This is a genomic window from Bacillus sp. AFS037270, from assembly GCF_002585305.1.
The window spans coordinates 1-57,671 of sequence record NZ_NUNF01000047.1 but is presented as its reverse complement, the minus strand read 5'-3'; the positions used below and the strand labels follow the sequence as shown (position 1 = coordinate 57,671).

Below are 57,671 nucleotides of genomic sequence, written 5' to 3'. Positions count from 1 at the left end.
TTTCGCTTCATGGATGGCTAACGGGGCAGGTTAGTGGAAGAAAAATGATAAAATATGTATATAAAATTGCAATTTTGGACGTGATTACAATGGATAAGAGGCTATTAGAAATATATGTGGAATGGGAAGATAAATTAGATAAAGATGAGTGGTATTTTAGTAATTCATTCGAATCAATTACTAAGGTAATGTCTCCCGAAGAAGCATTTAACTATATTCCAAATGTCATTGAGGTTTTATTAAGTTTAGACGATGACTTTTTAGTATGGGAAACCCTTTACTTCTTAATTGAACTTTATAGTCTTGCTGATACCACCCAGATACATCCACTCCTCGAAAGTAATTGGTCTAAGTTAACACAACATATTAAGAAATATGAGGATTCTTATGCTACTCCATTTAAAGAACTTATAAGACAACTTAGAATAAAAGAATGAGGCAAGTACCATATTCAAGTAAAGGGTGCGACTGTTCAATTAGAGCAGTCTCTTTTCTTGTTCCGAAAACGTGGCAGGTTACTTGAAGAAAATGTGGTATTTTATAAATAACTGAAGAAAGGAGACTTGATATGGAGGATAAAGAGAAAATCTACTACGAACGAGGTACGGATGAACTAAGGTTGAAAAATATTATTGCCCATAAACTTGTTCAAGAGTTTAACAATTGTCCAATCGAAGATTCAGAAAGAAAAGATGAAATTATAAGGGAATTATTCGGAAGTGTCGGAGTAAATCCGAGTATTGAGCATAATTTCCACTGTGACTTAGGATACAACATCCAAATTGGAGACAACTTCTATGCTGGATATAACTGTACTATATTAGATATGGCAGAAGTAAGGATTGGTGACAACTGTATGATTGGTCCTAATGTTGGACTGTACACGGCGGGTCATTCAATTGAACCAAAAGATAGAAACAAGAGTGGTTATGCGATTCCAATAACAATAGGAAATGATGTGTGGATTGGTGGCAGTTGTGTTATCTTACCTGGAATCACTATTGGTAATAATTCAATTATTGCTGCTGGTTCTGTTGTTACGAAAGATGTACCTACTAATTCAATAGTGGCGGGAAATCCAGCGAAGATACTGAAAAGTATATAAAGTTCTAATGTTCCAAGAAAGATTGTGAAATATTGTACTTAAAGTAACGGGTGCGATTCTTCAATAACGAAGGACCGCTTTTCTTATTCAAGTAACGGGGGGTTATTTGAACAATCGTCATTAGCTTTTTTTCAACAATCGGGACAGATTATGGAGGATCTTTTCTAAAGATAACTGGAGATTTATGTTAAAATAGTTGGAGATTGTGAAGGAAAGTACTTAAACTATAGATGTAACCTTTTACTATGAAGGAGGGACAAAAACGGGTCAAACAGTTTTATTGATCTCAAATTAACGAGGTTCCATGCCCCAGAAAATTTCTTCGCTCTTTGTAAAAGATTGAAGATATTCTCTATCTACAAGTTGTGAACGGTAAGCACGAATAGCCTTCAGCTTTTGAAGTGCAACAGCTTCATTCAGAGGCACTCTTTCTGGCGGAGGCCATGGAACAAAGCGAGGAATAGGAACTCCTTTAAAATCAAGTGCTTCATGAAAAGCAAAAGGATCTCGTGGAGTAATCCCTTGGGGCCATGGCCATTCGGAATCAGGTCCACTGTGAATTAAATAGGTATGAACACGACCTTGATACCCTAACACTTTAATTGCGTCTCGAACAAACCAGTTGACTGCCATGTGGTCAAGGTGCTGATCGGCTGCTTCAGGGACATAGATGTCTTTCGGCTGAAAGATCTGAATGAGATCCATCGTATCAGAGAGTGCGAATTTCTTTAGATAGGGTGCAGGTTTGCCATATGCGAGCTTGTGATAGTCAATTTGTACAAGTCCATAGGTTTCTTTTTTTAGTGTAGTTGGCGACTGGAAATAATTAGAGTCTTTACTCTGGTACACCTTGTTTACTGCACCATCAGGGTACCCTAGAAAAGTGATATTTGAAGGGTTTAGTCCCAGCATCTTAGTAGCAGCAAACACTTCTAACTGGCGTACCCGTGACAATTCAAGGTAATCCCAAGAACTGAGATTATCAATGTTTTTGTTCACAAGCATTGAAGCAGCTTTTGTGTATCCATCCCCATTCGTAAAGAAGACTACATGAACTCGCTTTCCTGCCGCCAATGCATGCATTATTACACCCCCACAGCCAAGAGTCTCATCATCGGGATGTGGAGCGAAAACCAGGATGTCAACCGAATTAGCGCTAACACCCATATTACCTGTTAGATTACCAGAAACAGTTCGTGTTGAGTAAAATGGTGCTAAGGGTATTCCTGGTGTTAAAAATGCTGGTTCTGATTCGTGTAGGGGCGGTTGGTGATACGGATTATAGTGCATCCCATAAAATGGATGAGATTGTATTGAGTTGGGCAAATAAAAAGTAAAAGGCAGCAGTAATTCTGATTCATTCACCTTAATTCCTCCTCGTATCTTAGTAGTAAGAGCTCTTTCTAGAAGAATTTCCAGTTGATGTTGATCCGGATCCTCTAAAATTCACTCTAGATTTCTATAGGTTTCAAGGCCAGTCTTTCGGCTTGCCTATCTATAAATATTTTTTTTACCCTTGTTTCACTCACTTGATGGGAAAGCCGAGGTAAAGATCTATATTTATGATTAATAGATTTATGTGTATTACTATACCTTTGGAGGTGAAAGGTATGTTACAAATGCTTGTGGTGTAGATGTAAGTTTTCGTTTTCATCATGTCTATTTTATGAAGAGGACGGTGATTCAATTACTGATTTTTCTGTTTCTAATGATCAACACAGAGCTGAAACCCTAATCAAACGAATGCTGGAGACAACCGGATAAAAGTCAGATTGCACACTTAAAAATTGTTATGGAGCCACCAATAATTACTGATGGTATCTTGCCCACGACCTTTAAGATCAGCTTAAAGGCTAACGAAAAAGCTCCTGTTCGCTTTACGTAGGTGACACTTGTGATAATGGTAATGCACCACCAAAACCATTAACCAAGTATAGAGCTACATACGAAAGTAGCTATTATTATGAAAACCAAGTGGAAATAAAAGAGATTCTTGTTTTCTAAATAGAAGCTAAATTTAATTGATATTCAGCAATCGGGCGCTTTTCTTTAGTAAGTATGCATCTTTTTGATATGCTTCTACACATTAAGGGATTAGATTTTGTAAAGGTAAAAAAAGATTGTGAGTATTTTCACTTAAAATAACGGGTGCATTACTTTAACAATGAGGTAATGCATTTTTCTTATTCAAGTAACGGATCAGTTTAATAACATAAGTAAATTTATTCAGACATAAATGCTATCAATAATGAAAATATAAATAACGTTGGCGGTAGAAACAATATCTAAATGATTAAAGGGAGGAAGAATTATGTCCAATAACGTAAGATCAAGAAAAATAATTTTAGATTTAGCAGTTACTTTAGATGGTTTTATTGAAGGGACAAATGGGGAAGTTGATTGGTGCATTATAGACTCTGAGATGGGGTTTATTAATTTCTTAAATCAAATTGATACAATTTTATATGGAAGAAAAAGTTACGATTTATGGGGACAATTTACTCCTGAAAATGAAGATATTGATATTGAAAAAGAAATTTGGGAATTAGTTCATAGTAAAGAAAAATATGTGTTTTCCAGAACGCAAAAAGGGACTGAAAATAAAGCAATATTTATAAATGATAATATTCTTGAAGAAGTAAATAACTTAAAGAAAAAGCCTGGTAAAGACATCTGGCTATATGGCGGGGCAAGTCTTATTACATCTTTTATCAATTTAGGGCTTGTTGATGAATTTAGATTATCTGTTCACCCTGTTATTCTTGGAGAAGGAAAACCGTTGTTTATTGATATAAAACAAAGGTTGAATTTAAAAATGGTTAATACAATAACGTTCTCCTCTGGCGTTGTGCAACTAATCTATCATTTGAATGGGAATTAATAATATTTCATATTCCAAAGATAAAATGCAATAAATTTCATTAGGAAATACTCGATAGTAATTGTCGCTTCTTCACTAAACCAGCTAATAGTTTGTCAACATTTTTCAATAAAAAGTTTAATAACATCATGATATACTAAAAATGTTCATGCCAAATAACCTTCCGTTGTACACTTATTGGAAGGTTTTGTTGTATTTAGTTAAATATAGTTTCTATGCTATATCTTGGAAAGCTGTTCTGCTTTTTAGTAAGGCATAAATCCAATGTAAGAGTTTGTTTACACATGCAATAATCGCTACTCTAAAGGGTTTTCCTTCTTCGCGTTTCTTATCGTAAAACTCACGTAGTCTTCTATTGCGTGGAATAATCTCATCAGTCGTTTTCTTTTTACGGGAATCCCGAATACCACTTTGAACAGCCATATACAAGGCATGGCGAAGTCTACACGAGCCACGTTTGGTTATTCGGTTTACCGATGCAGTAAACTTTCCAGAAGAGTACACACTAGGATCTATTCCAGCGAATGCAACTAACTTCTTGGCATCATTAAACCGATCTATCTCACCGATTTCAGAAATAATCGTTGCAGCGATTTTTTCTCCGACTCCAGGGATAGATTGAAGGATTTCATATTCTTCAATTTCACTAGCGAGGGCATCTATTTCATCCGCAATATTGGATAGATGCTCTTGGTATTGAAGAACAATCTTAACCAAGATTTCTAGATTAAAAATATGACTATCGTAGAGATTGTCCTGAAAAGGATTACGAAGGGCAGCTTCTCTTAACTTGTTTGCCTTTTCCTTTGCCCAAGACTCTGAACGACTTGTACATAATGAAGCTATTGTATCCGTTAACTCTTTTTCACTCACTCTTAATACAGCCTTAGAAGTAGGGAATTCTATTAAAGTAAGCAAAGATACTTTCGAATAGAGGCTCCCAAATACACCTCGATACTCAGGAAAAACCTGATCAATTAGAGAATGTAGCTGTAACTTTGTTTTCGCTGATATTTCCGCAATACTTTCTTGTTGTCTTGTAAGATTACGAAGGTTTAAAAGTTGAACACCACGTTTCTTATAAGGCTCCAGCTCCTCTTTATAAAATAATTCACAAAGGTGATAAGCATCGATTGCATCTGTTTTTACCTTTCGAAGGCTAGAGCTTTTAGCTCTATGTGAGATAAGCGGATTGACGATAATATAAACATATTTTTGTTCTTCAAGAAACTGAATAACGGGAGTATGATAGTGTCCTGTTGATTCTAAAACAACCGAAGGTTGATGCCCACCAGCTGCTTTTTCTACATCTTGAAGAAACTCTAATAAACTACCTAAACCTCTAAGATCGTGTTTAATACTAAAACTCTTACGATATGGTTTACCCTTATCTAAAAATGCCTGTACCTGACTTTCTCCTTTTGATACATCCAGACCGATGACTGGATTCATACTTTATCTCCTCCTAAAAATACAAATTAGTCGGTATCCCCTTAGGCTTCTTGTAATGTCATAGGTTCGCTTGTTAAACGGGATCTTTGTCCCAACCAGCCTGAAACATGTTTATACAAGTAGGGGGTGAACAGTTTAGCTAACGGAATCTAGTCCCACGGGTGCGACGTTCTACCCCGACTACCGTAATAATAAGACCATAAACAAAAAGGTCAACCAGAAAAATCTGGCTAACCTTATATTACGAACGGGTGCTATAGTTGAAGAAAGCCATTAATTGGACCTAAACGTGTCCTTTTTATTAACGGAACGTTAGTTCGTATATAATGAAAATCGAAGAGGTGAATGAAATGTCCATACGGGACCTCAGTAAAATTAATTGGCAACCTGCGTCTTTTTTACCTTAGCATTCGATATGCAACGTTTGATGTTTAAGGATCAAGAACGCCAGCTTAAGCCATTGATAGTCGAACATGAAATGGAGGAGTTCGACCAGAAGATGACTACGCAAAGGCGGAAAACTTATCGATAAAGCTGACAATATGGGATGACGGATTTACCAAGGAAGTAACTTGTCTAATACATTACGTTGATTCAATTACTCATCAACTTCGTAAAGCAGTAAAGCCTTGCGAGTTTAAGCGGGTGTCATTCGAGGTTGTGGTTGGAGTAGGTGGACCTAAGAGAATAAGATGAATAGTTTTATCCTCTTTTCTTAAAAAGCTTTGTAAAAAGGTCACGAAAAAAGTTCTTTTTAGGTGTTTCGACCAGATTTTCAACAGTGTGCTGATGTTGTTTGGTGAAAAAATTCCAAATGATTTCTGTTGCATTTGGTCCTAATGGGTCGGTATATGAACCATTTGAGCTCCCGCCAGACCATGCGTGCCCCATTTGATCAATCATCCATAGTTCCATTAAAAGTTCACCGCCCCCATCACCGTATACATGTTTAGTACAACTTTTTCCATTGATAAGGTCTGATTTGACATGGTGAGGTGTTATATCAGCTCTTCCTGTACCACCTTCTACAAGAAAATTAGTTTGTGCCCACTGTATGATAACCTGCTGTCCATTAATGGGATGTACAACCGTATCGCAGATGCCATGGAAAACAATGACAGGCATTTTCTTCTTGAACTTTCCCATTTCCTGAAAAGCGCCGTTTCCGCATGCATAGGGGTCCGAAGCGCCTTTTTGCATGCTTTCTGTAGCTGCCTTAGCCATTGGATCGGTTAGAAAAAATACATTCGCAGCATCATAGGGAAGTCCCGAACAGACTCCGATACCGCTAAATACATCTGGATAGGTAACTCCAAGAATGCAAGCGAGTGCCGCACCTGCAGATAATCCCGCTGCGTACACCTTACCTGAATCGATGCGGTATCTACTTTTAACCTGATTAATGATTGCATTAATTAACCTGGGATGTCCCTCTCCACGGTGCTGATTTTTATCTAAAAACCAGTTCCAGCATCCAAATGGGTTATAACCAGCCGGATCCATAGGATTAAACAGGTGATTCATGTCAGGATAGAGTACGAGAAAGTTTTCTTTTTCAGCAAGCTCATTCATATTTGTTCCAGCAGCAAAATCATCCGGATCTTGTTCACATCCATGAAGCATTACCAACAACGGAGTATCTTTTTCTTCTTGATATTCGCTCGGAACATAAAGTTTGTACCTAAAATTCTCATATGAAAAATCTAGAAATTCCCCCAACTCTATCAACCTTCCTAATTTAAACTACATGTTTCCATTATACTTCTACATTTTCCTTTTTTCGAAAGATAGCATTTTTTGAATTCTACTATACGTCAAACGCATTCAATATTGAAAAAAAACAGCTACTCTACCTCCTACTATGTATTTTAAGAGACAAAATAGGAAAGTAAATCCTTCTATTTACCTTTAGCTTTTATATCTAAAGTAGTAATATTGGATTATTGTATAAATATTTAGAAGAAGATTGGCATGAAATTCCTTTAAAAATAATGACTAACTTCTTTCAAAAAAATACGTTTTTAATTGAAAAACCTTCCTTTTCCATTCTTCGAGAACCGAAGGAAAGAATTTGTGAACTTTGTCGAGTGAAATGAAAATGAGTTATTGGACAAAACGAACATAATCCCACTAGAAGATAAGGTGCTTGTTGAACTAACGGAGGCATTAGTTAAAGAAGGAACTTGTGCATACTTTTACCCAAATGTCATGCGGAGGCCTATGGATGAATCATTTTGGTATAATATTGGGTAGATTGTAGGATTATTTTGAAGTTTGGCTATTTGCGTGGTTCTACATTTGACCAAAATTAAATAAAGGTGGAAGTGTTACGAAATTAAAAACCGATATTCTTCTTTAGGTTAAAGGAGAAATCGGTTTTTTTTGCTTAATATTTGCAATTCTATATTAAAAATATGGTGAGCCATCATTCACTTTTCTAGATGAAATTTCCGTATGGAAAATTTTACATAATATTGAAATTCCCTGTTGTAAATGTTCCTCATTCATATAAGAGTAACATAATCGTAAATGTTGATTTCCTTGCTCAACAGGGTAACAAGCTGAACCTGGTAAGAAAGTAAGTCCATGTTTTTTCGCTTCTACTAATAGGTGATTGGTATTGAACCAAGAAGGAAGAGTTAACCACAAGTTCAATCCTCCTTTTGGAATTACCCATGACACCTCGTCTAAGGCGTGTTGTGAAAGTAACTCAACAACCAAATTTCGTCTTATTTTCAAAGCAGTTCTTAACTTTTTGATATGATCAATCATTCTTTGTGAATTGATAAAAGGTAATATTGCTTTTTGTGTGAGTAAAGGACTTCCTAAGTCAGTATTTGCCTTGGCTGCTAATAAACGATTAAATATAGAGCCGGATGCAGTTAATATTCCAATTCTACAGCTTGGTGCTAATGTCTTGCTTAAACCTTTTAGGTAAATAACGTGTCCGCACAGATCCATACTTTTAATCGAAACTGGTGGCTTTTGATCAAAGTAGATTTCACTACAAGGATCGTCCTCAACAACTATAATTTGGCTACTTTGAGCTATTTCAAGAATTTGTCTACGGCGTTTTAAAGACATAACGGTTCCTGTTGGATTATGAAAAGTAGGTATCGTATATATAATTTTTGGTTTATATTTGTCACATAAATTTTGGAGTAGATCTACTCGCATTCCATCCCTATCAACAGGAACGGTGAGTATGGTAGCTCCTCTTCCACGAAAAACATCAATCGCTCCTGGGTAGGTAGGGGCTTCCATCACAACCACATCACCTTGTCCAACAAAAGTACGTGCAACAAGATCCATTCCTTGTTGTGAACCACTCGTGATTAAAATGTTCTCAGGTGGAGAAGTCATTTCATGTCTCTTCAAATACTCATGAATTTCTTTTCTAAGTTGCGCATCACCTTGAATTTCTCCATATTGAGATAAAATTCTTGGGTTTTCAGAAAGCATTTGACGAATTTCTCGCTCTAAATATCGATTAGGCAGGAGTGCTGGATCAATCATAGACGATGAAAGGTGAATTTTCTCTGGGACATGATGATACTGGCCAAACTGAGATCTGGGTAAATAATCTTGAACAGATAACTGCCAATCATATGAACAAGTATCTACTGTATCATCTACTTTCTCTTTCCCCTTCTCTTTTACAAACGTACCTTTCCCTTGGACAGAGGTAATGAAGCCTTCTTGATCCAATTGTCGGTACGCCTTCACTACTGTAACCAAACTTACCCCAAGTTCATTCGATAGTTCTCTTACAGAAGGTAACTGAAATCCTTCTACCAACAGTCCTGACCGAATCCGATCCACAATTGATTGATATATTTGCTTGGAAAGTGAAATTCCAGCATTTCGTTGAATTTCGAATTGCATAATTAGTATCCCCTTAGTGTTATATATCGGTGTTGAGTGTTATATATAATTTAATATAGAATACCCATAAATAAGTAGATTATATTATAACACTTTCAAATTGATGAAATTAAAGCATTAATGAATTAAACTATTAAAATTGTAAAAAAATGAGGAGGTCACCATAATGAGATATTATGTTGTAGATGCATTTGCTGACAAGGTGTTTGAGGGAAATCCTGCTGGAGTTTGTATCATGGAGGAATGGCTTCCAGAAGACACTATGCAAAAAATAGCAATTGAAAATAACCTTTCCGAAACAGCATTTGCTGTAAAAGAAGAAGACGGCTATCGGTTGAGATGGTTTACACCAGGAGGAGAGATCAATCTTTGTGGTCATGCAACCTTAGCTACTGCTTATGTCATTATGAATTATGTTGAAACTCAATTGGATACCGTCCAATTCCATACTATGAGTGGAATGCTTACCGTAAACAAAATAAATGAACTGTATGAAATGGATTTCCCTGTAGTTGTTTCAGAAGAATTGCCTGTTACTAAAGAGATGGTGGATGCTCTAGGAACCACACCGATAGAAGTTTATTTGAATAGAGATTTGTTAGTAGTATTAGAGTCAGAAGAAACAGTCAACAATCTAAGTCCTGACTTTTCAAAACTTGAACAGTTACCAGAGGGTCTTGGTGTTATTGTGACTGCCAAAGGAAATAAATATGATTTTGTTTCAAGAGCGTTTTTTCCAAAGTTAAAAGTTAATGAGGACCCTGTATGTGGATCTGCACACTGTGGCTTAGTCCCATTTTGGTCGGAGAGACTACAGAAAAGTGAAATGGTGGCAAGACAGTTATCTAGTAGAGGTGGTACGCTTTATTGTATGCATGAAGACACACGAGTCAAGATGGCTGGAAAAGCAGCGCTCTATTCAATAGCCGACATAAATATTGGATAATAGCTGTTGAAGAATGGGGATTGCTATGGTCTATTGACAAATACCTTAACATTGCTATTTTGCACAACATATTGAATACTAAAAGCCGAAAAACAACTACTTAAATTAGTGTTTTATCGGCTTTATTAAAAACTTAGTTTGTCAACAGCCTGAAACAAGGGTAAGGGGGATTCAAATGGAAAAACAGCGTAACATTATTTTATACATTGGTACTTCAATTGATGGCTCTATTGCAAATGATGATGGTACATTAGAATGGTTAGAATCAACAGAAGTAGAAGGAGATTCTGGCTATCATTCACTCCTTGAAAGAATTGACACTGTTGTTATGGGAAAAGGAACTTATGATGTCATTCGTGGATTTGATATGGACTATCCTTATATTGCTTATAAAAATTATGTATTTTCTAAATCTGTTAGTGGATCAGACGAATACGCTACATTTATTGATGAGGACGTCAAAACTTTCATTAAAAATATAAAACAAAAGCCTGGTAAAGATATATGGTTAATTGGTGGAGGAAATTTAGCTCGTGAATTTTTTAAAGAAAATTTAATTGATGAATTCCAACTAGCCATTGCACCGATTATTCTAGGGAAAGGGATCTCCCTTTATACCGGAGATGATATTACTCTGGAATACACATTAACGAAAGTAGAAAAATTAGGTCAACTTGCTATGCTTCATTATATAAAAAAATAATTATCATCATCTTTCCCTTTTTTAGTAGAGGTAACTTTAAAGAGTAATTCCGCAATAATATACTATATGCTATTAAATTTTAAGATGTATAATTCCATGAGAATACCTTGAAAGGAGTTTTCTCATGAATTTTACATCTTTTTTAATTTACTGTTTTGTTGTTACTTTTACGCCAGGACCCACTAATATCGTCATACTATCCACAGTCCATAATATGGGGGCAAAAAAGGCAATGGAATATACGTATGGAGCAACGATTGCTTTTGGTATATTACTTGTTATTTCTGCTATGTTGAATACTGTCCTTATAGAGATAATACCAAAAATAATAATTGTTATGCAGATCATCGGAAGCTTATATATGTTCTATCTCGCTTATCAAATTTGCAAAAGGAATTCGTCAAAACCAGCTGTAAACGAAGCTGGTACCTTTAGGTCAGGATTCCTTATGCAGTTTTTAAATCCAAAAGTGGTATTATTTACTATGACTGTAATTCCTAGTTTTATTATGCCGCACTATACCGCAATGCCTGCGGTGACTATAAGTATTTTCGCAATAACTCTTATTGGATTTTTGGCATTTATTACATGGGTTCTTTTCGGTACAATCTTCAAGCAGTTTTTACATAATCATAGTAAGATTGTTAATGTAATGATGGCATTACTTTTAGCCTATTCTGCAGTGATGATATGGATATAGATAAAGGGGTGAATGAGATGGACAAATTTATCTATAAAAAATCAGCAGGTATTACTGCATTATCAGCAAGTATTACTGATTTTACGTATAAGAAGCATTCTCACCAGGAGTATGCAATTGGGGTAACATTGCGTGGTATTCAACAATATAACCTGGATGGCAGTTCACAATTATCCTATCAAAATGGTGTTATGCTGTTTAATCCAGAGCAGGCACATGACGGAATGGCACATGATCATAAGGCAGGACTTGATTATATTATGTTATATATTGAGCCGCAATTGCTTTTAGAGGTTATGGGGAAAAAGGATATAGTGCGTTTTTCGACCCCTATTGTGTATGATTACAGACTTCAACAAAGAATATTAAGTCTTTCTAATGCCATATTAAGCGAAAAAGATGAGGCTTTGTGCAGTGAATTACTCTTATCCCTCACAGATAGCCTCATTCATACGGATCTTTCTACAGACAATAAGAAAGATAACGCACTCATTAGAAAAGCAAAGGATATGCTTCATACCAACTTAGAAAATGTACTTAAACTTGACGAGATATGTAAAGAGATTGATTTATCGAAATTTAAGTTTATCAGATTATTCAAGGCTCATACTGGAATTTCACCATACCAATACTTTCTTAACTGCAAGATAGAACGTGCAAAGCAGTTAATAGAAAAAAATGGAGACATTTATTCAGTAGTAGCTGAATGTGGTTTTGTTGATCTATCTCATTTAAATAAACACTTTAAAAGCGTATATGGAACAACTGCATTTGAATATATGTCACATTTAAATTGAGAAGAAGTTTTTGTTTAGTCATTGAAATATAAGGAGGGAGAGCCTATGAAAAAATCCAATATTATTTTCTTTGAAAGAAAATTTCCAAGTGCAAATATGATTCTTATCAAGGATGAGCTCCCGATCCTTATTGATACTGGTTTTGGGAGTGATGCAAAAGAAACAGAGCACTTAATTAAAGAAGCAGGCATTTCTCCAGATGAGTTACACCTTATTGTAAACACGCACTATCATAGTGACCATGTTGGAGGCAATTTTCATCTTCAAAATAATTATGGGGTAACGATTGCTGCTCATAAATGGGACGCCGACTTAATAAATTCCTGTAACCCTGAAGCCTGTAGTGCAGAATGGTTGGATCAGCCTGTAGAACCTTATCTAGTCGATAGGAAGCTCAGAGATAATGATGACATTACCACAGGAAGTAGAACCTTGAGAGTCTTGCACACACCGGGACATTCGTTAGGGCATATTTCTTTATATGAACCTGAAGAAGAGACTTTAATTTGCGGGGATCTCTTTCACAAAAATGATATCGGATGGTTAAATATCTTTCGAGAGGGTGTTTCATCGATCCAACGATCGATGGAAAGTTTGGATCGGTTATCGATGCTAAGACTTCAACATGCATATTCGGGACATGGACCTCAAATGGAGAATCCTATGTCTACCATTGATGCAGCAAGGAAACGGTTTGAAAAGTGGCTCAAGGCACCAGAAAAAGTTTCATGGCATGCCTGCAAGAGGATTTTTTCATTCACATTAATTATAAAAAACGGATTGGCGAAAGAAGAAATCAATAACTATCTCCTAAAGTGTGGTTGGTTCCATGATTTTGTATGCTACTTTTTCCAGCTTCAGCCAGAAGAATTTATTCAAATCTTGCTCGATGAAATGATTCGTTCTGGAGCCGCAAATTGGAACAATAATCATTTAATCGCCACCATCCCTTACCAAGCACCACAAAAGAAATGGATGAATAAGAACATAAAACCAAGAAATTGGATACCTTAAGATTTTCTCACATAACTCCAGAACAATACTATACTTACGAATCAGTCTCTTTTTTACTTACAAAGCAGGAAAGTTGAATATTATTTAATATTTTTGTAATATTCAGATTACCATTACCCATAAAGCATAAAACCTTGAGAGGGGATATTTATATGCCATTAAAAGCAGGAGATATCATATCGTTTGAACGGACTTTTACGGTAAGGGATGTTGAATTATTTACAGAGATTTCAGGTGATGAAGGGATTCATCATAAAACACCAGATGAACAGGGGAGACTTGTCATTCAAGGGTTATTAACGGCAACTCTGCCAACAAAAATAGGTGGAGATTATAACGTTCTGGCTCGTACAATGAATTTTGAGTTTTTAAGACCTGTGTTTACGGCAGATACAATAATTTGTGAAGTTAAAATTGAAAAATATGAAAGGCAAGAAAATAATAGAACAGCTATTATGGCATCCTTTTTATGTAAAAATCAGAATGAAAAGGAAGTATTAAAAGGGGATTTTTCAGGTGTAATACTTTAAATTCTTTATACTCTCTTCAAATAGTGTGGTGCATTCCGTAAAGATCAGGCTGCTTAAAATGCAGCCGTTTTCTTATTCGACTACCGGGTGAAGTTATTTAAAGAAAATGTGGTAATTTATAAATAACTGAAGGCAGTTGAAATATGGAAAAATATTATATCGCAGGGAAGTATGAAGTTTGTGAATACAATAACCTTTATTTAACATAAACCAATATACGCTACAACCTTTATTTTAGAGGTTTGCTGCTTTTGGTTCATTTAAATTTTGCGCATCTGTTTGTCCGCTTGAGCGTTTATTTCCTTTATAGATAAAATAAAGGGCAACAATCATAAATAGTAATGCGAAGGCACGTTTCATATCTAGGGCAATTACTAAACTATTAAACCACCCAAAATGATCAATTAGCACACCGATTACAAGCTGACCAGCAATACCAGCAATATTAGTTGCTATGACACCAATTCTTGGTACCGCCATGACCGTAAGAAGTAAGTACATGGTGCCTAAGAATGCGGCACTTAATTGCCATTTAGGTGCATCTAGAATGGCAAGCAAATTTCCTTGGCCAAAAAAGATAATAAAAATGGTTAAAAACATTGTCCCGATTAGAAAGGTTAATAGTGTAGTTTCAATAGTTCCTGCTTTTCGACTGAATGTACCATTGATAGACGATTGTGCGCTTAGTGTGATACCTCCAAATAAGATAAATAGAATCATAAATATACCCATCTTTAGACCTCCTAGTTTACTAAAATAAGTGCGATAATCATTGAAATAACAGCAAATATTTTCTCTCTGTTGATTCTTGTTTTTTTGCTACCTAGCCAACCATAATGTTCAATAACCATACTCATGACCAGTTGACCAATAATGACTGCCACCATGGTGATCCCAACACCAACAAAAGGAACACTAACCACTATAGATGTTAAATAAACAACCCCTAAGACACCACCAAGTAAAGACCATTTAGGAGCTTCAACAGCATAGGAAAGTTTACCTTTTCCAAAGAATATCCATAATAATCCCATGATGATCGAACCCATAAAGAAGTTATAAAAACTAGTTTCCAATTGTCCTATTGTTTTCCCTAGTTCACCGTAGAAAGCTCCTTCAAAACTAAGTGCTGCCCCTGCAAATAACGCTAGTATATACGAGAAGTAACGCATTCGATAAACCCTCCTAAGTATCTCTATAAATAAATATCTAGAATAATCGATATATTGTTTGATAAAAAACAGAAATCACCCAACTCAGATTTCTGTTTTAAAATATTCGGCCAACTGACGAATGAATTCTTCGTTTCTTCTATAATAAGTCCATTGACCATAACGAACAGATTCGAGCAGACCAGCTTTTTGCATCATATTTAAGTAGTGTGAAACCGTAGATTGAGAAGCTTTGGCCTTTTCTTGAATATCCCCAACACATACTCCGCCTTTGTAGCTTACCTCCTTTGGCAGGTGAGCGCCTTGTTTAGGGAAATGCTTCTCTGGTTCCTTCAACCACTGTAAAATGTTAAGCCGAGTTTCGTTTGATAACGCCTTAAATACATCGATTGGTTCCATGTTTTATATTATATATCGATTTTTTTCGATATGTCAATTTTGATAATTAAATAAATAGTATTTTACCTGTTGACATATTGAATACATGTAACTAAAATGAATACATGTATTCAATATTGTTGCAAATGAAATGATGGAGGGAATATTAATGAAAATATTAGTTACTGGAGCAACAGGGAAATTAGGTTCAAAAGTGGTAGATTCATTATTGAAAACTATACCTGCAAGTGAGCTGGCAGTGAGTGTTCGAAATCCAGAGAAAGCAGAAGGACTTCGTGCTCGGGGAGTGGAAGTTCGTCAAGGAGATTTTGACCGACCGCAAAACTTAGATCATGCTTTTAAAGGGATTGACCGCTTATTAATTATTTCTGCGGATGGTGACAATGAAACAAGAATTCATCAACATACTAATGCTGTCCAAGCAGCTGAGCGTGCAGGGGTAAAATTTATTGCTTACACAAGCTTGGCAAATGCAACAGAAAGCAAAAATTTAATGGCTCCACCTCATGTTGCGACAGAAGCAGCCATCATTAAGACGTGTATCCCATATTCTTTCTTGCGTAACAATTGGTATTTGGAAAACGAAATTGGAAGCATTCAAGGTGCTATGACAGGAGCTCCATGGGTAACTTCTGCTGGAGAAGGTAAAGTAGGCTGGGCACTGCAACAAGATTACGCAGATGCAGCGGCAGCGGTTCTTATTGGAAACGGTCACGAAAATACTGTTTATGAACTTTCAGGTCCCCTTTTAACTCAAGAAGAATTGGCGTTAGCTCTTGGTGCTGTATTGGGTAAAGAAATACCCGTACAACAAGTTAGTGACGAAAAATATGCAGAGATCATGAAAGGCTTAGGTCTACCTGATTTTGTGATTCCGATTGTAGTTGGAATTCAAGAGAGCATTAGAAATGGTTCACTAGAAGTTGAAAGCAATGATTTTGAGAAAGTTCTTGGTCGTCCAGTTACGCCGATCAACGAAGCACTGACCCAACTTGTTAATGTAATTTCACAAACAAAATAAAATAGTTGAGACTAAAATCCCTGTTTCAGGAAACTTGAGGGGTTCTAGTTTTTAATGAATGATCATGACAAACCGACCTTGGTATGAAAAAAGGTCGGTTTTTTGTTAAGGAGGTACAGCTGATGAAAAATGCTTTTGAGATACACATACGGCAGGAAAAGTACGTAATGCAGCAAAGGGATGAATAAGCTTCTTGTTATATTTCTTTCCTCTAATTAGCAACGAAATGGAAGATATTAAAATTATTACTTTCTGTGCGATCTCAACGGGTGTATTCGGTTTTCCTAAACAGGAAACTGCTCATATCGCAGTAAAGACTATAAAATCAATGGCTGCTAAATCACCCAAATATATTTAACATGTTCAGGTATGAAGATTACAATGAATTTTTAAATGTTATTACCAGTGATAGTTCATTAAAGAGACTTTCAACAACTTAACTACCAAGAGAATTTTTTTAATTATCAACCAAGATTGGGAAGGAATGTATTTAAACTATTGGGCAGGTTGCTATTTTCGAAATAATTAAGTAAGAAAAAGAATGCTACTCGGATATTCACTAAAAGGCATAATAGTAAAGAAAATTATAATTGTTTTATAAACCGCACAATCATATAATTGTGTGAAAAAGGATGCGTATCATGCCAATTAATTCTTTTGAAAACTATCCGATGAGTTGGAAGCCATCGATTGATAAAACTAAAAAGCCTATTTATCAAGCACTCGCTGGGCAATTGGAACAGGATATAGTAAACGGAGTCTTATTACCTGGAACAAAACTTCCTCCACAGAGAGAACTGGCTGATTATTTGGATTTAAATTTAAGTACTATTTCAAAAGCTTTTAAAGTTTGTGAGTTAAAGGGCTTGCTAAGTGCATCTGTTGGAAGTGGCACATTTGTATCGTATGATGCGTTATCGAATGCGTATTTACTTGAAGATACAAAGCCGAAGCATTTAATTGAAATGGGAGCAACACTACCAGATAATGCTTCATACGAGCCATTGCTACTTCAACTAAAAAGTATGCTGCAAGAGACAGATTATGAAAAATGGTTTGGTTGTGGTCGGGCAGGAGAAGACCTTTGGCAAAAGGATGCAGCTATAAAGCTAATCCGAAGAGGTGGGTTTGAAACAACCGTGGATCACATTTTATTTGCAAATGGGGGTCAAAATGCGATTGCTGCTACATTGGCAAGTCTTTGTAAGCCTGGAGATCGCATTGGTGTTGACCATCATACCTACCCGGGCTTAAAAACTGTTGCAGCAATGCTCAGTGTGCAGATAGTACCGATAAAATCAGAGAACTATGAAATGAGTCCGACGTCCTATGAATATGCGTGTAAAAATGACAATATTAAAGGTATTTACTTAATCCCAGATTATCATAATCCGACAGCTTCCTTTATGTCTGTGGAGAATCGAAAAATGATTGCAGCAATTGCCAAAAAGTATAAACAGTTCGTTATTGAAGATGCATCGTACCATCTTCTGGGCAAAAAACCACTTCCAGCAGTCGCATCATTTGCCCCAGAACAGGTCATCTATATTGCAAGTTTATCGAAGTCATTAGCACCAGGGTTACGACTAGCCTATGTAGCAGTGCCGAGTCAATTTAAGGAGCCAATTTCAAAGGCACTTTATAATTTAAATATAACAGTTTCCCCGCTATTAGCAGAACTCACAGCACGTACGATTGTATCGAATCAATTTGAAGTGTTAATTAAGGGTCATCGGGAACAAACCATTCGCAGAAACCAAATCGTAAATCGATATTTTGCAGACTATACGTGTTTAGGTGTAGAAACAGGCATCTTTCGTTGGTTGTTATTACCAGGCAAGATTACAGGTGCTGAATTTGAAACGTTAGCTGCTGGGCAGGGAGTACAAGTGTATGCGGCTGAACGTTTTGTCGTTGGAAATAGATGTCCAGAAAGGGCTGTAAGGGTTTCTGTATGTGCACCAAAAACGCTGGAAGAGCTTGAGCAAGGATTGATGATCCTTAAACGTTTGCTAAACGGTCTTACCTAATATTGTTTGCCATACAATTATAATATTGTATGGTTTTTTTGTGCGTGTTATGATGATTCAAATCTAGTTGGGAGTTTATTAGAAATAGAATTAGGTTTCTAGAAAGGTAGGTTAGAGAATGTTACAAAAAGATAGTGTAAAAGCGTTAGACGTCCAAACAGCTTCGTTACAAAGCTACATTCGCTCTTCAGAAAAACAAAAAACGTTATACAAGCGAACATTATTCGTTGTAAGTATTTCACAAATTTTTGGTGGTGCAGGATTAGCAGCAGGAGTTACTGTGGGGGCACTTCTTGCACAGCAAATGCTCGGTACAGATGCGTTTGCCGGAATTCCTTCAGCTTTACTTACTTTAGGGTCAGCAGGAGCTGCATTATTTGTTGGGCGACTTTCTCAACGCTATGGTCGTCGTACAGGTCTATCAGCTGGTTTTATGATTGGTGGACTTGGAGCAATAGGAGTCATAATGGCAGCAATAATAAATAGTGTATTACTGTTATTTACTTCCCTACTTGTTTATGGTGCAGGATCAGCAACAAATTTACAAGCTCGTTATGCAGGTACGGACTTAGCGAACAGTAAACAACGGGCGACTGCTATTAGTATTACAATGGTTTTTACAACTTTTGGTGCAGTTGCAGGCCCAAATTTAGTGAATGTGATGGGGAATTTCGCTCTTTCTATTAGTGTTCCATCACTTGCTGGTCCTTTCATTTTAGCAGCAGCAGCATATATCTTAGCAGGTGTTGTCCTTTTCATCATGCTTCGTCCAGATCCATTAGTTATAGCAAGAACGATAGAAGCGACCAACCAAGAGGTTAGTGATAAAGGACAATTGGCAACAACTGAACATACAGAAAACAAAAGAGGAATAATCGTTGGAGCAACGATAATGGTTCTAACTCAAATTGTAATGGTAGCTATTATGACAATGACACCAGTTCATATGAGACATCATGGACATGGCTTGGGTGCAGTAGGTCTTGTTATTGGTTTTCATATAGGTGCCATGTATCTCCCTTCACTGGTTACAGGTGTTCTTGTTGATAAGTTGGGGCGTACTGCGATGTCTATTGCATCTGGAACTACGTTGCTACTGGCAGGTTTAATAGCAGCATTTGCACCAGGAGATTCTATGGTTCTTTTAATAATTGCTCTTTCTTTACTTGGCTTAGGATGGAATTTTGGTTTGATAAGTGGCACTGCACTTATTGTGGATTCAACTAAATCTTCCACACGGGCTAGAACTCAAGGTACAGTGGATGTTTTGATTGCGTTATCAGGAGCTGCTGGCGGAGCATTGTCTGGAATGATTGTAGCAGGTTCAAGTTATCTAACATTATCATTTACTGGAGGGATTTTATCCTTATTACTAATTCCAGTGGTGATATGGTCTCGTGGAGGTAAAAAATAAGCCAGATAGTTTTACGAAAACAGTTTGCTTGGGGGAAATATTTTTGAAACTAAATAGGGGCGATACTTCTAGAAGAAGGTCGCCTTTTTTAATTTCACATTGTGAAGAATTGTACTTAAAGTATAGGGGGCTTGAATGCAATAAGGTTTGCATTAGGTTAATGGAAAAGCAACCAAAGATAATAAAGGTATAATTATTTAATTTATTGAATAAATATTCATTTTCTGCTAATATAATAATAGTTTAAATTCTTCTGAGTTTAGACCTCCTAAAATGGACTTAGCCTAGACCACTAAGTTCAACTTTGACCTTTGATTTTATAGATCAAAGGTATTTTTTTGTTTGGACATTGTTGTAAATTGTCACTCATTCTACATTTACTTTTTAATTTATTATAATAAAGTGAGATAATGACTTTATACGGGTTTTTAATTCAAGGGCTAAAGGTTTACTTTTTACTGCCCTGACTATAGTTTGAATCAATTGTATGTCAGCAAATTCACATAAGGAAAGGTATGAATCATTAGAAAAAATTCTAGCACCCCAAATAATTCTTTATTAAAGGTTACTGCTTTAGCGCGATATTTATATAGATTCTTCAAGGGAGGTTAGTGAAAAAAGAACAACAAAAACCATCCTATATAGAATGGTTTTTATCTTTATCATAATTTCGTGCTGTACTAGAGTGTGTTAATATGCGGTCTATTACTCTATTAGTAAGTGGCATAAAGTAATTAAGTATTAGCCCCCCTAAACAAACGGTTAATAAAGTTCCGATGCCAATGGGTCCATTGAATATTATTGCCAACATCAAGAATACCAGGTAAATGAATGTTCGCGATAACAATATATTTGTTCTAGTTAATTCTTGTATGATTAGGGTTAATCGGTCAATAGGAATCGGGGCAAAATTTGTGTGTAAATATGTTGCTGTTCCTAATCCGATAACAACTAAGCCGATTCCAAAACAAACCACTTTGCTGTACCATAGTTCAGGTGTTATCAAATTGTGCAATATAAAAAGCCACATATCAATTCCAATACCTGTTATAAATGCTGTTAACAACCCCAAAACTTCTGGTCTTTGTCTTTTTAAAAATGAATTACAACCTATCAATATTAAAGCTATTATTATTTCCCAACTTCCCACTGTAAGCCCAACATTTATGGACAGTCCTACTAAAAGTGCGTCGAAAGGTGAAGTTCCAAGGTCTGATTGTATAGTAAAAGAAATACCAAGGGTTAAAAATAATATCCCTAAAACATAAAGTGGATATTTTGTTTTACTTGACCTTTGCATCACTTAGTAGTTATTTCTTTTAGCATTAAAATATGTGGGATTCCATCTTCCATAAATATATTAGATGAAGTCCGATAGCCAAGTTTTTGATAAAAACCCACTGCTTGTGTTTGTCCGTGCAATTTAACCTGGGATACTCCCTGTTCTTCTGCAATTTCTTCTAACGTTTTTATAATGATTTTTCCAAGACCAAATTTACGGTAAGGTTCAAGGATGCAGATTCTCTCCAATTTACCTACTCCATGAATAAACCTGATCCTTCCCGTACCGATTGTTTGATCATTGTAATGGACTAATATGTGTTGGCATAGTCCATTTAGTGTATCAAATTGATCAAATTCATCAAATTCATCTTCTAGTGGTACACCTTGTTCCTTCACAAATACTTGTTTCCGAATAGCAAATGCTGCCTTTAATTCTTCATCCATCGTTATTCTTTTTGCATACATTTATTTCAGTCCTTTTAAATTAATGTGACCTTGATAATTTTGTTGCAAATGCAATAAAATTAGGTTAAATTTAATTTATATCACTTTTATAGTAAATGCAACAAAAAAAGTGGCTTAAGGAGATAATCATGAAAGAAATTTTACGAGAAATTGGAATGATAGCAAGGGCATTAGATTCTATAAGCAATATAGAATTTAAAGAATATGACCTTACAAAAGGGCAGTATTTGTACCTGGTACGAATATGTGAAAACCCAGGAATTATTCAAGAAAAGTTAGCTGAGATGATAAAAGTAGACCGAACAACAGCAGCTCGTGCTATAAAAAAGCTTGAAATGAACGGATTTATTGAAAAGAAAAACGATCAACATAACAAAAAAATAAAAAAGCTCTTTCCAACAGAGAAAGGGAAAAATGTTTATCCTTTTATAAAAAGAGAAAATGATTATTCCAATACCGTTGCATTAGAGGGATTTTCCGAAAAAGAAGTAGAAACCATTTTTACTCTTCTCCAAAGAGTTAGAAAAAATATAGAAATAGACTGGGAATTTGTAAAAAAGGGAAACAAGAGAAATTATTAATTGTATAAAGGAGCGACATATTTAAATGACTATAAATATAAAACAGTGTAACCTTGAGGATTTACGCAAACTTCAAGAGATTAGTTATGAAACATTTAATGAGACATTTAAGGATCAGAATTCACCCGAAGTTATGAACGCTTATTTGGAAAGGGCATTTAACTTAAACCAATTAGAAAAAGAATTATCCAATATTTCTTCGGAATTCTTTTTTGTTTATTTTAACAATGAAGTCGCTGGATATTTAAAAGTAAATACCAATGATGCTCAGTCTGAAGAAATGGGTGATGAATCGCTTGAAATCGAGAGGATTTACATATTGAACAAACTTCAAAAACATGGGCTTGGTAAATATCTGCTAAATAAAGCGATGGAAATTGCCATGGAACGTAATAAAAAGAAAGTCTGGCTAGGCGTATGGGAAAAAAATGAAAATGCAATTGGCTTTTATGAGAAAATGGGGTTTGTTCAAACTGGAGCTCACTCTTTTTATATGGGAGATGAAGAACAAATAGATTTTATAATGATAAAAACGCTAAAATAAAACTATTTCAAAAGGCGGGTTATGATGTATATTCCAAAATATTTTAAGGTCACAAATGTTGATGAAATTTGGGATTTTGTTCAAAAAAACTCTTTTGGCACGATTGTTACAACAGAACAAGGGAAACCGATTGCCACTCATTTGCCTTTGGTGTTAACTAAAAAAGGTGATGATTACTATATTACTGGGCATATGGCTTTTGGAAATCCTCAGTGGAGAACATTTGAAACCTGTGAAGATGTGCTTGTGATGTTTCAGGGACCGAACGCTTACATTTCTTCTTCTTGGTATTCGCACGAAAATGTTCCGACTTGGAATTATCAGGCTATCCATATGTATGGAAAAGCAAGTATTTTAGAGAAAGATGAGTTAATAGAAGAATTAACAGGCATGTTGGAAATATATGAACATAATCGTGAAAATCCAGTTTTATGGGATAAACTTTCTCCTGAACTATTAGAAAATCAACTAGAAGGTATTGTTGGTTTTAAGATAAAAGTGGAAGAAATCCAGGCTGCATATAAATTAAGTCAGAACCGAAATGAAACGGATTATATTAGCATAATTGATAAATTACAAAATGAAGGAAATCTAAATTCCAAACAAATAGCAGAACTGATGGAAAAGAGATTAAAAAATCGCAAATAAATTATCAGGTGATACTCCCGCCATATATTCAATTCACCGATGTAAGAGTTAAAGGAGGGAACTGTCATATTTGCAGCTCTCTTGAGATTGTGAAGGATTGTACTTAAACTATCGGGTGCTTGCCTCTGATCCTAAGGATGTGGAGGGCTTTGAGCAATTTATGAAACGTTTTTCCAACGGACTTGCAATTGAAAATCTTATATAACAAATTAGGTATAAAAAACACGACAGGGGAATTCCTGTCGTGTTTTTTATTTAACTTAGTTTTTAAGAGTATTTTCCCAATCAGCAGCAAATTTTTCGATTCCTTGATTAGTAAGTGGATGTTTAGAAATTTGCTCAATGACTGAAAATGGAATCGTTGCAATATGTGCACCTGCCATTGCTACACGAGTTACATGATCCGGATGACGAACAGATGCTGCAATAATTTGTGAGTCGAAATTATGAATGCGGAACAATTCAGCTATCTTTGATACTAATTGGACACCGTCTTCGGAAATATCGTCTAAGCGGCCTAAAAATGGAGATACATACGTTGCACCAGCACGAGCTGCTAATAGTGCTTGGTTTACTGTAAAGATAAGTGTGACATTTGTTTTAACGCCTTTATCAGCTAGATAACGGCAAGCCTCTAAGCCAGCTAAAGTCATAGGAAGCTTGATTGTAATTTTCTCATCTCCGCCGTTAATTTTAATAAGCTCTTCAGCTTGGGCAATCATTTCATCAGCTGTAATGGCCTCTGGAGTTACTTCAGCGGAAACAGACTCTACTTGTGGAACTGCTTGGCAGATTTCTTCAATGCGGTCTTCGAATTTTACGCCTTCCTTAGCAACTAGGGAAGGATTAGTTGTAACACCTGATAAAACACCAATTTTATATGCCTTTTTAATATCAACAAGATTTGCAGTATCAATAAATAATTTCATCGTATATTTCCTCCATTTTTAGATTACAGTAGACTTTTTGCAGTTCGAACAACATTTTCTGTCGTAAATCCAAATAGCTCCATAACAGCAGCGCCCGTTCCTGAAGCACCGAATGTTTCAATAGATAATACTTTCCCTTCTGATCCTACATAGCGTTCCCATCCAAGAGAGATGCCCATTTCTAGTGCCACACGCTTCGTAATAGAAGCAGGGAAGACAAGCTCTTTGTACTCTTTCGGTTGACGATCGAAAAGTTCCCAGCTTGGCATTGCGACAACGCGAACCGATACATTTTCCTTTTCAAGTTCAGCTTTCGCGTTAATGGCTAATGACACTTCTGAACCGGTAGAGATCAAAATAACCTCTGGTTGGTCATTTGTTTGCGTTAAAATGTAAGCTCCTTTAGAAAGGTTGTCTAAATTGGCTTGTGTTTCTTGGAACACAGGCAGGTTTTGACGGCTTAGTACTAGGGCAACCGGACCGTCTATTTGTTGTAGTGCATAAGCCCAAGCACTTGCCGTTTCGTTTGCATCTGATGGGCGAATTACAGTTAGCCCTGGGATCGCACGAAGAGAAGCTAGCTGCTCAATTGGCTCATGAGTTGGACCATCTTCACCAACCGCAATCGAATCATGAGTAAATACATAAGTGACTGGAAGCTTTTGCAAGGCTGCCAGACGAATTGACGGTCTGAGATAATCATTGAAAACAAAGAATGTGCTTACAAAAGGCTTTACCCCGCCATGAAGAGCCAAACCATTGCCAGCTGCTCCCATTGCGTGTTCCCGAACACCAAAGTAGATATTTCGTCCGCTAAATGATTCTACTGCGAATGCTGCGTTTTCCTTTATGTCTGTCATTGTGGAGTGAGAAAGATCCGCACTTCCTCCAAAAATAGAAGGAACTGATTTTACAAAATGGTTAATGGCTTCTCCGCTGGCTACACGAGTTGAAATTGTTTTACCTGTATCAAATGTCAGGATGTCTTCCGTATTGATTAAAACTTCTCCCGTGATGGCATATTGCAGTTCCTTAGCTAATTCAGGATATGTCTCTTGATAAGACTGGAATAATGCATTCCATTGTTGTTCTTGGCTAATTCCTCTTTGTTTTAGCTCTTCAAAATGGGCTTTAACTTCTTCTGGTACAAAGAAATCCTCTTCATAGTGCCAGCCATATACCTGTTTTGTTGCACGAGCTTCTTCTGCTCCAAGGGGATTTCCATGTGCCTTGTTAGTTCCTGCAACTTTGGGACTTCCATAACCGATAGTGGTTCTAATTTCGATTAAAGTTGGTTGGTTTGTATTTTGTTTAGCTAATGTAATAGCTTTTGAGATTTCTGCTACATCATTGCCATCTTCTACTCGTAAATATTGCCAATGAGCAGATTCTGTTCTTTTTTGAATGTCCTCTGAAAATGAAAGGTTTAATTCACCGTCCAAAGAAATATCATTTGAGTCATATAATGCAATTAATTTTCCTAGTTTCATATGACCGGCCATAGACATGGCCTCATAAGAGATGCCTTCCATTAAGTCTCCATCGCCAACTAGAGCATATGTATAATGGTCAATTACAGGGTATCCGTCCTGATTGAACTTTGCAGCTAAATGCGCTTCAGCCATCGCCATACCTACTGCATTTGCAATTCCTTGCCCTAAAGGCCCAGTTGTCGCTTCAACACCTTCTGTGTGACCAAATTCGGGATGACCAGGTGTTTTGCTATTAAGCTTTCTAAAACTTTTTAAATCTTCTAAAGAAACATTGTACCCAGCTAAATGAAGCAAACTATACAACAAACTAGATCCGTGTCCGGCAGAAAGTATAAATCGATCTCGATTAAACCATTTTGCATTTGCAGAATTATGATTTAGATGATGTGCCCAGAGTGCATATGCCATTGGAGCAGCACCCATAGGAAGACCTGGATGACCGGAATTAGCATTGTTGATCGCGTCAATTGATAAGGTACGAATCGTATTTACAGCTAGTGTTTCAATACTGTGATTCATCTTTTTTTCCTCCTCTTTATTCATGTAATTTTAAAATTAGTACAAAATGTCAGTTATTAGGTTTCTTGCCTAGAAGAATTTCTTGTTTTTGCATCTTAAATCTAGTTTTTCCGTGTTTGAAAATATTTTATCTCTAAAAACAAGAAAAAACAAGAATAATTTCGTTGAATTTTTTTAAAATTGGTGAATTCCAGAAAAAATAATATAATATAAGAAAAAACATGCAAAAACACGGAGGCTGATCATTGTTATGCTTAGAAAAGAACGGCAAAGCAAAATTTTACAAATACTTGAAAAAGAAGGGAAAGTCGTTGCTAAAGAATTAAGCATGAAATGGGATGTTTCCGAGGACACAATTAGACGAGATCTAAGGGAAATGGATTCATTTGGTCTTCTCAAAAGAGTACACGGCGGGGCATTTCCTGCTTCAGCGAGTGCTTTAACTTTTTCTGAAAGAACGGAAGAAAATATAGATGCAAAAAAAGAATTGGCTTTAAAAGCAGTGAAAATTATTAAAGATGGACAAGTTCTTTTAATAGATGGAAGTACAACAAATCTTTTTCTGGCTCAAGAAATTCCAATGGAGTTTAAAGGGACCATTATTACGAATAGTCCCTCTATTAGTTTGGCATTATCAAAACATCCAAATACAGATATCATACTCTTGGGCGGAACCTTCTTTAAGGAATCTTTTGTGACTGTAGGATTGGATGTAATTGATGTGCTTAAAAATATTAGAGCCGACCTCTGTTTTTTAGGAGTGTATTCCCTGCACCCTGACTTTGGTATCAGCATCCCTCATATAGAAGAGTCTTATGCTAAACGTCAGATGATTAAAAGTTCAAATAAGATCGCTACCCTGGTAACAAGAAGTAAACTTAATACTATTTCCAATTACTTGGTTGGTCCCGTTTCTGAACTTGATTACTTAATTACGGAAGACGGTCCACTAAGTCATAATTTAAACAAGTACATGGAATTAGGTATCGAAATTATCTAACTATAGTAGTTATTTTTGATTTGAGCTAAACCAGTTAATAGTTTGTCTACATTTTTCTATAAAAAGTTTAATACCCGCATGTTGTATAGATGTAGGTTCTATTCGATATCTTGGAAAGAGGATCTGCTTTTTAGTAAGGCGTAAATCTCCGCATTCGGGCCATTTAATTGAATAAGGATGAGTCGACTGTAAAGATAACGCTCAAACCTGAAGGTCTTTTATCGTCAGGATTTAGGGGATGAAAACGTGGGGTTTAACGGTTATAGGGTAGGGCTGTAATCCTGTCAATCTGAAAAGTAGGTGAAATCATATTAAAATTTCTTCTCCCAAACTTCCATTAACACCAAAAGAAAAAGTACAATTAAAAACGTGTAAAATAAAATTAAAAGAGATTCCCGGTATGGACATTTCACGTTTATCCAAGTGTTTACAAACTTCTTTTGAACGAACTAAATACCTCCGTGGTCTCGCTCAATTCCAATTGATACCCTCTATCGGTCCCAAAGTCGCTCAACGAGTAATTGATCTAGGTTATTATTCTCTTGAAGAGATACAAAACGAAGATGGTGCTGATTTAATTAATCGTTTGGAAGCACTTTATGGATATTGGGAAGACCCTTGTGTGGAAGATTCTTTAAGATGTATTATACATTATGCCAAACACCCCGATAGCGAAAAAAGTTGGTTTGATTTTACTGAAGAGCGTAAAAGATATCGTCAAGAGTATGGATATCCAATTGAAAGACCTCAGTTAGCTTGGCATGAAGTGAAAAAATGATATTGGCAAAGATAACAGTAATTATAAAAGAGGAAATGAACGTATTGTGAACTCGAAGAATATGGGAAAATCCTAATCAAGTTATTTAACTAAAGGTGGATATTGTGCAAGATATCACATGATGGTATTTAGCTGAAATTAAAGTTGCACGTTCTTCAATTAAAGGACGCTTATCCCTAGTAGCAAGGAATGCGCTCTTTTTTATGTATCGGGAGCGATTATGCAATAACACTTAGGATTAAAAGACTTTATTGTTATATTTTTAAGTGCAGTGAAGTAACTTACTTCAAAAATGAAACAACCTTATTTTAACCCCGTCCTAAAATCAGAACGGGGTTATGTGTGTTTGGGGTTTTAAAATTAAATAACTTTATTGTCTATTCTTTTCAATGCTTTCACCAAAAAACATCTATTTCAAAAAAGTTCCAATCATCTGTTATATTACACTATTTGGAATTTAATGTTAAGGTGATTTTAGCCCTTAATTTACTTTACGGTCTATAATACGAATCCTGTCACTAAAGAACCATTTACATGAGAATTAGTCTTCAATAAAATAGGTAATAGTTACATTTGGAGGGAAATGTTAGCAAAATTGTTTCACAGGACTAGTACATATAATGTAACTTGGCATTCAACCAAATCGCTTGGAGAATGCTGAATTTTCTAATAAGGGAGTGGGATTGTTGAAAAAAAGACTCTGTATTATTGGTAGTGGCGTAGCCGGACTGCATCTAGCTTATGCTCTAAAGGACGACTTTGATATTACAGTCATTGAACGTCAATCACCAGATCAGATTAGAAAAGGCCGAATCATGTCTACCCAGGTGCATTTTGGATCAACAAGGACTCGTGAAAAACGCTTTAATGTGCCAAAATGGGGAGAACAAACTCTTATTGAAAGTATTCATATAACGATTGGAAATCAAAAACTATTTGTAGGAAAATTGCAAGAACCGGCATTATCTGTTGATCAACGTTTGTATTACTCTCATTCTATTAAAGATCTTGTAGAAAAAGGAGTTTCCTTCCGTCAAGAAAAGGTAGAAAAAGAGAGTGTGGAAGTACTTATAGATGAGTTTGATTTAGTTATTGATTGTACAGGGAAAAATGGACCTCTTATGCCGTTTCCGATTGAAGAGGATCTGTCTCCTTTTCAATCTCCTCAGCGAAAATGTATCGTTGGTTATTTCAAAGGTATAAAAGCAAACACCCCTTTGGGAGTAAGTGTAACGGTTCTTCCTGAGTTGGGTGAAATGTTTGAAATACCCGCAATAACAGAACACGGTCCTGTTACCATACTGTTCATAATGGCATTACCAAACAGCGATTTAGACAAATTTAAAGGAATTAAAAATGCAGAAGAGTTTACTCTTAAAATGAGGAGTACAGTTCAACAGTTTTTCCCGGAAATTTATAACCGAATTGATGGAAAAAATTTTGCTTTATGTGATGAAAATGGCTTTCTCCAAATGGCCTTAACACCTGTTATTCGAAAGCCATATCTGATGGTTAAAAATAAGCTGGTAGTTGGCTGTGGCGATAGTGTATTTTTAAACGATCCTATTACGGGTCAAGGCTGTAATCTCTCTTCTTACTGTGCTGAACAATTGTATGAAACACTTACCGAATACAAAAATTCTAAGTGGGGCGTAGAAACAGGAGAGTGTTATTGGAATCGAACGAAACAGTATGTAAAAGAAGTAACTGAATGGACAAATGCCATGACGAAACCATTACCTGAGCATGTTGTTCAATTGCTACTTCAGGGTGCACAGGACCAAGTAAAAGCAAACGAAATTGCTGAATGGTTTGCCAATCCGACAAAGGCGTATAATGCGTTTTTTTCAAAAACAACGATACATTAAAAAGTCAATGACCGCCATGAAGGCGGTCATTGTTCGTTCCCAATTAAAGCAGGTTAAATTGAAACTACGAAGGGAAAGAGATAGATGATGAATACAGGGAAGCTAATTTTGTGGCTTTGGAAGTAAAATCTCAATATCTTTAATCCTTAGATTTGATAATTCATTTACCCGAATTCCAGTTCCTAAGAAAAGGGACAGGATACTAATATTTCGTTCTCTATCTCGTTTAAAATACTTAATTTGAGATGGAGAAAGGGAGCTTTCATAGTCACTCCACAGCCTTTTGGTACTTTTCTAATGATTGGGTTATTCCTTACTTTTTACAATTGAACCTGAAGAATGAATTAATTGTTTTCGGTAGGATTTCATTAAAATCATGAAGTTTAACTAAGTGAATACCTCTTCGATTAGAAACAGAAATAATCATAAGAAAAAACCTAATTAAAAAAGACAAAAAAAAAGAGCTTTTTAGTCCTGCTCCGTGGTATCAGCCCCATCCTTCGCCAACACCGGCGATAACCCCACTTGTTATCCAACCATCTTTATTATAATTGAAAACGCTTACAGTATCAACTTTTTTGCATTTCTATATGCGTTACAAAATAACCAATTTACCATAATAAATAAATTTTCTTGTTCACTATAGGGGGCTTTAGTTTAAGTAATGATTACTAAGCACAAAAAGATGCCAGTAACCTTTCAGAAATAGAAGGTGCCTGGCATCTTAATTAAAGTCTTGTAAATTTGTATTTTCTCAAAGAAATAAATAAGAAAATCCCAAGAGAAACAATGGTCCACATAAGTGAGATAGCCGGTTCAATATTTGTGACAACAAATAACGATGGAATGTTACCCATGGCAGAGTCATCCATCGTGATGAACCACCCCAACAGCATATTATTTGCTGCGTGCGCTCCAATCGACAATTCGGTACTGTTCGTTTTTACGGTGATATAACACCAAATGAATCCAGTTAACAAATAATCCGCTCCAACCAATAGGGGGGAATACCCCATTTCAGGATTGGTGAAATGGAGTGCGCCAAAAATCGAGCCAACTATTAGAGATAAAAGAAAAGGATTGCGAACCCATTTTCCGAAAAACTGCAAGAGATATCCTCTGAAAAATAATTCCTCACAGGTCGTTTGAATGGGAGTTAAAACCAGCACGAGCACAAATAAAATCAAAAAATCAGAAACTCTGACATCGTTGAATGAGTAATCCCCAGGGTTTAACAGGCAATCGATGATGGTAGTCAGAACTAAGATGACAAAGTAGGTAATAAATCCAAAGCCTATTCTCTTCCAATCTATTTTTCTATTGGGCGTAATGAGTGATGTAAATTTCCGTTTATGAATGAAACGAATCGCGACAAAAAGGCCCAAAAGCCAAAACAAAAAGGGTGAATTCATCAAAGCAAAATAAAGTAACGGGTTAATTCCTACGTAATCCTCTTGATCAAAATCATAATAGGTATTGGGGTTTCCATCCGTATTAACGATCCATTCACTAATGATGGCATAAGGCAGCGCCCCGACAGAGATAAACAGAATAATGACAATAAATGAAGATATATACCGCTTCCAGCTATTCTTGCCTTTTATTACTCTAATAAAATCCAATTACATTAACACCTACATTCTAGTAGTTTTATAAAATAATACAAATTATTACACTATTGGTTAGATTAGTCAATTGCTCCATCTGAAAGTTATCCAAATGGTTTTTCAGGATCATAACTTCATTATCATTTACTAATTATTAGATACATGCTAGCAACGATGGTTCAACCATTATGCCAACTAAACAGTAAAAGGTACTAAAGACCGATTAAATCAATGTCCATAAATAGAATTCTTACGGAATTCTGTCGGGCTAAATCCTGTCCACCTTTTAAATTGTCTACTAAAATGAGAGAGATTTGTATAACCTAAACGATTGGAAATTTCTTTTAAAGAAACATCGGGCTGCTGTATTAAAATTTTGGCTTCCTGCAATTTCAATTCAGATAAGTATTTTCTCGGAGACATATGATAGACCTTTTGAAAAATTTCTAATCCATAATTAGGACTTAAACCAAGGGAAGCAATAATTGGCTGTATATGAATGGGAATATCCATATCCTTACCATCTAAGTAACTTCTTTTGAAATTTGATTTGATAGCATCCGCAATTTCTTTTGCATATTTTGTGGTTGTCATTGATTCATTTATGAGGGATTCATGATTTTGTGAAACAATATCCGCAAATACCTCTAACAACTCAAACAGGACAATCTGTACCTGCAGTTTATCTTTAACCGTTACCTCATAGGATACAGATAGCCTATCAAACCATTTTTCAAGTGTACTTATTAGTCTTTGATAAAAAGGGGAAGCAGGAGTAAAAATTAATTCACAATTTTTCAACATTTCAATACGTAAAGAAGGCTCATCTATATCAAAATGAGCACAGAAATAGGTCATGCGGTCATTTGAAATATTGCTATTGGTGTGCTCAAATCCTGGTGGAATGAGGATGATATCCCCACTATTTACTATATACTTTCGTTTTCTATGATAGTTTCTTGTTTTCCTTCTAAAACAACTAAAATCTCAAAAGCACGGTGGGATTCCTTTGATACGGACCATTCCTTTGATACTGTTTGCATATGGGCGCCAAAAAATCGTATGTTCCAATCAATCATTGGAAGTCGGATTGCATTAGTAGAATTATAGGTATTTTTATGTGTATTTTCCATTATTGTCTCATCCTTTGATTTGGGTAAATTTCACTTTGATAGGACAATCGCCATATTCCATCATAATTCCTATAATATAAGCAATTGACAGAAAACGTTTTCTATCCCCAAGGTAAGCTGCCATTGAATCTTTTAATACATACTAATACTCATTATAGTGATGATTTATAGGAGTATCAATCATTAGTAAATGGATGATTGTTGAACTGCAAATGTGAAAAAGGATAAATATTTTATTTATGGAGGTAGCTATGAAAAAACAAGCATTTAATCCTTATTTACCAAGTTATGAATATATTCCAGATGGAGAGCCCTATGTATTTGGTGACAGGGTATATGTGTACGGAAGTCATGATAAGTTTAATGGAATGTTTTATTGTGAAAATTATTATGTATGTTGGTCGGCTCCAGTAGATGATCTAAGTAACTGGAGATATGAAGGGGTAATTTATCAGAAAGTACAAGATCCAATGGGGCAAACGGATAACAGATTATTATTTGCACCAGATGTACAACAGGGCCCTGACGGCAGATACTATCTATATTATGCATTTGATTTTCTCGGAGTCATGGCCGTAGCAGTCTGTGATTCACCAGCAGGCAAGTATGAATTTTACGGACATGTGCATTACAAGGACGGAACTCTACTAGGTAGACGGGAAGGTGACGGATTTCAGTTTGATCCGGGTGTACTCGTAGACGATGATGGAAGAGTATATCTTTACTCCGGTTTCTGTCCTAAGGATTTCCCGTGGGATCAATTGGGCCTTGAAGATCAAACCATTAAAGGCGGGATGGTCATTGAACTGGAAGCAGATATGATTACGGTTAAAGAAGATCCAAAGTATATCTTTCCAGACAAAGCTCGCGGTTTAGGTACCGATTTTGAAGGACACGAATTTTTTGAAGCATCTTCCATTAGAAAGATTGGTGATACCTATTATTTTGTTTATTCATCTTTTAATGGGCATGAATTATGCTATGCAACTTCAAAGAGCCCGGTTGGCGGTTTCCGATACGGAGGAACTATTATCTCCAATGGGGATATTTATTTGAATGGAATAACAGACGAAGAAGCATTAAATTATACGGGCAATAATCATGGCAGCATCGTCGAGATTAATGATAAATGGTATGTATTCTATCATAGACAGACGAATAAGCATCAATTTTCAAGGCAGGCATGCGCCGAAGAAATTAAAATTGAAAGCGATGGTAGTATCAAACAAGTAGAAATGACAAGCTGTGGACTGAATGGTGGTCCATTAATTGGAAAAGGAGAATATCCTGCATATATTGCTTGCAACCTTATGAGCAGATCTGGTGCAGTCCGTTATGAGTTTGGTTATGTAATTGATGAATCCCATCCATACTTTACTCAAGAGGGAGAGGACAGGGAAGATGAGCCCAATCAATATATTGCAAACATGACAGATGGAGCCATTGCAGGATTTAAGTATTTTGATTTTGTCGATGTTTCTAAGATTTCAGTTAAAGTTAGAGGAACAGGTAAAGGAGAACTTCATGTCAGGACCACACTTGGCGGTGAAGAATTTGCACTGATTCCTATTTCTCCTGGACAAGAGTGGGGAATTCACCAGGCTCCACTATCAATTCATACTGGAGTGAATGCTTTGTTCTTCACATACAAAGGAGAAGGGGCCATTGATTTGTTTTCCTTTTCTCTAGAATAATACTTACTTATGGAACACCAATTTCATTGAAAAACAACGAAGAATAGAATTAGATATTAATAGTGCGTTAATCCAAGATGGATTAACGCTTCTTTCATTTATATTTCCATATCGTGGATTTAAATGGTAAAGCACAATCTTAATGGGATGCTTTTTATATGCGCTTACTACTGTATCGGGAAGTCGATGAACTCCACTATAATCGGTAGAATTTTTCCAGCTGGAGGAGATGCAAAATTTGGTCTTTGGTGCGATTTCTTAGTGATGTGGGGAATTATATTGCCATTGAGTTATTTGAGAGCATTTGTGTGGCAAGTCCGTCCGATTATTCTTTTTGCAGTGATCAGTTTAGATGAAATGATCAAGCTGCCTGCCGCTGCCATTCGTACCGCCAATACAAGTGGTTAAACAATATCACACGAGGTTTTACATGAGAAAGTTGAAAGGATAATCCATTTTTCAAAGCAAATTAGATGATAAGAAGTAACCATTGGCGAAAACAGTGTCATAGGTGCCGGAAGTGTAGTGACGAAAGATATTCCAGCTAATTCGGTTGCTGTTGGCAATCCTTGCAAAGTCCTGCGCACCTCTAACGAACACGATATCATCTGGAAAACATAAGGGGCAAACCAAAATTACGAAGAGAGGAAGGAAGACCTTAAGAGCTCTCCTCTTTCGACTAGCAATGCCTTTGGTGGCAAAAAAATACTGCGTTTAAAGCTTTACATGAGTATTTTACAAAACGCCCAAATAATCCTTTGAAGAAGATGCAATCTCTAATTGCAATTTGTAATAAGCTCATACGCATTCTGTTACGATCGGTAAAAAACAGTGTGAATTTAGTGAAGAACGTATGTTAAGGGACATTCCTCATATGGCGTCATCTTCTATCCACTTTAGAAATTGTGAAGTCACCAAACTTTGATAAAAATTATACAATTTCAATTTCTTTGTGCACTAATATACAAATTAAGATAATTTGACAATTGTAAGTATCTCAATTCTGTATAAAATTATACACAGATGTCACTGAATTCATCAATGTATATCTTTTCTAAAGGCATCTAATATAGCTAGAAGGTTAAAATATCGAAGTAATCCGTATTTAAAGTAAAGCCAGGACATTCAAATGGAATATGTAAAACTTGGAAATACCGGCTTGGATGTATCCCGTCTTTGTCTTGGTTGTATGAGCTTTGGAGCGCCGGAACGTGGATATCCCGCTTGGACACTTGATGGGGAGAATAGTCGTCCTATTATAAAAATAAAATTCCACATACAAAACTCTATATTACTAAGCTATTAATTTCATCCTATAATATTTTTAGAAAATTTTAAAAACACAAGTTCCTGAATAAATTAAGGATAGCATCAATATTGACATTTCCTAACTATTTTCATTCTTTGTGGTACAGCTCTACTGCATGGAAGGCTAACAGGGTAGGGGAGCGAAAGAAGATGAACTGATATATTTATAACATAATGGAATTAGAATCACTTAATAAAAAAAGCCTGTGGAACAATAATTCCACAGACTTACCATTGTAATATTTATGATTTTATCAGAGTTGTCCATTAGATATTATTAAATTCTAAAGATATATTTCTATTATTTATTTTGAAAAGATTTCTTTTGCTTCATCCATTGCCATTTTATTTCCTAGAGCAGAATAGTCTAGCCAAGGTTGATCTGGAATAACGTAAACATGATTACCTTTTACAGCTTTTAACCCTTTCCAAATAGGTGACTCTTGTAACTGATTAAAAGCTGTTTGAGCTTCGTCATCACTATTAACAACAACAAATATAGCATCAGCATCAAAGTCCGGAAGAACCTCTTGGGAAATCACTTCGTAAGGCTGATTTGAATCAAGTTCCTCAATACCGTTAGCAGGCTTTAAACCTAAATCTTCGAATAAAATTGGACCCATTGGACGTTTTGTACTAAATACTCGTAACTCTTTTGCGGTAACACGAATGGCCATTACTTTACTATCTTCACCAAGTTTATTTTTAATTAAAGTGCGTACTTCTTTTACTTGATTTTCGTAATCTGCAATAAATTGCTCTGCTTTCTCCTCTCGGTTAACAAGCTTACCAATCGACCTTAAATGATCTCTCCAGGTCCCTTCGTCAAGATTAAATACTTTAGTAGATGCAATTTTTTCATATTTGGATAAATCTTGATCTCCAAACTCTTTATCTAGATAGATTACAGAAGGGGACAATTCAAGCAATGCTTCCATGTCTGGATCTTTAGCAGGTCCAAGCTGTTTCGTATCTTTTAATTGTGCCTTTACATGGGGAAGAAAATCTTTTAATTCACCGCCAACGACAGAACCAACGGGCTTAATTCCTAATGCAAGCAAATCATTTGTTAAGTGAATAGAGAGGGAAGCAATTCTAGTTTCTTTGTCAGCCACTTTCTCTTCGTTAGTTGATTTAGCCTCATTTGCAGCGTTTTGTCCGCAAGCTGACAATAAAAGTAACAATATTGTACCGAATAGAAGGGTAAATTTCTTTTTCATCATTGTTTCTCCTTGTAGTTGGATTTATTTTGTTTTTGCTAATAAATAAAGAAAATAAGGGGCTCCTATTGCTGCAACAATTACACCCGCTGGAATCGCATTAGGTTGAAAGATTGAACGTCCCACCGTATCTGCAAGTACTAAAATGACCATCCCGATGAGTCCTGAGACAGGAAGAAAATTCTGATACATCGGGCCAACAAGCCGACGTGCAAGATGGGGTGAGACTAGACCAATAAAACCGATACCGCCTACCATTGCTACACTCGAACAGGATAAACCGACAGCGGTTGCGAGCATAAGCAAGCGTTGACTTTGAACGGAGATACCGAGTCCAGCTGCAACATCATCCCCTAAAGATAAGACATTTAATGTTTTAGATTGAGACCAAGCAAATGGTGCTAAGATAAGAATCCATGGGAAAAGAGCAATCACATGGATCCAGTCCCTTCCCCAAACATTTCCAACCAGCCATCTTGAAGCAAATGTGTAAGTCTCTTCATCAAGACGAAGAGATAGGAAAAGCGTTATTGCACCAAAACCCGCAGAGACGGCAATTCCTGTGAGAATAAGTCGAATAGACAGTAAACCTTTGGTACGCTCATAAGCAAGTAAAATAATAATAAAAGCCGTTAAAAATCCACCTAAAAAAGTAAATAACGGGATAAGAATGGCAGCATGGTCATCCAATGAATGAAAATATGTAACAAAAAGTATTAGACCAAAGGAAGCACCTGAATGAAGCCCTAAAATTCCTGGGTCTGCCAAAGGGTTACGGGTTAATCCTTGTAAAATCGCACCTGAAATTCCTAAGCCAATCCCGCCCAACATGGTTATCAGGATTCGAGGCATACGGTATTCGAACAACACTAAAGAGCTTTTATAATCACCGTATCCAAAAAGAGTTTGTATTACTTTTAATGGAGCAATTTGCAAAGAACCTGTATTCAAACTAATTAGAATAATACTAATACTAATCAGTATTATTACTAGAGTAACAGTATAGGCTCTCTTGTTGTCTGCATTGGTTTGGGATTTCATCTATAAATCCCTCCCAGTTTTACGAGCAATATAAAGAAAGAACGGAACTCCTACAAGTGCTACTAATATACCAACCGCCAATTCACGAGGTGGGTTGATCGTCCTTGCCCCTAAATCAGCCATAATCAGTAAGATTGAACCTAATAACGCTGACATTGGAATGATAAATTTATAATCTACTCCAACCAGCTTTCGAGAAATATGTGGAATGACTAATCCTATAAATCCTATTGATCCAACAGCTGAAACAGAAACTCCTGCCAAAATAACAGATATAATAATAGAAAGTACTTTTATTAGAGTAACGTTCGTCCCAAGATTCTTTGCTATATCATCCCCCAAAGAAATTATAGAAACAGAGCGGCCCATAGTTATTGCCCAAATAATCGTGATGAAAATAACAGGAACCAACACATTTAAATGATCCCATTTAATTCCTGCAACACCTCCTGCGTACCAAAAAGCTAAATCTTGATTCAAATCAAAGTAAATGGCTATACCTGCACTAAGAGAATGTAAAAGTGCTGCTATTACTGCACCTGAAATAGTCAACCGCATAGGTGTTAGTCCACCTGGGACAGAAGATCCGATGATGAAAATGAATAGAGTACTAAGTACAGCTCCAATAAAGGATAAAATCATCAATAAAGAATACGGAATACCTGGAAAAAAAGCAAAGCAAAGAGTTACAATAAACATTGCTCCAGCGTTAATACCAAGAATTCCTGCATCCGCTAGTGGATTACGGGTTACTCCCTGCATCAAACACCCCGCAACTGCAAAAGCGGCCCCGACGATTGCAGCACCTATCACCCGTGGAAGCCGAAGTTCATGGATAATCTGTTGTTCAGTCAATTTAGGATTATAATTAAAAATTGCTGACATGACTGTATTTAAAGTAACTTCTTTTGCCCCAAGAGAAATAGCCAAAATCATGCAACCTAATACTCCAAGAATTACAAATATGAATAAGAGCAATAACAGAAAAGCGTTTGAACGAACTTTGATAAAGTTTTGAGAAGGGGTATGTAACATTTTAAACGCAGCCTTTTTTTTATTAATAATGATAATCATTATCATTTATTATATTTTATAACCATCTTTTAAAGCAACCTTTTTTTTTTGAAAGTTAAGTTAAATTACAAGTGAATTTTAATAAATACACTTAAGATTTCTGTAAAAAAGACGTATAGGGGCTGTTGACAGAATGGGAAAGGTGTATTTTGATATGTTGAAAAAGTAAAAGTGTCCTATGGCACTTTTATTTTTTTTATTTTGGCTGCGCTGGAAATAGGCAGTATTTAAAAAGATTAGCTTAATAATATGGACATTATTGAGTATTTTATTTAATACATCTTAATTCCAAATAAGGGGATTATAGGGAATGATCTGTAAAAGACATATTAGAGAAAGAAGTTGTTTTAACTTTACGAAATATTAAATGAAATAAAAAATCTTCAAAATGCATCCTCGTTTTGAAGGGTTGACAAGATTAGCAGGCTTTAATCGAAGGATTGCTGGTAGAAGGATAATCTTTATGAAAGAAAGGGAATTAATGGTATGAAACGTCAACTCATTTTAGAAGACGGTACTGTATTTGTTGGAAAGGGTTTTGGCAGTGAAAGGGAATTGATAGGTGAAGTAGTATTTAACACAGGGATGACGGGCTATCAGGAAATTTTGTCCGACCCTTCTTATTGCAGTCAAATTGTTACACTTACATATCCACTAATCGGTAACTATGGGATTAATCGTGATGATTTTGAATCGATTGAACCAACCATTAACGGCTTGATTGTTAAAGAATTTTGTGAAGTACCGTCTAATTTCCGCAGCCAATATCCGATTGATCAATTTTTAAAAGACAAAGATATTCCAGGTCTAGCCGGAATTGATACAAGGAAGCTTACCAGAAAAATCCGCGAACATGGGATTCTAAAAGGAAGAATCTGCAGCATGGATGTTAATGTTGACGAAATAGTTTCAGAGTTACAGAAAGCGGAATGGCAGAGAGATCAGGTGAAGCAAGTATCAACAAAACGATCCTACCCAAGCCCAGGGCGCGGGTTTAAAGTCGTGCTTGTCGACTACGGAATGAAGCACGGTATTTTGCGTGAGTTAACACTGCGCAACTGTGATGTCCTAGTGGTTCCATATGATACAACGGCGGAAAAAATATTAAGTTTGGACCCGGATGGCATCATGTTAGGTAACGGGCCGGGGAATCCGAAGGAAATAACAGAAGGAATTGAAATGATCAAAGGTGTGCTTGGGAAAATACCATTGTTCGGCATTTGCTTAGGTCATCAATTGGTTGCACTCGCATGCGGAGCCGATACAGAAAGACTGAAGTTTGGCCACCGCGGGTCAAACCATCCAGTAAAGAATTTAGAAACAAACCGTGTCGAAATTACCTCGCAAAACCATGGGTATACGGTCCGTATGGAATCGTTAGCAGGAACGGATTTATCTGTCACCCATATTGCCTTAAATGACGGGACAGTTGAGGGGTTAAAGCATAACAAATATCCGGCTTTTACTGTCCAATACCATCCAGAGGCATCCCCGGGGCCAGAGGATGCAAACTATTTATTTGACCATTTCATAGACTTGATGGAAACAAGTAAGAAAGTGGGGACGAACGATGGCAAAGCGCTTAGACATTGAAACAATCTTAGTAATTGGATCAGGACCTATTGTGATTGGACAAGCGGCAGAGTTTGATTATGCAGGCACGCAGGCATGTATCGCATTAAAAGAGGAAGGGTACAAAGTTATTCTTGTTAACTCAAATCCCGCGACCATTATGACCGATACGGAAATGGCAGACAAAGTATACATTGAGCCGTTAACGGTTGAATTCGTGAGCTCCATCATTCATAAAGAGCGTCCTGATGCCATCTTGCCGACACTGGGGGGACAAACAGGGTTAAATCTTACGGTCGAACTTGCCAAATCAGGTATTTTAGATGAGCTGGGTGTTGAAATTTTAGGAACAAAATTAACCGCCATTGAGCAGGCGGAAGATCGGGATTTGTTCCGTTCCTTAATGAACGAACTGAATGAACCGGTTCCGGAAAGTGAAATTATTCGCTCACTTGAAGAGGCCTATTCGTTTGTGGAACAAATCGGCTATCCTGTTATCGTTCGTCCAGCCTATACACTGGGAGGAACGGGCGGCGGCATTTGCCATAATGAAGAGGAATTAATTGAAATTGTCACGAGTGGCTTAAAATACAGTCCTGTTACCCAATGTTTGCTCGAGAAAAGTATTGCCGGGTTTAAAGAAATTGAGTACGAAGTCATGCGTGACAGCAACGACAACGCGATTGTTGTCTGCAACATGGAAAACATCGATCCCGTCGGGGTCCATACAGGGGATTCCATTGTTGTCGCTCCGAGCCAAACGTTAAGCGACCGCGAGTATCAATTATTGCGCAATGCTTCTTTAAAGATTATCCGTGCTTTAAAGATTGAGGGTGGATGTAACGTTCAGCTCGCTTTGGACCCATCGAGCTTTCAATACTATGTGATTGAAGTAAACCCGCGTGTCAGCCGTTCATCCGCGCTGGCTTCTAAAGCGACAGGGTACCCCATTGCGAAGCTTTCAGCAAAAATTGCAGTTGGTCTAACGCTGGATGAAATGATGAATCCTGTAACGGAAAGAACCTATGCATCCTTTGAACCTGCTCTGGATTATGTGGTAACAAAAATTCCGCGCTGGCCCTTTGACAAATTCGAGTCGGCCAACCGTAAGCTTGGAACCCAAATGAAAGCGACAGGTGAAGTAATGGCCATCGGGCGCACGCTCGAAGAGTCATTATTAAAAGCGGTTCGTTCACTTGAGTTGAAAATATTTCATCTGGAATTAAAGGATGCAGATCAAATCAATGATGAATTGATTGAAAAACGTATTCGTACAGCCGGGGATGAGCGCTTATTCTACATTGGTGAGTCCCTTCGACGCGGAATAACAGTCGAACAAATTCATGAGTGGAGCAAAATCGATATTTTCTTCCTTGTGAAGTTTGAAAATATTGTAAAGTTTGAGAAGGTTGTAGCAGACAACAAAGGCGACCGAGAAGTGCTGCTCGAAGCAAAGAAAATCGGTTTCTCAGATAAGACGATTGCCAAACTTTGGGGTATGACCGAACGTGAAGTATATGAATACCGCAAAGAGCAAAATATTATCCCTGTCTATAAAATGGTAGATACCTGTGCAGCCGAATTTGAATCGGAAACACCTTATTTTTACGGTACGTATGAGGAGGAAAACGAATCCGTTGTCACAAAAATGGAGAGTGTTATCGTACTGGGATCAGGTCCGATTCGTATTGGACAGGGAGTGGAGTTCGACTATGCAACGGTTCACTCTGTCTGGGCGATTCGTGAAGCAGGTTACGAGGCGATTATTATTAATAACAACCCCGAAACGGTTTCAACTGATTTTAGTATATCAGACAAGCTTTATTTCGAACCATTAACCATTGAAGATGTTATGCACATCATCGATTTAGAAAAACCAATTGGAGTTGTCGTGCAATTTGGAGGGCAAACAGGGATAAACTTGGCCGCAGAACTGGCAAGCCGCGGTGTGAAAATTTTAGGAACATCGCTTGAGAGTCTTGAGGCAGCAGAAGACCGTGAAAAGTTCGAGAAAACATTAGCCACCCTGAAAATTCCACAGCCTTTAGGGAAAACAGCAACGTCAGTGGAAGGAGCGGTAAAAATCGCAGAGTCGATTGGCTTCCCTGTCCTGATTCGGCCTTCTTATGTACTGGGCGGAAGGGCAATGGAAATTGTCTATCAAACAGAGGAATTACTTCATTACATGAAAAATGCGGTCCAAGTTCACGAGGATCAGCCGGTGCTGGTTGACCGTTATTTAACGGGCCAGGAAATGGAAGTTGATGCAATCTCTGATGGTGAGAATGTATTCATTCCAGGAATTATGGAACATATTGAGCGTGCAGGTGTCCATTCAGGCGACTCCATCGGTGTCTATCCACCTCAAGTCCTGTCAGAAGAAACAAAGGCGACCATCATTGACTATACAACAAGAATTGCGAAAGGTTTACAAATAGTCGGGTTACTCAATATCCAGTTCGTTTTATCAAAAGGCAAAGTGTATGTATTGGAAGTGAATCCGCGCTCGAGCCGTACAGTACCATTCCTAAGCAAAATAACACGTATACCAATGGCCAATCTTGCTACGAAAGTTATGTTGGGAAAAACGTTACCGGAGCTTGGGCTTCGATCAGGCATTCATCCCGAAGAGGAAAATGTTTATGTGAAAGTCCCTGTTTTCTCTTTTGCGAAGCTAAGAAAAGTAGATATCACGCTTGGACCGGAAATGAAATCAACCGGGGAAGTCATGGGGCAAGACACAACATTGGAGAAAGCACTTTATAAAGGCTTTATTGCATCTGGTGTTTCCATTAGGCCACGCGGTTCTGTATTGTTCACCGTTGCGGATAAGGATAAGGCGGAAGCAACTGATCTGGCTAAACGTTTCTACAACATTGGGTACCATGTCCTGGCAACAGCAGGGACAGCTGCTGCATTTAAACAAGTAGGAATTCCAGTTAAAGTTGTCAACAAAATCGGAAGTGAAGAGGAGAACCTGTTAGAGGTGATTCGTAATGGCAGAGCCCAGCTTGTCATCAATACCCTAACAAAAGGAAAACAGCCTGAGCGTGACGGATTTAGGATTCGCCGAGAAGCAGTTGAAAATGGTATTCCATGTTTAACCTCTCTTGATACAGGAGTTGCTATCTTCCGTGTACTTGAAACCATTGGTTTCCAAACGACGCCAATGGGCAGTGCCCGCTAGGTGATAATCCGGATCATAAACCTGGCTTTTGAAATACTACGAAAATCAGATGTATAGGTGAATTTAAAAAGTTACTGGCGGGAGGGATAAATATGGATAATACGCGAGCTGTGACTAAAAAAGAACAGGAAGACAGCAAAAAATTCAGTGTAGTCAATGAATTCAACCATGAAAACAACCCAGTTGCCAAAGCGCAAAAACAAATGTCATCACAAGAGACAACTGGAGTATTAGATCAAGAATAGAACATCCTATCTTTAAAATAATATAAAGGCCGACTCAAGAAAACGGATTTATTTTGTAGGCTAATGTAGTGATCGACATTCCACACATGTGGAGTGCTGTTCACTGCTTGTAAAAATTGAAAAATAAAAGGATGTAACAATGAGTAAAGAGTCTTTTCTTCTAGAAAGGCTCTTTTAATTATTATTGGACGTAACAGTATTGCTGTAGGTTCAACAAGGTTCTTCACATTTATAAACGAGTTATTTTTTGTTTTAGTAGCTTGAATATATCGGTTTTGACAGCTATGGATTTTTTATTGCAATAGGATAAATAGAAATGGAATGTATACACTATTTTTGTATGAAAAAATATATACCTAGTAAAAGTTGTACATAACAAGGCTGCTTGAACATAGAAATACAAGTTCTTTAAGAAGGGATGTTGTCATGAAAAGTCCTGGGTATCCTGGTCCGCAAGGTTTATATCACCCTGAATATGAACATGAGGCTTGTGGAATTGGAATGGTCGCTAATATAAATGGAAAAAAGTCGCACGATATTGTTGAATATGCTATCACGATATTATGTAATTTAGAACACAGGGGCGGACAATCCGCAGACACGAGTACCGGGGATGGAGCAGGGATTCTGACTCAAATTCCTCATTCTTTTTTTGAGAAACAATGTGAAAAAGAAAATATTGAACTCCCTGAAGAGGGTAAATACGGGATTGGTATGATCTTTTTACCACAGGATCCAGAATTTAGAAAAAATACCCAAAAACAAATTGAAAACATTATTAAAGAGGAAGGGCAGGTCTTTCTAGGTTGGAGGACTGTTCCGGTTAATGATTCTTTTGTTGGTGACATGGCCAAAAAATCAAAACCGTTTATCCGTCAAATGTTTATTGCTTCTTCTCTTAATCCACATGATCAAAATGATTTCGAAAGAAAATTATATGTGATCCGTAAACGGTTAGAAAAGGAAGTATGCCCTTCAGATAAGGAACATCAAGAAGGGATGTATGTTTGCAGTTTATCCTCAAGAACCATTGTCTATAAAGGCATGTTAATTCCTGAACAGCTGGATTCCTTTTATGTTGACTTAAATCATCGTGATTTTAAGTCTGCACTAGCCCTTGTTCATTCGCGATTTAGTACAAACACATTTCCTAGCTGGCAAAGAGCTCATCCAAACCGGTTTACAATCCATAATGGAGAATTTAATACGATAAAAGGAAATGTTAAATGGATGCAGGCTAGAGAGGCTCTTTGTGAATCTGAGTTATTTCGAGACAAGGATTATCGAAAGTTATTTCCGGTCATCGATACGGATGGCAGTGATTCTTCTATGTTTGATAATTGTTTTGAATTTCTGCATCTTTCAGGACGTTCACTTGCGCATACAGCGATGATGATGATTCCCGAGCCATGGGCGCATGATGAAACAATGGATGAAGCTAAGAAGGCATTCTATCAATTTCATAGCTGTTTAATGGAGCCATGGGATGGTCCTGCTGCTGTTGTATTTACGAATGGAAAACAAGTCGGGGCATGTCTTGACCGGAATGGGCTGCGTCCTGCCCGTTATTATGTAACAAAAGACGGTATGATTGTTTTGGGTTCTGAGGTAGGCGCATTGGATATTTTTGTTGAGGATATTGAATATAAAGGCAGACTTCTCCCAGGGAGAATGCTCCTTATTGATTTGGAAAAGGGCAAAATTATTCCGGATGAAGATATTAAAATGCAAATCGCCTCAGAGTATCCGTATAAAGATTGGTTAGCAGAACATTTAGTTCATATTGATGATCTGCTTGAAACGGACAATCATCAACAAGTTATTAATACAGATGAACGACTCAAACAGCAACTTGCATTTGGGTATACAAACGAAGACCTCAATAAAATTTTGAAGCCGATGGTTACAGATAAGCATGATCCCATTGGTTCGATGGGTTATGATTCTCCCCTTGCTGTTTTATCAAAAAGACCACAGTTGCTATATAACTATTTCAAACAGCTTTTTGCCCAGGTAACCAATCCGCCGATTGATGCCATTCGGGAGAAGATTATTACTTCCGTTTTAACAACAATTGGACCACAGAAAAACATAATTAAAACTGAGCCTGAAAGTTGTCAACAAATTCAGCTTCAGACACCGATTTTGACGAATAGTCAGTTAGAAAAACTTCACTATTCCAGCTTTAAAACGGAAACACTATCCATCCTGTTTCCTGTTGAAACAGCTACACCCGATTTTGAAAAAATTTTAAATAGCTTATTTTTAAAAGCTGACACCGCCATCGACAATGGTATTTCTTTACTGGTTTTATCTGATCGCGGAGTCGATGCCGAATATGCCGCGTTGCCAGCTCTGCTCGCAGTCTCGGGATTGCATCATCACCTAATTCGAAAAGGAACACGATCAAAAGTAAGCATCATTGTTGAATCGGCGGAACCAAGAGAGGTCCATCATTTGGCAGCATTACTTGGTTTCGGGGCGGAAGCAATCAATCCTTATTTAGCCTTTGAGTCTTTAAGGGGCATGATTGAAATCGGTGATTTACGCGAAACAGAAGTCGACAAGGCTATTAACACATACATTTTGACAGCAACCGATGGAATCGTTAAGGTGTTATCGAAAATGGGGATATCAACCATTCAAAGTTATATTGGGGCACAAATATTTGAGGCAATCGGGATTGATCAAGTCGTAATCGAGAAATATTTTGCTGAAACTGCTTCACGAATAGAGGGTATCGGGTTGGGTATCATTGCCCAAGAAGTGATGATGAGGCATAAACGAGCATTTGATCCGACAAGAGGCGGGGAGAGGACATTGGATTCAGGTGATGATTTTCAGTGGCGCCATGACGGAGAAGATCACCAATACAACCCACGGACCATTCATCTATTACAGCATGCATGCCGAACGAATAATTATAAATTTTTTAAAGAGTATTCAGCATTATTGACAGACCCTAGTGACAATCTTCAATCCATTCGCGGCCTGTTGGCTTTTAAAAACCGGGAACCTATACCGTTGGACGAGGTAGAGTCTGTTGAAGAAATTTGTAAGAGGTTTAAAACGGGAGCGATGTCATACGGTTCCATTAGTCGTGAAGCCCACGAAACACTTGCCATTGCCATGAACAAAATTGGGGCAAGAAGCAACTCGGGAGAAGGTGGAGAGGACCCGGCCAGATTTACACCTGATTCAAATGGGCAATCGAGGCGCAGTGCGATTAAACAAGTAGCATCTGGCCGATTCGGAGTGACCAGTCATTATCTTGTAAATGCTGATGAAATCCAAATTAAGGTTGCCCAAGGTGCCAAGCCGGGTGAAGGGGGACATCTTCCCGGAAAAAAAGTATATCCATGGATTGCCGAGGTTAGGGGCTCAACACCTGGCGTAGGATTGATTTCGCCGCCGCCCCACCATGATATTTATTCCATTGAAGACTTGGCGGAATTAATTCATAACTTAAAAAATGCAAATCCATCCGCCAGAATTAGTGTCAAGCTTGTATCGGAAGCCGGTGTCGGAACCATTGCAGCAGGTGTTGCCAAAGGAAGAGCCGATGTTGTTCTGATTAGTGGATATGACGGCGGAACGGGGGCTGCGCCAAGGACAAGCTTAAAGCATGCAGGATTGCCGTGGGAACTGGGCTTAGCCGAAACACATCAAACATTGCTGTTAAATCGTCTTCGTGATCGAATCGTCGTGGAAACGGATGGGAAATTGATGACGGGCCGGGATGTTGTAATTGCTGCCTTACTTGGGGCAGAGGAATATGGATTTTCAACGGCACCGTTAGTTGTATTAGGATGTATCATCATGCGGGTATGCCACCTCGATACTTGTCCGGTAGGCGTTGCTACACAAAACCCCGAGTTACGGAAAAAATTTACGGGTGAACCAGAGCATGTAATCAACTTTATGAGATTCATCGCCTTGGAAGTAAGAGAGCTTATGGCCGAACTCGGATTCCGCACGGTCAATGAAATGATTGGAAGGACTGATGTTTTAGAGACAAATCATGCGATTAACCATTGGAAAGCAAAAGGGGTAGATCTTTCTGCTCTTCTCTATCAGCCTGAAGTTCCGAAAAATACCAGCCGTTATGCCACGGTTGAACAGGTTCATGGACTTGATAAAACAATGGACAAACAAGAGTTGATCCCTTTATGTAAAGAAGCGCTTGAAGACCAGGAACCTATTAAGGCGACTTTGTCGATACGGAACATTAATCGAGTCGCTGGGACCATGTTAGGGAGTGAAATAACAAAACGGTATGGTGCCAAGGGGCTGCCTGAGGATACGATTCACCTAACTTTTACAGGCTCTGCCGGACAAAGCTTTGCTGCCTTTATTCCACCCGGATTAACGATGAGACTAGTAGGAGATGCCAATGATTTTATCGGTAAAGGTTTATCGGGGGGGAAAATTATTGTTCGCCCTTCTCGGAGGGCTACCTTTACCTGGGAAAATAATATCATTGTCGGAAACGTTGCCTTTTACGGGGCAACGGCAGGAGAAGCCTATATCAGCGGAATTGCCGGAGAGCGCTTTTGTGTGAGGAATAGCGGAGCAAATGTGGTCGTAGAAGGTGTGGGCGACCATGGTTGTGAATACATGACAGGTGGAACAGTGATTGTACTGGGGGAAACAGGGAAAAACTTCGCAGCCGGTATGTCGGGTGGTGTTGCGTATGTCTTGGATATAACAAACGATTTTCGAGTCAAATGTAATCAGGCTCAAGTTTATCTCGACCCCCTTCAAGATGAGTCAGAACTCCAACTTGTCCACCAAATGATTGAAAAGCATGTTCAATATACGCATAGTCCTCTTGGGGAGAGAGTGTTAAATAGCTGGGCAGACATGAGCAAGAAATTTGTCAGAGTCATTCCGAAGGACTATTTGGAAATGAAAGAGCGAATAACGGGACTTTTAGAGGAAGGGTTAAGTGAACATCAAGCAGCACTCCAGGCATTTGAAGAAAGCCAAAAAGAAGTGAAAGCGATAAAAGAGGGAGGGTGAGCGATGGGAAAACCAACTGGTTTTATGGACTACGAACGCCAATCAAGGCACGAACGGGACCCTAAGACACGAACGGATGATTGGGATGTTTATACGTTACCTCTTGAAGAACATGAATTAAAAGAACAAGGTGCTCGTTGCATGGATTGCGGGATTCCAACTTGTCATACGGGTATTATGATAAGCGGGATGACTACAGGTTGTCCCGTACATCACCTTATACCGGAGTGGAATGATTTAATTTACCAAGGCCAATGGGAGGAAGCCCTTAAGCGAGAGCATAAAATGAATAACTTTCCAGAATTCACCGGACTAGCTTGTCCGGCCCCGTGTGAAGGAGCTTGTGTCCTTGGAATTAATGAGTCACCGGTTGCCATCCGGACAATTGAGCTGGAAATCATTAATCGAGGCTTTAAGGAAGGTTGGGTGAAACCAGAGCCTCCAAAGACTCGGACGGATAAAAAGGTTACAGTTGTTGGTTCGGGTCCAGCAGGATTGGCTTGTGCAGCCCAACTTAATAAAGCGGGACACCATGTCACTGTTTTTGAGCGTCATGATCGTGTTGGGGGTCTCTTAACCTATGGGATACCTGAAATGAAGCTTCCTTATTCTGTTGTTGAGAGAAGGGTCAATATTCTTAAAGAAGAGGGGATTACCTTCGTAACAAATACAGACGTGGGCAAGGACTATCCCATTACTAAGTTACAATCGGAATTTGATGCGATCGTTCTATGCGGCGGTGCAACAAAACATCGTGATATACAAGTAGAAGGAAGAGAGCTGAAAGGAATCCATTTTGCCATGGATTTTCTTCATGCCAATACAAAAAGTTTATTGGATTCCAACCTTGAGAACGGTGAGTATATATCCGCAAAAGACAAAGATGTGGTTGTCATTGGCGGTGGGGATACAGGTGTAGATTGTTTGGCTACTTCTGTACGTCATAAATGCAAAAGCTTAACACAATTTGATATTTATCAGAAAAAGGGCGAAGTTCGGGAAGATGATAATCCATGGCCGCAATGGCCCGTTATCCATCGAGTGGAGTATGGCCAAAAAGAAGCCGCAGCCACATTTGGTGAAGATCCTCGAGCCTATGCCGTGATGACGAAAAAGTTTGTAGGGGATGAGTTTGGCAATGTCAAAGAAATTCATACCATTAACGTTGAAACTACAACCGATGAAAATGGGCTGCGAATTCGAAAAGAAATTCCTGGTACAGAAAAAATCTGGCCTGCTCAGTTAGTATTACTCGCGATTGGATTTAGTGGTCCAGAGCAGGATTTACTTCAAAAAATGAACGTCGAGACTGATAATCGATCAAATGTAAAAGCTGAGTATGGAAAATATAAAACAAATATCGAAGGGGTTTTTGCTGCCGGTGATATTCGTCGTGGTCAAAGTCTTATCGTCTGGGCTATTAATGAAGGAAGAGGTGCTGCTAGGGAGTGTGATCGATATTTAATGGATGAAACGAATTTACCTTAGAATAGTACATTAATTAGAACTAAAATGTCTACCCAGGTATTATCTTAATAGTAGTCACACATTTTCATTTATTAGCTTTAATAAGTAGTTTAAAGACTGTTATTTGCTTAGGTTATATAAACTCACACTCTACACATGTTGCGTGCTATTCACTACTGGTATTAAATAATAATAATTAGTCGTATGAAAAAATGAATGAAAGACCAAATTATTTTGGGGTCTTTCATTCATTTTTTTCAAAACAGGAAGTTTTTTAAAAACCATAATTGCGCCTTCCTTGCAGTATGTAGGTAATCATACTAATTATCGCCTACATACTGCATTTGAATATAAGAGAATAATCATTTATAACTACTTCCCATTGGTACCTTCTTCAATGTACCTGAGAACTTTTGCTTTAGTGGGAATTCACAAGGAAAATAATGGTGAATTTTAATCATCTTTGCGTACGATTATACCCAAACTTTCTAATTTATCTATGATCTCTTTTAAAGATTTTTGTCCTAAGTTGCGTAATTTTCTTATATCTTCTTCGGACTTATTAGCTAAGTCATGAATCGTATTAATCCCATTGCGTTTTAGACTGTTAAAAGAACGAACAGAAAGATCTAAATCCTCAATAGTCAGGTTAAGAATTTCTTTTTCTTTTGAAACTTCTACTCTTTCCAACATAATTTGGCTATCTTGTAATTCAGGATTAAGTCCTACTAAAATAGAAAGATGTTCCTTAAACACTTTTGCACTTTCAGAAATGGCTTCGCTGGGCCCTAAACTCCCATCTGTCCAAACTTCAAAATATAACCTTTCAAAACTAACCAATTGACCTACACGAGTGTTCTCAACTAAATAACTGGCACGTGTAACCGGTGTATAGATTGAATCTATTGGTATGACTCCTAATTGAAGGCCATCACGTTTGTTTTGCTCTGCAGGAACATAACCACGTCCACGTTTTGCAGTTAGGCGCATTCTAAAATGTACAATTTCTTTAAGGGTAGCAAGATGCAAATCGGGGATTAAGATCTCTACATCACTATCATGAGAAAGATCAGCAGCTGTTATTGTACCGGTTCTATGTACATCGATCATCAATTCTTTCTCATCGTCAGAGAGAATATTCATAGATAATTTTTTTATGTTCAAAATGATAGTTGTTACATCCTCTTCTATCCCATCAATAGTTGAAAATTCATTCTGCACCCCATCTATTTGTATGGAAGTGACAGCGGCACCGGGGAGTGAAGATAAAAGGATGCGACGTAATGAGTTGCCAAGTGTCGTTCCAAATCCTCGCATGAGTGGTTCAACGACAAACTTTCCATACTTGGCATCCTCACTAATCATAACCTTTTCAATTCTTGGCACTTCAATTTTTAACATCCGAATTATACACTCCTTTTACTCATAAACACCAAAAACAACCATTATATTTAGTTAATATACTCTAAGTAATATGAGGAATGCTAGTTTAACGGATAAAAAATGTATTCAACGATAGTTTTCTTGCTCTGCAGTAGGAAAGTGGAATTTGTATATTTACGAATTCAGGAGAATCCTTTAAGTATTTTCTAAAGTGTTTGGTTAAAGCATAATGTCCGAACAACATATCATTAGGTAAACCTAATTTAACACAATAATAAGCTTCGTTTAAAAAACGTTTAACGATATTCCTTACTTCAAGCTCGCAGACACTCTGTTTCCGCCTATGGGATAGGAAAACTAGAATTTTGTCGGCTTTAAAGACGTCAAATCTTTAGCTGGAAATAGTATTTCCAAAGAAGTTACACCTGAACTCCATCTATGGTTGACTCCCCTTAATAATCCTTAATAAATATAAGGGCAATCTTTGCTTAATAGTGGCCGACAGAAAAACGAGAGAACTTAAATGATTCGAATTGTAATTGCAGAGGATTAGGAAAAGCTGTTAGAGGAAATAGTTCCCTACTGAATTTTGAAGATGATAAGGAAGTGGTGGGGCAGGCGAGGATGGAGAAGAGGCACTCACTCTTGTTCACCAATTACAGCCGGAAGTTTGTATCATGGATATAGATATGTCTAAAAGAGCGGGGATGCAAAGTAATTTTTATAACAACATTTGCAAGTAATGGTTATTTTCAACGTCCATTAAAAGATGATGAACGAGATTTATTAGTGAAGGACAGGCCGAGTGAGGAGGTAGCCTCCTCCATTCGCAGCGTTGTGGATGGAAAGATAATTGGACTTTGAACTTGCCGTATTGCTTGCTACCAATGCTATTTGGTAAGTTGGTAAATTAATCAAATTAAAATTAATTATTAATCCCATCTATGTTTTATAATATTAATTAAAATATATTTCTATATATATTTTAATTAATATGTCAATATAACTTATATATTAACATATAAGTTATTTTTAATAATGTTGAACATATCAGCTAAGAAAGGTTTTTATTTCCTCTACTACCCGTTTGCTCTCCAGATATGTTAGACCCAAATAACTTTGACACACTTCATTTTCAAGGCGCTTCACTTCTTATCATTCTAGCGGTATTTGATGTGCATTTTACAGCCTTTTTGTTTTCAGTCGCCATATTTCATGCAGACGGCTGGTTCTATATTTACTTTGTCCCTTGGCTTAAGGCAGTTTGTTACCATTCTTGAAAATCTTTTTAAGCATAGTTGCTCTAGGTATTTTACTCAATGAAAATATTATGTTTCTTAATTTCCTTTTACTCATAGGGTGCTGTATTCTTCTTATCAAAAGCCCATCGGTACTTAGAAAAATATGATATTCCTCAGGTTCTGGAAGTGGACTGATACGAGCAATGGGTGGCGCAACATAACTTGTTGCTTGAAGGATTCTATTAAAAGGTAAAGAAATAGTGATATAAATCATGTAAATAAAAACAATAAAAAATATTAAGCCCTTCTCACATGAAAGGGCTTGTTTTATTTCTAATAGATTATTAATCACCTATATTTAAGAGCTGTAAATTATAGTCGGCACAGAATGACATCTGGTAAAATTATTTCAATGATAACATTGTTTAATATGATTTCATCAACATATATGTATATGATAATCTTGTTATATTTGATATTGTATTGATTATTCTTATTTTTATTTTCAATCTTTAAATAATATTTATTTGACAAGATTATCACATAGGTGTAATTTACATATATGGTTATATATTAATTAGGAGGTTGTTTATAATGGAATTAAACAATGAGTTCATTACTAATTTTGGTGAATCCCTATTAAACATTTGGACAAACAGTTTGGACAAGGTGACCGCTTCTCAAGTAGAAATAGAAAATCTTTTGCTTCAAGCATTTACAACACAAAAAGAATCATTGGAGAAAATTGCTGGCGGTATGGACTTTATCCAGGAACAACAGAAAAAATTAATTGAAGAAGTTCGTGATTATGCAAAGAAAAATGTTGAAACAGTTTCTGGTGAACAAGCAAGCCAAACTTTCGAAAAGTGGAATGCTCAACTAGATGAAATAAATAACCGTGTTCAACAGTTAACCTCTACTCCATACAAAGAAAGTTTAAATTTATTAAATCAGTCACAAGAGCAGTTCCAACAATCATATAAAAATCATATCGAACAGCAAAAAAAGATCCGTGTTGAGGCTTTAAATCAATTTAAAACTGCACAAAAAGGATTTACGGATTTAATTGAATCCAACACAAAAATGGCATTTAATTTGTTTAAGTAGAACAGCGGATTTTCGCTGTTCTTTTTTATTAGAAGCGTTAGTGGAAGTTTAAAATAATGTTCCGGCAACAACATTAGGTGGAATAGTTATCAAAGGAGCCATTGAAAAAGCTGGAATCAACGGTACTCAGGTGGATGAAGTCATTATGGGGAATGTCTTACAAGCTAGACTTGAGCAAAACCCAGCAAGACAAGCTGCTTCTGCTGCTGGTTTTCCCCATGAGGTATCCGCCCTTACGATTAAAAAGGTTTGCGGTTCTGGACTGAAAGCGGTTTATCTTGCAAGACAAGCTATTCTTGCAGGGGAATGGAAAATATGAGCTAGTCTCCTATCTTGCTTAGAGGGGCTCGCGATGGCTTCAAGTTGGGAGATCAGAAATTGGTGGACAGCATGATTCACGTTGGACTATGGTGTGCCTTCAATAACTATCATATGGGTGTCTAGTACTGATCTCTTATACTAATAAGCAGTATGCTCTGATTTAGCAATGAGTCTACTTGCCCTTAATTTTTTTGTCTCGTTTAGTGGAGTCGATTCAGTTCCCCAGCTGGTGGGGAAAAAATAACCCCTAAGATCAATGCTTAAGGGTCTCAAAAAAAATATATTAACAAAGGGGGTCAGTGAAAAAGCCTTTCACTATGCTTGTATCTTAACTTATTAACCTTAATAAATTATTAATTTTAAAAGGGCATAGTTTTAACTAGGGTTGCCCTCATTTTAGGTGTAGATACGTTATAAGACGAAAAAAGAGTGTCTTCTGCACTTTCAGAAAGTTAATATATTCCTTTCTGTTTTTTTATTTGGAATTATTTGTAAACTATCGATTAGATTATAATTAATACCCTGACATAGTCGATAGGCACTAAATCTTTAGTAGAACCGTCCCAGGGGTTTCTAAAGTCACCGATTAAAGGGATTTTACAAAAGAAGATCAACTACCTGTTTGGTTTTCAAGGCAGCCTTTTCCTCCTAATTCATTAGATATCTTGAATCCTATTTTTATTATGTTTAAGTAGATCATAAAACTTTTAGATATAGCGCCACCTTAAACTGCTGTTGAATGGTTGGTTGTTTTTTCTCGTTCACTTTTTACTTAGGATCCTACAATGACAGGAAGATCTTTATATCCGTACACTAACGTACTAGGGATCATTTGAATCTCTTTGGTAGTATCCAATCTCATACTCGGCAGAGCCTTTAGCATTTCTGTCATGCATATTTTCGCTTCTAATTTTGCAAGCTGTGAACCCAGACAAAAGTGAACACCTGCTCCAAAAGAAAGATAATGATTTGGAGAGCGAAGGATGTCAAACTCATCTGGTTTGTCAAATACGTTTTCGTCCCTATTGGCAGAGCCGATCCAGGCCATCACCTCTTGCCCTTTTTTCAGATTCATCCCTTTAAAATTAATATCTTCTGTGACGAAGCGATTCATACTGTGAACAGGAGAGGAATAGCGCAGGGCTTCTTCAATGGCGGCAGATACAAGGGTATTATCTCTATATAATTGGTTTAGGATGTTAGGATGCTCAAACAGAGTATGCATTGTATTAGTAATAAGATTGGTGGTGGTTTCATTCCCAGCTACAAGAAGAAGAAAGCAAAAACTTAGCAACTCATCTATAGATAACTTCTCTCCATCGACTTCAGCAGTAATTAAAGTGGATATAATATCGTTTCTGGGCTCAATCCTCCGGTCTGCCACTATTTTGTGGAAATATGATCGTAGGTCAAACATTGCTTTCCCGCGCAACGCCAGTAACTGATTCATTTCCTCAGGAGATAAGGTTTGTGTTCCCGATACAACAATATCAGACCATTCTTTAAACATGTCTCGATCTTCGCTTGGTACTCCTAGCATTTCCGCAATCACGATTACTGGAAGGGGGTATGCGATATCTTCTTCAATATCAATCTCGCATTTTCCTTTTAGCGAAGTTAATAATTCTTGTGTTATTGCTGTAATTCTTGGTGCAAGTTCTTGAACCGCTTTTGGTGTAAATGCCTGACTGACAAGATTGCGATATCTTCGGTGGGTAGGAGGATCCAAATCTATTAACGTTGGAAAAGGACTATTCCGATTTGAACTAAATTGCTTGTAATTTTGTAAAACCATTTGGACATCGTCATAACAAAACACGTCCCAGCAATTTCGTTCTGGGTCAAAAGCAATCGGAGCATTTTTTCGCATTTTTTTAAACCAATCATAAGGTGAGTTTGTTTCATCCCTCCCTCTTGGCCGCACGATCAGTCCATAGCTCATTTGTTTCTCCATCTCGATTCCCTCCATAATTATTACCTATTTATCTAGATAATTAGTCGTTTTACATAATTACTATGATGAATTTAATACTGGAATACCTCTTCTACATAATGATTTATGGGCTCTTCTCCATTTTTCTAGAGTTAACTGTGGACTTGAGGGGGGCATTACAATCTCCAACATCCTAAATAATAGGGATCTTCTGCCGTTTTTATTTAAAACAACATAATAATATTCAATAATAGTAGAATATCACAACATAAAGCGCTCAATTTAGGATATATCCAAGGAGACCAATCGCAATTTCATCATTTATACGCGTGATAATGGATGAAATTCGAGGATCATAAGTTTAAGCCCAACGAATCAATGACAGTAGGATTATCGCCATCTACGATTAATACGCGGCTCAAGACATTGCGCGTTAAGTTTAAGTGTTTGCAAGAGGAAGGCTTAATCGGAAGCAACCAATGGATGGCATTTAAGAACCTCAATGAGCCCGAATAGGAAATAGTGGAACTTACCGCTGCTGAATTAAAAAGGAAGCTTAACGTGCCTAATCAGCGCCAGAATGCGGAGTTTCACGATTATGTGCTAATGAATTATTTAATCGATTCTTTGAGTCGAATAAGTGAAGCGCTAGGCCTGCAACGAATGGCTACGTTTAGAAGGCCGGTATAACTAAGAATATGCATCCGCATCTATTCCGCCATACTGCTGCGACTATGCTCTTGGAATCAGGAGGAGATTTACGGCACTTGCAATTATTGCTCTGCCATCCGGACTTTCCCGTTCTGCTACAATATACACATTATCGAAAGAATCGCTCATTAATCTGCACGAAAAGTATTGCGCAATGAATCAGATAACAGGCAAATTGAATAAGACGAGCAAGATTAAGCGGTAACTTTTGCGTCATCCTAACCGGCGGCATTTTTTTATTAACAAT

Annotated in this window: 48 protein-coding genes and 4 pseudogenes (1 of these 52 running past the window's edge); 33 read left to right on the top strand and 19 right to left on the bottom strand. The window is 37.1% G+C overall.

Annotation, left to right across the window (positions count from 1 at the left end):
- Nucleotides 1-437: part of a hypothetical protein coding region (locus COD92_RS22515; protein WP_255286679.1), annotated on the top strand (this coding region is incomplete at its 5' end). 44 nt of the annotated region lie to the left of the window's left edge; the window shows 437 of its 481 annotated nt.
- A 131-nt stretch (nt 438-568) separates the two neighbouring features.
- The gene (locus tag COD92_RS22510) at nt 569-1,105 is read left to right on the top strand and encodes a sugar O-acetyltransferase (protein ID WP_098531054.1); all 537 of its coding nucleotides are present in this window, start codon (nt 569-571) and stop codon (nt 1,103-1,105) included.
- 291 nt (nt 1,106-1,396) lie between these two features.
- On the opposite strand, the gene COD92_RS22505 is transcribed toward COD92_RS22510, so the two are convergent.
- Nucleotides 1,397-2,272 (bottom strand): PIG-L deacetylase family protein, encoded by an 876-nt coding sequence (locus COD92_RS22505; RefSeq protein WP_255286680.1) that lies wholly within the window; start codon nt 2,270-2,272, stop codon nt 1,397-1,399.
- A gap of 1,144 nt (nt 2,273-3,416) precedes the next feature.
- Between COD92_RS22505 and COD92_RS22500 the strand changes: the two genes are divergently transcribed.
- On the top strand, nt 3,417-3,986 hold the full coding sequence (locus COD92_RS22500) for a dihydrofolate reductase family protein (RefSeq protein ID WP_098531056.1): 570 nt from the start codon (nt 3,417-3,419) through the stop codon (nt 3,984-3,986).
- A 213-nt stretch (nt 3,987-4,199) separates the two neighbouring features.
- On the opposite strand, the gene COD92_RS22495 is transcribed toward COD92_RS22500, so the two are convergent.
- Complete coding sequence (locus COD92_RS22495) at nt 4,200-5,438, bottom strand: IS110 family RNA-guided transposase (RefSeq protein ID WP_098531057.1); 1,239 nt, start codon at nt 5,436-5,438, stop codon at nt 4,200-4,202.
- Nucleotides 5,439-5,966: 528 nt separating this feature from the next.
- Between COD92_RS22495 and COD92_RS33450 the strand changes: the two genes are divergently transcribed.
- A complete protein-coding gene (locus COD92_RS33450; protein ID WP_098531075.1) occupies nt 5,967-6,134 on the top strand; it encodes a YolD-like family protein in 168 nt (55 codons plus the stop codon).
- A gap of 6 nt (nt 6,135-6,140) precedes the next feature.
- Here the strand turns inward: COD92_RS33450 and COD92_RS22485 are convergent, their stop codons facing one another.
- Both COD92_RS22485 and pdxR read right to left on the bottom strand, forming a co-directional pair.
- Entirely contained in the window at nt 6,141-7,157 is a 1,017-nt protein-coding gene (locus tag COD92_RS22485) for an extracellular catalytic domain type 1 short-chain-length polyhydroxyalkanoate depolymerase (protein ID WP_176550467.1), read from the bottom strand.
- 687 nt (nt 7,158-7,844) lie between these two features.
- Nucleotides 7,845-9,323 (bottom strand): MocR-like pyridoxine biosynthesis transcription factor PdxR, encoded by a 1,479-nt coding sequence (gene pdxR / locus COD92_RS22480; RefSeq protein ID WP_098531060.1) that lies wholly within the window; start codon nt 9,321-9,323, stop codon nt 7,845-7,847.
- Between the two features lie 166 nt (nt 9,324-9,489).
- Between pdxR and COD92_RS22475 the strand changes: the two genes are divergently transcribed.
- The 6 genes from COD92_RS22475 to COD92_RS22450 all read left to right on the top strand — a co-directional run bounded on the left by COD92_RS22475 (nt 9,490) and on the right by COD92_RS22450 (nt 14,013).
- Entirely contained in the window at nt 9,490-10,269 is a 780-nt protein-coding gene (locus COD92_RS22475) for a PhzF family phenazine biosynthesis protein (RefSeq protein ID WP_098531061.1), read from the top strand.
- A 175-nt stretch (nt 10,270-10,444) separates the two neighbouring features.
- Nucleotides 10,445-10,972: a dihydrofolate reductase family protein gene (locus tag COD92_RS22470; RefSeq protein ID WP_098531062.1), complete on the top strand. Its 528-nt coding sequence runs from the start codon at nt 10,445-10,447 to the stop codon at nt 10,970-10,972.
- A 124-nt stretch (nt 10,973-11,096) separates the two neighbouring features.
- Entirely contained in the window at nt 11,097-11,672 is a 576-nt protein-coding gene (locus COD92_RS22465) for a LysE family translocator (RefSeq protein ID WP_098531063.1), read from the top strand.
- A 17-nt stretch (nt 11,673-11,689) separates the two neighbouring features.
- Entirely contained in the window at nt 11,690-12,469 is a 780-nt protein-coding gene (locus COD92_RS22460) for an AraC family transcriptional regulator (protein ID WP_098531064.1), read from the top strand.
- A 45-nt stretch (nt 12,470-12,514) separates the two neighbouring features.
- Nucleotides 12,515-13,483, top strand: coding sequence for an MBL fold metallo-hydrolase (locus COD92_RS22455; protein WP_098531065.1), 969 nt, complete (start codon nt 12,515-12,517; stop codon nt 13,481-13,483).
- A gap of 152 nt (nt 13,484-13,635) precedes the next feature.
- Nucleotides 13,636-14,013, top strand: coding sequence for a hotdog family protein (locus COD92_RS22450; RefSeq protein WP_098531066.1), 378 nt, complete (start codon nt 13,636-13,638; stop codon nt 14,011-14,013).
- A gap of 234 nt (nt 14,014-14,247) precedes the next feature.
- Here COD92_RS22450 and COD92_RS22445 read toward each other — a convergent pair whose 3' ends face one another.
- The 3 genes from COD92_RS22445 to COD92_RS22435 all read right to left on the bottom strand — a co-directional run bounded on the left by COD92_RS22445 (nt 14,248) and on the right by COD92_RS22435 (nt 15,584).
- Complete coding sequence (locus tag COD92_RS22445) at nt 14,248-14,745, bottom strand: DMT family transporter (RefSeq protein WP_098531067.1); 498 nt, start codon at nt 14,743-14,745, stop codon at nt 14,248-14,250.
- 11 nt (nt 14,746-14,756) lie between these two features.
- The gene (locus COD92_RS22440; RefSeq protein WP_098531068.1) at nt 14,757-15,185 is read right to left on the bottom strand and encodes a DMT family transporter; all 429 of its coding nucleotides are present in this window, start codon (nt 15,183-15,185) and stop codon (nt 14,757-14,759) included.
- Between the two features lie 84 nt (nt 15,186-15,269).
- Complete coding sequence (locus COD92_RS22435) at nt 15,270-15,584, bottom strand: ArsR/SmtB family transcription factor (protein ID WP_098531069.1); 315 nt, start codon at nt 15,582-15,584, stop codon at nt 15,270-15,272.
- A gap of 148 nt (nt 15,585-15,732) precedes the next feature.
- On the opposite strand from COD92_RS22435, the gene COD92_RS22430 reads away from it, so the two are divergent.
- From COD92_RS22430 to COD92_RS22415, 4 genes are all read left to right on the top strand, one after another.
- Entirely contained in the window at nt 15,733-16,605 is an 873-nt protein-coding gene (locus COD92_RS22430) for an SDR family oxidoreductase (protein WP_098531070.1), read from the top strand.
- 226 nt (nt 16,606-16,831) lie between these two features.
- Nucleotides 16,832-16,963, top strand: a complete 132-nt coding sequence (locus COD92_RS33445) for a macro domain-containing protein (protein ID WP_176541242.1) — start codon at nt 16,832-16,834, stop codon at nt 16,961-16,963.
- A gap of 283 nt (nt 16,964-17,246) precedes the next feature.
- A complete protein-coding gene (locus COD92_RS22420) occupies nt 17,247-18,635 on the top strand; it encodes an aminotransferase-like domain-containing protein (RefSeq protein ID WP_141561131.1) in 1,389 nt (462 codons plus the stop codon).
- Nucleotides 18,636-18,753: 118 nt separating this feature from the next.
- Nucleotides 18,754-20,049 carry an MFS transporter gene (locus tag COD92_RS22415; RefSeq protein ID WP_098531073.1) on the top strand — a complete coding sequence of 432 codons (1,296 nt, stop codon included), beginning with the start codon at nt 18,754-18,756 and terminating at the stop codon, nt 20,047-20,049.
- Nucleotides 20,050-20,686: 637 nt separating this feature from the next.
- Here the strand turns inward: COD92_RS22415 and COD92_RS22410 are convergent.
- Both COD92_RS22410 and COD92_RS22405 read right to left on the bottom strand, forming a co-directional pair.
- A complete protein-coding gene (locus tag COD92_RS22410) occupies nt 20,687-21,349 on the bottom strand; it encodes a YczE/YyaS/YitT family protein (protein ID WP_098532427.1) in 663 nt (220 codons plus the stop codon).
- Nucleotides 21,349-21,798 carry a GNAT family N-acetyltransferase gene (locus COD92_RS22405; protein ID WP_098532414.1) on the bottom strand — a complete coding sequence of 150 codons (450 nt, stop codon included), beginning with the start codon at nt 21,796-21,798 and terminating at the stop codon, nt 21,349-21,351. The genes COD92_RS22410 and COD92_RS22405 overlap by 1 nt, the downstream gene beginning before the upstream one ends.
- Before the next feature lie 128 nt (nt 21,799-21,926).
- Between COD92_RS22405 and COD92_RS22400 the strand changes: the two genes are divergently transcribed.
- Genes COD92_RS22400 through COD92_RS22390 form a run of 3 tightly spaced genes read left to right on the top strand, consistent with a single transcriptional unit; the run spans nt 21,927 to nt 23,571 of the window.
- A complete protein-coding gene (locus tag COD92_RS22400) occupies nt 21,927-22,379 on the top strand; it encodes a MarR family winged helix-turn-helix transcriptional regulator (protein ID WP_098532415.1) in 453 nt (150 codons plus the stop codon).
- Between the two features lie 25 nt (nt 22,380-22,404).
- Nucleotides 22,405-22,923 carry a spermidine/spermine N(1)-acetyltransferase gene (gene paiA / locus COD92_RS22395; protein ID WP_098532416.1) on the top strand — a complete coding sequence of 173 codons (519 nt, stop codon included), beginning with the start codon at nt 22,405-22,407 and terminating at the stop codon, nt 22,921-22,923.
- A gap of 24 nt (nt 22,924-22,947) precedes the next feature.
- Nucleotides 22,948-23,571 carry an FMN-binding negative transcriptional regulator gene (locus COD92_RS22390; protein WP_098532417.1) on the top strand — a complete coding sequence of 208 codons (624 nt, stop codon included), beginning with the start codon at nt 22,948-22,950 and terminating at the stop codon, nt 23,569-23,571.
- Nucleotides 23,572-23,831: 260 nt separating this feature from the next.
- Here COD92_RS22390 and fsa read toward each other — a convergent pair whose 3' ends face one another.
- Nucleotides 23,832-24,500 carry a fructose-6-phosphate aldolase gene (fsa, locus tag COD92_RS22385; protein ID WP_098532418.1) on the bottom strand — a complete coding sequence of 223 codons (669 nt, stop codon included), beginning with the start codon at nt 24,498-24,500 and terminating at the stop codon, nt 23,832-23,834.
- Between the two features lie 23 nt (nt 24,501-24,523).
- The gene (gene tkt / locus COD92_RS22380) at nt 24,524-26,512 is read right to left on the bottom strand and encodes a transketolase (protein ID WP_098532419.1); all 1,989 of its coding nucleotides are present in this window, start codon (nt 26,510-26,512) and stop codon (nt 24,524-24,526) included.
- Nucleotides 26,513-26,762: 250 nt separating this feature from the next.
- Here tkt and COD92_RS22375 point away from each other — a divergent pair, with 250 nt between their 5' ends.
- From COD92_RS22375 to COD92_RS22365, 3 genes are all read left to right on the top strand, one after another.
- Nucleotides 26,763-27,512: a DeoR/GlpR family DNA-binding transcription regulator gene (locus tag COD92_RS22375; RefSeq protein WP_098532420.1), complete on the top strand. Its 750-nt coding sequence runs from the start codon at nt 26,763-26,765 to the stop codon at nt 27,510-27,512.
- 400 nt (nt 27,513-27,912) lie between these two features.
- Nucleotides 27,913-28,290 (top strand): helix-hairpin-helix domain-containing protein, encoded by a 378-nt coding sequence (locus tag COD92_RS22370; RefSeq protein WP_098532421.1) that lies wholly within the window; start codon nt 27,913-27,915, stop codon nt 28,288-28,290.
- A gap of 677 nt (nt 28,291-28,967) precedes the next feature.
- Nucleotides 28,968-30,158 carry a styrene monooxygenase/indole monooxygenase family protein gene (locus COD92_RS22365; protein WP_255286797.1) on the top strand — a complete coding sequence of 397 codons (1,191 nt, stop codon included), beginning with the start codon at nt 28,968-28,970 and terminating at the stop codon, nt 30,156-30,158.
- A gap of 728 nt (nt 30,159-30,886) precedes the next feature.
- On the opposite strand, the gene COD92_RS22355 is transcribed toward COD92_RS22365, so the two are convergent.
- The 3 genes from COD92_RS22355 to COD92_RS22345 form a co-directional block, all read right to left on the bottom strand.
- Nucleotides 30,887-31,780: a CPBP family intramembrane glutamic endopeptidase gene (locus COD92_RS22355; RefSeq protein ID WP_098532423.1), complete on the bottom strand. Its 894-nt coding sequence runs from the start codon at nt 31,778-31,780 to the stop codon at nt 30,887-30,889.
- A 213-nt stretch (nt 31,781-31,993) separates the two neighbouring features.
- Complete coding sequence (locus COD92_RS22350) at nt 31,994-32,566, bottom strand: helix-turn-helix domain-containing protein (protein ID WP_176550465.1); 573 nt, start codon at nt 32,564-32,566, stop codon at nt 31,994-31,996.
- Between the two features lie 128 nt (nt 32,567-32,694).
- The gene (locus COD92_RS22345) at nt 32,695-32,898 is read right to left on the bottom strand and encodes a hypothetical protein (protein ID WP_098532425.1); all 204 of its coding nucleotides are present in this window, start codon (nt 32,896-32,898) and stop codon (nt 32,695-32,697) included.
- 251 nt (nt 32,899-33,149) lie between these two features.
- On the opposite strand from COD92_RS22345, the gene COD92_RS22340 reads away from it, so the two are divergent.
- The 5 genes and pseudogenes from COD92_RS22340 to COD92_RS32995 all read left to right on the top strand — a co-directional run.
- Nucleotides 33,150-34,592 carry a family 43 glycosylhydrolase gene (locus COD92_RS22340; protein WP_098532426.1) on the top strand — a complete coding sequence of 481 codons (1,443 nt, stop codon included), beginning with the start codon at nt 33,150-33,152 and terminating at the stop codon, nt 34,590-34,592.
- 285 nt (nt 34,593-34,877) lie between these two features.
- On the top strand, nt 34,878-35,000 hold the full coding sequence (locus tag COD92_RS33000; RefSeq protein WP_255295293.1) for a hypothetical protein: 123 nt from the start codon (nt 34,878-34,880) through the stop codon (nt 34,998-35,000).
- A 75-nt stretch (nt 35,001-35,075) separates the two neighbouring features.
- Nucleotides 35,076-35,213: pseudogene (locus COD92_RS22330) on the top strand (sugar O-acetyltransferase); the annotation flags it as partial.
- Nucleotides 35,197-35,517, top strand: a pseudogene (locus tag COD92_RS22325) (transposase); the annotation flags it as partial. The pseudogenes COD92_RS22330 and COD92_RS22325, both read left to right, overlap by 17 nt.
- Nucleotides 35,518-35,721: 204 nt before the next feature.
- Nucleotides 35,722-35,856, top strand: a pseudogene (locus tag COD92_RS32995) (aldo/keto reductase); the annotation flags it as partial.
- A 349-nt stretch (nt 35,857-36,205) separates the two neighbouring features.
- On the opposite strand, the gene COD92_RS22315 reads toward COD92_RS32995, so the two are convergent.
- Genes COD92_RS22315 through COD92_RS22305 form a run of 3 tightly spaced genes read right to left on the bottom strand, consistent with a single transcriptional unit; the run spans nt 36,206 to nt 39,196 of the window.
- Nucleotides 36,206-37,120, bottom strand: a complete 915-nt coding sequence (locus COD92_RS22315) for an ABC transporter substrate-binding protein (RefSeq protein WP_098528863.1) — start codon at nt 37,118-37,120, stop codon at nt 36,206-36,208.
- Nucleotides 37,121-37,144: 24 nt separating this feature from the next.
- Nucleotides 37,145-38,161: a FecCD family ABC transporter permease gene (locus COD92_RS22310; RefSeq protein WP_098528865.1), complete on the bottom strand. Its 1,017-nt coding sequence runs from the start codon at nt 38,159-38,161 to the stop codon at nt 37,145-37,147.
- Nucleotides 38,162-39,196 carry a FecCD family ABC transporter permease gene (locus COD92_RS22305; protein WP_098528998.1) on the bottom strand — a complete coding sequence of 345 codons (1,035 nt, stop codon included), beginning with the start codon at nt 39,194-39,196 and terminating at the stop codon, nt 38,162-38,164.
- 525 nt (nt 39,197-39,721) lie between these two features.
- On the opposite strand from COD92_RS22305, the gene COD92_RS22300 reads away from it, so the two are divergent.
- From COD92_RS22300 to COD92_RS22285, 5 genes are all read left to right on the top strand, one after another.
- A complete protein-coding gene (locus COD92_RS22300; RefSeq protein ID WP_098528867.1) occupies nt 39,722-40,828 on the top strand; it encodes a carbamoyl phosphate synthase small subunit in 1,107 nt (368 codons plus the stop codon).
- A complete protein-coding gene (gene carB / locus COD92_RS22295) occupies nt 40,806-43,994 on the top strand; it encodes a carbamoyl-phosphate synthase large subunit (RefSeq protein ID WP_098528869.1) in 3,189 nt (1,062 codons plus the stop codon). The genes COD92_RS22300 and carB overlap by 23 nt, the downstream gene beginning before the upstream one ends.
- 92 nt (nt 43,995-44,086) lie before the next feature.
- Nucleotides 44,087-44,239 (top strand): hypothetical protein, encoded by a 153-nt coding sequence (locus tag COD92_RS32205; protein ID WP_176541121.1) that lies wholly within the window; start codon nt 44,087-44,089, stop codon nt 44,237-44,239.
- Nucleotides 44,240-44,665: 426 nt separating this feature from the next.
- A complete protein-coding gene (gene gltB, locus COD92_RS22290; RefSeq protein WP_098528871.1) occupies nt 44,666-49,261 on the top strand; it encodes a glutamate synthase large subunit in 4,596 nt (1,531 codons plus the stop codon).
- 3 nt (nt 49,262-49,264) lie between these two features.
- Entirely contained in the window at nt 49,265-50,749 is a 1,485-nt protein-coding gene (locus COD92_RS22285; protein WP_098528873.1) for a glutamate synthase subunit beta, read from the top strand.
- A 432-nt stretch (nt 50,750-51,181) separates the two neighbouring features.
- On the opposite strand, the gene COD92_RS22280 is transcribed toward COD92_RS22285, so the two are convergent.
- Complete coding sequence (locus COD92_RS22280) at nt 51,182-52,129, bottom strand: DNA-directed RNA polymerase subunit alpha (RefSeq protein WP_098528875.1); 948 nt, start codon at nt 52,127-52,129, stop codon at nt 51,182-51,184.
- A 1,817-nt stretch (nt 52,130-53,946) separates the two neighbouring features.
- Between COD92_RS22280 and COD92_RS22265 the strand changes: the two genes are divergently transcribed.
- Together COD92_RS22265 and COD92_RS22260 are read left to right on the top strand one after the other, a co-directional pair.
- Nucleotides 53,947-54,459, top strand: a complete 513-nt coding sequence (locus COD92_RS22265; RefSeq protein ID WP_098528877.1) for a hypothetical protein — start codon at nt 53,947-53,949, stop codon at nt 54,457-54,459.
- Between the two features lie 55 nt (nt 54,460-54,514).
- Nucleotides 54,515-54,900, top strand: a pseudogene (locus COD92_RS22260) (thiolase family protein); the annotation flags it as partial.
- Nucleotides 54,901-55,552: 652 nt separating this feature from the next.
- Here COD92_RS22260 and COD92_RS22255 read toward each other — a convergent pair.
- On the bottom strand, nt 55,553-56,734 hold the full coding sequence (locus tag COD92_RS22255) for a cytochrome P450 (protein ID WP_176541122.1): 1,182 nt from the start codon (nt 56,732-56,734) through the stop codon (nt 55,553-55,555).
- Nucleotides 56,735-57,399: 665 nt separating this feature from the next.
- Between COD92_RS22255 and COD92_RS33440 the strand changes: the two genes are divergently transcribed.
- Nucleotides 57,400-57,582 carry a tyrosine-type recombinase/integrase gene (locus COD92_RS33440; protein ID WP_368731440.1) on the top strand — a complete coding sequence of 61 codons (183 nt, stop codon included), beginning with the start codon at nt 57,400-57,402 and terminating at the stop codon, nt 57,580-57,582.
- The last annotated feature ends 89 nt before the right edge of the window (nt 57,583-57,671 follow it).

Excerpts from the sequence above, each read along its gene's own strand:
- carB (WP_098528869.1), top strand. The coding sequence starts at position 40,806 with ATGGCAAAGCGCTTAGACATTGAAACAATCTTAGTAATTGGATCAGGA.
- COD92_RS22310 (WP_098528865.1), bottom strand. The coding sequence starts at position 38,161 with ATGAAATCCCAAACCAATGCAGACAACAAGAGAGCCTATACTGTTACT.
- COD92_RS22410 (WP_098532427.1), bottom strand. The coding sequence starts at position 21,349 with ATGCAAAGGTCAAGTAAAACAAAATATCCACTTTATGTTTTAGGGATA.
- COD92_RS22390 (WP_098532417.1), top strand. The coding sequence starts at position 22,948 with ATGTATATTCCAAAATATTTTAAGGTCACAAATGTTGATGAAATTTGG.
- gltB (WP_098528871.1), top strand. The coding sequence starts at position 44,666 with ATGAAAAGTCCTGGGTATCCTGGTCCGCAAGGTTTATATCACCCTGAA.
- tkt (WP_098532419.1), bottom strand. The coding sequence starts at position 26,512 with ATGAATCACAGTATTGAAACACTAGCTGTAAATACGATTCGTACCTTA.
- COD92_RS22500 (WP_098531056.1), top strand. The coding sequence starts at position 3,417 with ATGTCCAATAACGTAAGATCAAGAAAAATAATTTTAGATTTAGCAGTT.
- COD92_RS22510 (WP_098531054.1), top strand. The coding sequence starts at position 569 with ATGGAGGATAAAGAGAAAATCTACTACGAACGAGGTACGGATGAACTA.
- COD92_RS22440 (WP_098531068.1), bottom strand. The coding sequence starts at position 15,185 with ATGCGTTACTTCTCGTATATACTAGCGTTATTTGCAGGGGCAGCACTT.
- COD92_RS22305 (WP_098528998.1), bottom strand. The coding sequence starts at position 39,196 with ATGTTACATACCCCTTCTCAAAACTTTATCAAAGTTCGTTCAAACGCT.
- COD92_RS22265 (WP_098528877.1), top strand. The coding sequence starts at position 53,947 with ATGGAATTAAACAATGAGTTCATTACTAATTTTGGTGAATCCCTATTA.
- COD92_RS22285 (WP_098528873.1), top strand. The coding sequence starts at position 49,265 with ATGGGAAAACCAACTGGTTTTATGGACTACGAACGCCAATCAAGGCAC.
- COD92_RS22435 (WP_098531069.1), bottom strand. The coding sequence starts at position 15,584 with ATGGAACCAATCGATGTATTTAAGGCGTTATCAAACGAAACTCGGCTT.
- COD92_RS22455 (WP_098531065.1), top strand. The coding sequence starts at position 12,515 with ATGAAAAAATCCAATATTATTTTCTTTGAAAGAAAATTTCCAAGTGCA.
- COD92_RS22300 (WP_098528867.1), top strand. The coding sequence starts at position 39,722 with ATGAAACGTCAACTCATTTTAGAAGACGGTACTGTATTTGTTGGAAAG.
- COD92_RS22475 (WP_098531061.1), top strand. The coding sequence starts at position 9,490 with ATGAGATATTATGTTGTAGATGCATTTGCTGACAAGGTGTTTGAGGGA.
- COD92_RS22430 (WP_098531070.1), top strand. The coding sequence starts at position 15,733 with ATGAAAATATTAGTTACTGGAGCAACAGGGAAATTAGGTTCAAAAGTG.
- COD92_RS22280 (WP_098528875.1), bottom strand. The coding sequence starts at position 52,129 with ATGTTAAAAATTGAAGTGCCAAGAATTGAAAAGGTTATGATTAGTGAG.
- paiA (WP_098532416.1), top strand. The coding sequence starts at position 22,405 with ATGACTATAAATATAAAACAGTGTAACCTTGAGGATTTACGCAAACTT.
- COD92_RS22340 (WP_098532426.1), top strand. The coding sequence starts at position 33,150 with ATGAAAAAACAAGCATTTAATCCTTATTTACCAAGTTATGAATATATT.
- COD92_RS22470 (WP_098531062.1), top strand. The coding sequence starts at position 10,445 with ATGGAAAAACAGCGTAACATTATTTTATACATTGGTACTTCAATTGAT.
- COD92_RS22415 (WP_098531073.1), top strand. The coding sequence starts at position 18,754 with ATGTTACAAAAAGATAGTGTAAAAGCGTTAGACGTCCAAACAGCTTCG.
- COD92_RS22255 (WP_176541122.1), bottom strand. The coding sequence starts at position 56,734 with ATGGAGAAACAAATGAGCTATGGACTGATCGTGCGGCCAAGAGGGAGG.
- COD92_RS22375 (WP_098532420.1), top strand. The coding sequence starts at position 26,763 with ATGCTTAGAAAAGAACGGCAAAGCAAAATTTTACAAATACTTGAAAAA.
- fsa (WP_098532418.1), bottom strand. The coding sequence starts at position 24,500 with ATGAAATTATTTATTGATACTGCAAATCTTGTTGATATTAAAAAGGCA.
- COD92_RS32205 (WP_176541121.1), top strand. The coding sequence starts at position 44,087 with ATGGATAATACGCGAGCTGTGACTAAAAAAGAACAGGAAGACAGCAAA.
- pdxR (WP_098531060.1), bottom strand. The coding sequence starts at position 9,323 with ATGCAATTCGAAATTCAACGAAATGCTGGAATTTCACTTTCCAAGCAA.
- COD92_RS22460 (WP_098531064.1), top strand. The coding sequence starts at position 11,690 with ATGGACAAATTTATCTATAAAAAATCAGCAGGTATTACTGCATTATCA.
- COD92_RS22450 (WP_098531066.1), top strand. The coding sequence starts at position 13,636 with ATGCCATTAAAAGCAGGAGATATCATATCGTTTGAACGGACTTTTACG.
- COD92_RS22370 (WP_098532421.1), top strand. The coding sequence starts at position 27,913 with ATGGACATTTCACGTTTATCCAAGTGTTTACAAACTTCTTTTGAACGA.
- COD92_RS22315 (WP_098528863.1), bottom strand. The coding sequence starts at position 37,120 with ATGAAAAAGAAATTTACCCTTCTATTCGGTACAATATTGTTACTTTTA.
- COD92_RS22465 (WP_098531063.1), top strand. The coding sequence starts at position 11,097 with ATGAATTTTACATCTTTTTTAATTTACTGTTTTGTTGTTACTTTTACG.
- COD92_RS22400 (WP_098532415.1), top strand. The coding sequence starts at position 21,927 with ATGAAAGAAATTTTACGAGAAATTGGAATGATAGCAAGGGCATTAGAT.
- COD92_RS22445 (WP_098531067.1), bottom strand. The coding sequence starts at position 14,745 with ATGGGTATATTTATGATTCTATTTATCTTATTTGGAGGTATCACACTA.
- COD92_RS22405 (WP_098532414.1), bottom strand. The coding sequence starts at position 21,798 with ATGTATGCAAAAAGAATAACGATGGATGAAGAATTAAAGGCAGCATTT.
- COD92_RS33445 (WP_176541242.1), top strand. The coding sequence starts at position 16,832 with ATGGAAGATATTAAAATTATTACTTTCTGTGCGATCTCAACGGGTGTA.
- COD92_RS22505 (WP_255286680.1), bottom strand. The coding sequence starts at position 2,272 with ATGGGTGTTAGCGCTAATTCGGTTGACATCCTGGTTTTCGCTCCACAT.
- COD92_RS22345 (WP_098532425.1), bottom strand. The coding sequence starts at position 32,898 with ATGGAAAATACACATAAAAATACCTATAATTCTACTAATGCAATCCGA.
- COD92_RS22495 (WP_098531057.1), bottom strand. The coding sequence starts at position 5,438 with ATGAATCCAGTCATCGGTCTGGATGTATCAAAAGGAGAAAGTCAGGTA.
- COD92_RS22420 (WP_141561131.1), top strand. The coding sequence starts at position 17,247 with ATGCCAATTAATTCTTTTGAAAACTATCCGATGAGTTGGAAGCCATCG.